The organism is Streptomyces sp. NPDC088747 (genome assembly GCF_044751025.1).
Classification (GTDB): Bacteria; Actinomycetota; Actinomycetes; order Streptomycetales; family Streptomycetaceae; genus Streptomyces.
In genome coordinates this window covers 249,422-307,092 of record NZ_JBIVKZ010000003.1, presented here as the reverse complement: position 1 = coordinate 307,092, position 57,671 = coordinate 249,422, and the positions used below count along the sequence as shown (strand labels likewise).

Sequence of the window (57,671 nt, the reverse complement as noted above, 5' to 3'; positions counted from 1 at the left end):
AGCGGTCGGACAGCGGCTGAAGACTCGGGTTCGGCCCGAGCGGTCGGATACCGGCCGAACACTCAGGGTCCGCCCGAGCGGTCGCCCGCCGCCTGAACCCGCGTACCACCGACTGGTCGGCCCCGCCCGGCGGTTGGACCAGTTGCCCCGCGGAGGGCTCCGTCGCAGGTGATATGAGTCTCACGCGGCCCGAAAACCCACCCACGCGCCGGGCGCTTTCCCGGCTGCTCCCGGTCGTGTGGCTATGCTGCCCAGTTGTTGTGCGGACCGACAAGGATCCCCGAGGGGGGTGGGCCCGGCGGTCCGACGAGAGCTAGGAGGCGTCCGGCAGATGGAGACGACAAGTCGGGTAGGCGCGCAGGCGCCGGCCGCGGAGGGCGGACAACAGGTCCCCTCCGCCCGGCGCACGGTCGACGGCTACCTGCTGGCGCCCTTCCCGTGGTACGGCCTCGACGAGGCCTTCACGGGGCCGCGCTGGCTGATGCAGGTCGGTACCTCGGCGGACGGCGCCGTCGAGCACGGTTCGATCGGCCACGGCGAAGAGCCCACCGTGCGCGCCGAGACGACCGAGGACAAGGAACGCTTCGCGGTCGTGGTGACCGTCGCGGCCAGCCCCTCTCGCCGCAGCGCGGACGGTACGGGTCTGCTGGAGGCCACCTCGGTCTCCTCCGCCGCCTGGCTCGCCGGGGTGGGACTGCTGTCCTTCACCTGGCCCGGCCACATGGACCACACCCTCCGGGACGACTGGCTGGAACAGCAGACGGAGACCGCCTGGGTCCTGGCCGACGACCTGGCGGGCGAGGAGTGGTCCACCCTGTCGCTCCCCGTGGACGGTGTCCCCACGCCCTTCCACTACCGCGAGTCCGAGTTCGGCTGGGTCCTCGCGGGTTCCACCCAGGAGGGCGTCCACGTGGGCGCGTACGGCCGTGGCATGAGCGCGTACGGGCTGGGCTTCTCGATGATCAAGGACATCGGCGCGTACGCCTAGGCGGCGGGCGTACGGGGATGGGGGCGCCGTCACTCAGGACGGCGCCCCCATTCCCGTACACCGGGCGGTGCGGTGCGTTTGAACCCGCGGGTTCGTCGTGGTTGCTCGCGCAGTTCCCCGCGCCCCTGAAGGGGCGCTCCCCTGACGGAGCGCTCCCCCTGACGGGGCGCCCCCCCTGACGTTCGCTAGAACTTGTTTCTCGGGGTGATGCCCAGCGACATGCCAGAGAGGCCGCGGGCCCGGCCGCCGAGCTTGCCCGCGATGGCTCGGAGGGCGGCGCCCGCCGGGGAGTCGGGGTCGGTCAGGACGACCGGCTTGCCCTCGTCGCCGCCCTCGCGGAGGCGGACGTCGATGGGGATGCTGCCGAGGACCGGGACGGTGGCGCCCGTGGTGCGGGTCAGGCCGTCGGCGACGGACTGGCCGCCTCCGGTGCCGAAGACGTCGACCATCTCGCCGCAGTGCGGGCAGGGCAGGCCCGCCATGTTCTCGACGACACCGACGATCTTCTGGTGGGTCTGGACGGCGATGGAGCCCGCGCGCTCGGCGACCTCGGCCGCGGCCTGCTGGGGGGTCGTCACGACGAGGATCTCGGCGTTCGGGACGAGCTGGGCGACCGAGATCGCGATGTCGCCGGTGCCCGGCGGCAGGTCCAGGAGCAGGACGTCCAGGTCGCCCCAGAAGACGTCCGCCAGGAACTGCTGGAGGGCGCGGTGGAGCATCGGGCCGCGCCACACGACGGGCGCGTTGCCCGGCGTGAACATGCCGATCGAGATCACCTTCACGCCGTGCGCGGACGGCGGCATGATCATGTTCTCGACCTGGGTCGGCTTCCCGTCGGCGCCGAGCATGCGGGGCACCGAGTGGCCGTAGATGTCCGCGTCGACGACACCCACCTTGAGGCCGTCGGCCGCCATCGCCGCCGCCAGGTTCACCGTCACCGAGGACTTGCCGACGCCGCCCTTGCCGGACGCGACCGCGTACACGCGGGTGAGCGAGCCGGGCTGCGCGAAGGGGACCTCGCGCTCGGCCGTGCCGCCGCGCAGCGCGGAGGCGAGCTCACGGCGCTGTTCGTCGCTCATCACGTCGAGGGTCACCTCGACCCGCGTGACGCCCTCGACCGCCGAGACGGCCGCGGTCACGCTGTCCGTGATGGTCTGCCGCATCGGGCAGCCGGAGACGGTCAGATACACGGTGACCGCGACCGCACCGTCCGCACCGATCTCCACCGATTTGACCATCCCCAGCTCGGTGATGGGTCGCTGGATCTCGGGGTCGTTCACCGTCGCCAGTGCTTCGCGCACCGCGTCTTCCGTAGCCACCATGAGGTCGATGGTACGGGGCTCACCACGGGCTACGGAAAGCCCCGTCACAGGTCTTCCGCGTCACGTCCCCCGGCGCGCTCCGAGGGGAACACGACGCGACCCTCCGGACGGCGCTCCTCCATTTCCCTGATCAGGTCCTGCAGCTCGGAGCGGATCCAGTCACGGGTGGCGACCTCGCCGAGGCCCATGCGCAGCGCGGCGATCTCCCGGGTGAGGTACTCGGTGTCCGCGATCGACCGCTCGTTCTGCTTGCGGTCCTGTTCGAGGTTGACCTTGTCGCGGTCGTCCTGGCGGTTCTGCGCGAGCAGGATCAGCGGGGCGGCGTAGGAGGCCTGGAGCGAGAGCATCAGGGTCAGGAAGATGAACGGGTAGCTGTCGAAGCGCAGGTCGCCCGGCGCGAAGATGTTCCACAGCACCCACGCGATGATGACGACGGTCATCCAGACGATGAACCGTCCGGTGCCCAGGAACCGCGCGATCCGCTCCGAGAGCCGCCCGAACGCCTCCGGGTCCCACTCCGGCAGCAGTCTGCGGCGCGGCGCCTTCGGCTGGTCGAGCCGGGTGCGCCCCCGGCTGGTCGCCGTCGCGCCCGCGGAAGCGCGCTCGCGTGTCTCGCGCTCACCCGCCATCGGCCACCTCCTCGGAGAGGTGGAACTCCGTCTCGCGCCAGTCCTCCGGCAGCATGTGGTCCAGTACGTCGTCCACGGTGACCGCGCCGAGCAGCGAGCCGCTCTCGTCGACGACGGGCGCCGCGACCATGTCGTACGTCGCGAAGAACCCGGCGACGACGGGCAGCGCCACGTCCGGGGCGAGCGGCGGCAGGTCGTCGTCGACGATCGAGCTGACCAGGGTGTAGGGCGGGTCGCGAAGGAGCCGCTGGAAGTGCACGGTGCCCAGGTACTTGCCCGTCGGCGTCTCGTCCGGTGCGCGGCACACGTACACCTGGGCGGCGAGCGAGGGGGAGAGGTCGGGGTTGCGGACCCGGGCGAGCGCGTCGGCGATCGTCGCGTCGGGCCGCAGCACGATGGGCTCGGTCGTCATCAGCCCGCCGGCGGTCCGCTCCTCGTACGCCATCAGCCGCCGTACGTCGGCCGCGTCGCCCGGCCGCATCAGCGTCAGCAGCCGCTCCACGTCGTCCTCGGGCAGCTCGGCGAGCAGGTCGGCCGCGTCGTCCGGGGCCATCGCCTCCAGGACGTCGGCGGCGCGCTCCTCCTTGAGCTTGCTGAGGATCTCGATCTGGTCGTCCTCGGGGAGCTGTTCGAGTACGTCGGCGAGGCGGTCGTCGTCCAGCGCGACGGCCACCTCCCCGCGCCGCTTGGGCGACAGGTGGTGCAGGACGTTGGCGAGGTCGGCCGGGCGCAGCTGCTCGAAGGTGGCGAGGAGGCTCTCGGCGCCCTGTCCCTGCTCGTCCAGCGAGAAACCGGTGACGGCGGACCACTCGACGGTCAGGGTTTCGCCCTTGGTGCGCCTGAACGCCCCGCTGCGGCCCTTGCGGACGAAGACCCGGTCGATCTCCCACTCGCGGCGTGCGGGGAGCCGCTGGACGGAGACGTCGAGCACCGTCACCTCCTCGTCCGTCTCGACGAGGGTCAGCCGGCGGTCGAGGATCTCGCCGAACACGAGCCGCTCGGTGGGCCGTTGTTCGAAGCGGCGCACGTTGAGGACTCCGGTGGTGATGACCTGGCCGCTCTCGATGCCGGTCACCCGGGTCATCGGCAGGAAGATGCGGCGGCGCGTGGACAGTTCGACGACCAGGCCGAGGATCCGGGGCGGCCGCCGTCCGACGCGCAGCATGGCGACCAGGTCCCGCACACGGCCCACCTGGTCGCCGTTCGGATCGAAGACGGCGACGCCGGCGAGGTGCGAGACGAAGATCCGGGGGGCGCCTGCGGCCATGCGCGCGCCTCCTCTTCCTGCCGTTATGTCCGCTCGGGTGGGCTTCAGGCTAGCCCGTCCCGGTCGGATACGCCCTGGTGGGCGGTCCGGACGGACCCCTTCCGCCGGCCGTGGGGAGCACCGGTACGCTGCCGTACGCCGCCGCCCGGACCCGCGCACGAAAGGCGCCCCACCTGTGACTGCATTTCCCCAGGGCCGTACTCGCAGGGCCACGCTGGTGAGCGCGATGTGCGCACTGGTCGTGACGGGGACAGGACTGACGGGGTGCGGCGGCGAGGACCCGGACGCGGGCACCAACGGAGTGGGCAAGCTGACCGCCGCCCAGATCCAGACGAGGACGAAGCAGGCGGCCGGGGCCGCGAAGACGGTGCGGCTCGCGGGCACCGTGGTGACCAACGGGACCACCTACACGCTCGACATGCGCCTCAAGGAGGACGGCGGCACCGGTTCGGTCACCTCGAAGAAGTCGACCTTCCGGCTGCTGCGGGTCGGCGAGCACCTCTACCTGAAGGCCGACGCGGACTTCTGGAGCGACCCGGACGGCTCCGGCGGCACCTCGGCGGACACGGACGTCGCCGACAAGCTCAGCGGCATGTACGTGAAGGTCCCGTCCGACGACCCCGCCTACAAGCGCTTCAGCGGCTTCACCGACAAGGACGTCCTCCTCGACGGGCTGCTGACGCTCCAGGGCGACCTCGCCACCGACGGCTACCACGAGCAGTCCGGCGTCCGCACCTTCCGCATCACCGGCGACGACGGCTCGGGCGGCTCCCTGGACGTCTCCCTCGAGGGAACGGCGTACCCCCTCCTCCTGGTCCGCGCGGGCAACGCCGGCACCCTGCGCCTCACGGACTGGGGCAAGGACTTCGCCCTGAAGGAGCCGGACAAGAAGGAGACGGTCGACTACGGGCAGGAGCTGCCCTCGTCGTAGGGCCGCCGGAGCCCGCCGCGAGTCCCGGGCGACCTGTCGCTAGCGGCGCTTGCGCTTCCTGCGGAGCAGACGGGGGAGTGCCGCGGGAATGGGCTGCCGGGTGGTCGCCGGGGTCGGGAGGGGCGGGGCCGCGAGCGAGCCCGTGGGCTGTTCGCCCGTCATGCCGGTCGGCTCCAGTCTGAGCACCCGGCACTCCTGGGCCCAACGCGCGGTCATGGCCTCGCCGTCGGGGGCGTTCAGGCGCTTGCCCTTGAGCTCGGCGACCGCCGCCTCCCACTCCGGGGACGACGGCGTCAGCTCCACCACCTTCGCGGACCAGGCGACCAGCCGGCCGCCCTTGTCCTTGCTGCGTACGGTGACGACCGCGCCGCCGCCGTCCACCAGGTCCGGCAGCGGCTGCTCGCCCGGTCCGTCGCCCATCAGACAGGCCGCGCCGTCGTGCCACACGTGCCACAGGGCGCGGGAGGAGGCGGCCGGGCTCTGGGCCCCGAGCACCGGCACGCCGTCGCTCCGCACCCAGATCAGCCCGGACTTCTTGGTGGCCTCCTCGACGAGGGCCTTGTCGAGCAGCTCTTCCGTCATGGCGCCAAGACTATCCAGCGCGCGCTCAGAGCCAGCCGTTGCGCTTCAACGTGCGGTGGATGCCCAGACAGATGACGACCGTGACCCCCAGGATCACCGGATAGCCGTACCGCCAGTGCAGCTCCGGCATGTGCTCGAAGTTCATGCCGTACACCCCGCACACCATCGTCGGTACGGCAATGATCGCGGCCCAGGAGGTGATCTTGCGCATGTCCTCGTTCTGCGCGACGGACGCCTGCGCGAGGTTGGCCTGGAGGATGGAGTTGAGGAGCTCGTCGAAGCCGATGACCTGCTCCTGGACCCGGGCGAGGTGGTCGGCGACGTCGCGGAAGTACTTCTGGATGTCGGGGTCCACCAGCCGCATCGGCCGCTCGCTCAGCAGCTGCATGGGACGCAGCAGCGGCGACACCGCCCGCTTGAACTCCAGCACCTCGCGCTTGAGCTGGTAGATCTGCCCGGCGTCCGTGCCGCGCGGGCTGCCCTTGCGGCCGGGCGAGAAGACCTGGGTCTCGACCTCGTCGATGTCGTCCTGCACGGCGTCGGCGACCGCGATGTACCCGTCGACGACATGGTCGGCGATGGCGTGCAGTACGGCCGAGGGCCCCTTGGCGAGCAGCTCGGGGTCGTCCTGGAGCCGGTGCCGCAGCGCCCGCAGCGACCCCTGCCCGCCGTGCCGGACCGTGATGAAGAAGTCCCGCCCGGTGAAGCACATCACCTCGCCGGTCTCCACGATCTCGCTGGTGGCGGTCAGCTGGTCGTGCTCGACGTAGTGGATGGTCTTGAAGACGGTGAAGAGCGAGTCGTCGTACCGCTCCAGCTTGGGCCGCTGGTGGGCCTGCACCGCGTCCTCGACGGCGAGCGGGTGCAGCCCGAACTCCCCGGCGATACCCGAGAATTCGGCCTCGGTCGGCTCATGCAGGCCGATCCACACGAAACCGCCGTCGCGGTGCACCTGGCGCATCGCCTGGTGCGGCGTCAGGGGCTCAGGGGTCTGCACCCGGGCGCCGTCGCGGTAGACGGCGCAGTCGACCACGGCCGAGGGCGTACCGGGGTCGCGGGTGGTGTCGTACGAGCCACTTTCCTTGCGCAGCGAGGGACGGGGGCGGACCGCGGCACGGAGGTCACGAATCATCGACATGGCAGGCTCCTTCGCAACGGAGGCGGCCGGCGACGGTTGGAACTACCCGGAATGGGGACGTCCTGACTGCGGATGTTTGGCACGTCCACAAAGCGGGGAGCACCGCACCGTCGCGGTGGCAGCTTCGCTACTGATTCAGATCAGGCGGATCACGTCTCGACCGGGCGGACCGAGTTCGGATCAACCGGACGGATCGCGTTCGGATCGGACGGATCAGAAGGGAACGAAGCGCTCTTCCGTGGTGCACAGGGCAACGCTGACACGTATGCACACGATCGCGGGAGGCGACAGCCGGCGGGACCGGAGGGCCAGCTAACGAACTCAGCGACGGGAAGAGCGGGTAGTACTGCACGGATGACTTCGGTCCATTGCAGCCCCACCTCCTCCGGTCGGTCCCCCGTGAGGGACGATCCATCCCCCGCGGGGGACCCGGCTCCCTCCAAAGGGGAGTCGGACAGTTCCCCCGTGAGGGGGAGTCAGCCTCAGTGGGCCGGGACTTGAGAGCGACGCTTCTGCGTGCTGCCCCGGCCAGCGGCCAAGACTAGCAGCGCGCCGAAGCGTCAAGGCGCCGCTTTGCCCGCTCCTAACGAGATCTATGCTCGGTTCATGGCTGATGTTCTTCCTCTGGTCGAGGCCCGGTTGCGTTCCGCGCTGGGCGAACCCGACGCCCGCGCCGCGGTCACTTTCGTCGGTACCGACCGCGTCGAAGTGCTGCGCTTCACAGAGGGCGACATCGTCCGCTACGCGACGCTCGGCATGTCCGCCCAGCCGATGGCGGACCCCACGGCGGTGATCGCCGACCCGGTGAAGGGCCCGCGCGCCGAGCTGGTCCTGTCCGTGCGCGCCGGCGCCGCCGACACCGACAAGGTGCTCCGCCCGCTCGCCGTACTGGCCGCGTCTCCGCAGGTCGAGGGCCTGATCGTGGCTCCCGGCGCCTCCCTCGACGTGGGTGAACCCCTCTGGCCCGGCGCGACCTTCACCTCGGTGCTGGTCGCCGAGCCGGGCGGCCTGGTGGAGGACCTGGACCTGGACGAGCCCGCCGACCCCGTACGTTTCCTGCCGCTCCTTCCGATGACGCCGAACGAGGCCGCGTGGAAACGCGTGCACGGCGCGGGCGCCCTCCAGGAACGCTGGCTGAACGGCGGTACGGACCTGCGCGATCCGCTGCGCAGGTCCGTACCACTGGACTGAGGTTTTTCGCCGTTCTGGCTGAGACGGGGTCAGACCCTGGCCGGAATCGGTCAGTTGGCAAAAACTCCGACGCTGTCCTCCGTCGCGTGCCGCGGCTCCAGCTCCTCGGCCTCGTGCGTGAGCGCGTCCCGTCGTACGAAGACCACCACGGCGCCGATCACCGCGGTGGCGGCGGCGACCACGAACGGGATGTGGATGTCGCTCCACTCCTCGATCTTCGGCGCGAAGTACGGCGCGGCGGCGGCCGCGAACCAGCGCACGAAGTTGTACCCGGCGCTCGCCACCGGGCGGGGCGCGTCGGACACGCCGAGGGCCAGTTCCGTGTAGACGGTGTTGTTCACGCCGATGAACGCGCCGGACAGGATCGTGCAGACGACGGCGGTGGTGTGGCTGCCGTACCCGAGCACGAGCACGTCCGCGGCGAGCAGGACCAGTGAGCCGCCGAGCACCTTCAGCGAGCCGAAGCGTGCCTGCATGCGCGGGGCCACGATCACCGAGAAGAGGGCGAGCAGCAGGCCCCAGCAGAAGAAGACGGCGCCCGACTTGTACGGGGTCATGTCCAGCACGAACGGCGTGAAGGCCAGCACGGTGAAGAACGTGTAATTGTAGAAGAACGCCGACGCCGCCGCCGAGGCGAGACCGCCGTGGCCGAGCGCCCGGATCGGGTCGAGCAGTGAGGTCTTCCGGGCGGGCTTCGGCTGCTCCTTGAGGAACACCGTGATGCACAGGAAGCCGATCGCCATCAGGAACGCGGTCCCGAAGAACGGGTAGCGCCAGCTCGCGTTGCCGAGCAGCGCGCCCAGCAGGGGCCCGCACGCCATGCCGAGGCCGAGGGCGGACTCGTACAGCAGGATCGCCGCGGCGCTGCCGCCGGCCGCGGCGCCGACGATGACGGCGAGGGCCGTGGACACGAACAGCGCGTTGCCGAGGCCCCAGCCCGCCCGGAACCCGACGAGCTCGCCGACCGACCCGGACGTGCCGGCGAGGCCCGCGAAGACGACGACGAGCGCGAGGCCCAGCAGCAGGGTCTTCTTGCCGCCGATGCGGCTGGACACGAAGCCGGTCACCAGCATCGCGACCGCGGTGATCAGGAAGTACGAGGTGAAGAGGAGCGAGACCTGGCTGGTGGTGGCGTCCAGGCCCTTGGCGATGGACGGCAGGATCGGGTCGACGAGCCCGATTCCCATGAAGGCGACGACGGACGCCCCGGCCGTCGCCCAGACGGCCTTCGGCTGGCGCAGGATGCCGCCGGCTCCGGTGTCGAAGGGGTCGTCGGCCGGGCCCCGTTCGGCGGGTTCTCCGGTGGGTTCCCCTGTGGCGGTGCGCATACGTGGTCCTCGCAGTCCTCGACGAGATCGTTGACGTATACACATAATAAGTTAGGTCGACTAAATAATGCAAGCTACATCTACTTTCTCGGGATGACCCCGGGTGAGGCGTACGTGCCGGACGGGTGATCGTCCTTGACGCGGCGAAGGACGGGGAGGACCGTTGGGCTCTATGAGGGGCGAACCCAGTTGCCCGAAGTGTGGTGGCCGGGTCAGGGCTCCCGGCCTCTTTGCCGATTCCTGGCAGTGCGATCTGCACGGCACCGTGCATCCGCTTCAGCCCGTGATCCCGCCCAGCGTCGAAGCCCTCGGCGTGGTGGTGCACCGTGCCCGGGTGCCGGTGTGGATGCCCTGGCCGCTGCCCGTCGGCTGGCTGTTCACCGGCGCGGCCTTCGCCGGTGACGACCGCAGCGGCGGGCGCGCGACCGCCGTCGCCTGCTCGGGCCCAGGACCGCTCGGCGGCATAGGGGAACTGATCCTCGTCGCCGAGGAACTCGGCGTCGGCCTCGGCGCGCGGTACGCGGGAGTCGACGGCCCCGACCCCGGCCCGTACATGAGCGTCGAGAAGCCGCCGCAGGCGAAGGTTCTCGCGGCCGGCCGCCCCACCCCTCTCTGGCATGTGGCGGGCGCCCCCGACGACCGCGCCGTCTTCGCCGGCGAGGCGCTCGGACTGTGGCTCTGGGCGGTCGTGTGGCCCGAGCAGTCGGGACTGCTCATGTACGACGAACTCGTCCTGACGGACCTGCGGGACGCGGGCGCCGAGGTGGACCTGCTGCCCTGCGGGGCGCTGTCGCCGCGGATCCTGGAGCCGTAGGGCTCGCAGTCGGTTCGTGGAGGGGGCGCCGCCGAGCCGTAGGGCTCACGGCCGGTTCGTACGGGCGGGCCCTGTGGCTCACAGCCGGTTCGTAGGGGGCGCCGCGTGGGTGCGGGTGTGACAGGGGAGGGTCGGTTTCCCGTTACCCTTGGGTGTCCTGTTCCGTTCTGTCGCTGTCTGGAGTCCGCGTAGTGCGCATCGATCTGCACGCCCACTCCACCGCGTCCGACGGTACGGACACCCCGGCCGAGCTGGTCCGCAACGCGGGCGCAGCCGGACTGGACGTCGTCGCGCTGACCGACCACGACACGACCCGCGGGTACGCGGAGGCGCTCGACGCGCTGCCCGCCGGGCTGACCCTGGTCACCGGCGCCGAGCTCTCCTGCCGCCTGGACGGCATCAGCATGCACATGCTGGCCTACCTCTTCGACCCCGAGGAGCCCGCGCTGCTCGCCGAGCGCGAGCTCGTACGGGACGACCGGGTGCCGCGCGCCCAGAGCATGGTCGCCCGGCTCCGGGAACTCGGCGTGCCGATCACCTGGACGCAGGTGGCGCGCATCGCGGGCGGCGGTTCGGTGGGACGCCCGCACATCGCCTCCGCGCTGGTCGAGATCGGCGTCGTACCGACCGTGAACGACGCCTTCACCGAGCAGTGGCTGTCCGACGGCGGCCGGGCCTTCGTCGAGAAGCACGAGACCGACCCCTTCGAGGCGATCCGGCTGGTCAAGGGCGCGGGCGGCGTCACCGTCTTCGCGCACCCCGCCGCCGCCAAGCGCGGCCGTACCGTGCCGGAGTCCGCCATCGCGGAACTCGCCGCCGCGGGCCTCGACGGCATCGAGGTCGACCACATGGACCACGAGCCGGCCACCCGGGCTCGGTTGCGCGGGCTGGCTGCCGAACTGGGGCTGCTCACCACCGGGTCGAGCGACTACCACGGCAGCCGCAAGACGTGCGTGCTCGGCGAGTTCACCACCGATCCCGAGGTGTACGGGGAGATCGTCCGGCGGGCCACCGGGGCGTTCCCGGTGCCGGGCGCCGGCGGAAACCAGGGCGCGTAACCGGCCTGGGTGGTCTCGGGTTTCGGGGAGCACCCTTCCCTGCCCGGTCCCGCGTCTCGGGGGGCGCGCCTTTCCTTGGCTGGTCCTGCCTCTCGGGGGGCACGCCTTTCCCTGGCTGGTCCTGCCTCTCGGGGAGCGCGCCTTTCCCTGGCCGGTCCTGCCCCCGGCCGGTCCCTCGTCTTGGGGCGCGGGCCTTCCTCTGTCCGGTGCCTCTCGGGTGTTCGGTGCCTCTCGGGGCGCGTGATCTCCGCCGCTAGGCCTGCTCCTCGGGCCTATGGCCTCCGTTGCGAGATTTCGCGCTTGGGGCGCATGGCCTCCGCTGCCTGATTCCGCTCCTCGGGGCGCCTGACGCCGCCGCTGTATCCCGTTCCTCCAGCCCCCTGATTCTCCGTTGCCGTGCCCCGTACCTCGGGGCACGCGCCTCACCCCGCACGATTCCGCTCCTCGACACCCGCAAGGCCTCACACATGTTCGACGTTGCCGTCTTCGGCTCCCTGTTCCTCACCCTCTTCGTGATCATGGATCCCCCAGGGATCACCCCGATCTTCCTCGCGCTGACCGCGGGGCGCCCCGCCAAGGTGCAGAAAAGGATGGCCTTCCAGGCCGTCTGCGTGGCCGGCGGAGTGATCACCGTGTTCGGGCTGCTCGGGCACCAGATCCTCGACTACCTGCACGTGTCGGTGCCCGCGCTGATGATCGCGGGCGGCCTGCTGCTCCTGCTGATCGCCCTCGACCTGCTGACCGGCAAGACCGACGAGCCCAAGCAGACCAAGGACGTCAACGTCGCCCTCGTACCACTGGGCATGCCGCTGCTCGCGGGTCCCGGCGCGATCGTGTCGGTGATCCTCGCCGTGCAGAAGGCCGACAGCGTCACCACGCAGGTGTCCGCGTGGGTCGCGATCCTCGCCATCCACGTCGTGCTGTGGATCGTGATGCGGTACTCGCTGGTGATCATCCGTGTCATCAAGGACGGCGGCGTGGTGCTGGTGACACGGCTCGCGGGCATGATGCTGTCGGCGATCGCGGTGCAGCAGATCATCAACGGGGTCACTCAGGTGATCCAGGGGAGCTGACGGGTCCCGGGAGCCGCCGTCGTATACACAGAGCCCCGTACGGCATCGCGCCGTACGGGGCTCTGAAGTGTGAGTTGGTGTCCGCGCGTTATGAAGCGGACGGGTCGGCCGGGCGGATCCAGAGGCGCTGTCCTATGGCGGCGGCCTGCTGAACGATCCGATTGACGGAGGCGGCGTCTACAACGGTGCTGTCCACGGCTGTTCCGTCGACATCGTCGAGTCGCATGATTTCGAAGCGCATGGGCTTCTCCCTTCGTCTGGTCATCCTCCTGAGGAGAACTACTTGGGTGTGGTGCGTGAGGCGTCTGCGCCCCTCGCTCCATACGGATTCAACGGGATGCGTGTTACAAACATTCCCTACGCTAAGGAAATTCTTCGAGACGCTAACTACTTGTCGGTAGTGGACTGATCGGGACCGGTTGTGTTCGAAGCGTGACCGCCGGGACAATGGTGGCGATGAACGAAGACCTCGAGGCGCTCGGCGCCCGCATCGACCGCACGAACGAGCTGCTCCAGCGCATGCTCGCCGAGGTGGCGAAGACGCCCTCGACCCATGCGATCTTCGTCGACGCCGGGTATCTCTACGCGGCCGCCGGACGGCTGGTCGCAGGGACCGAGGACCGCCGCTCCTTCGATCTCGACACCGAAGGGCTCATCGAGGCGCTCATCGACCGGGCCCGCACGATCTTCGCCGACAGCAGGCTGCTGCGCGTGTACTGGTACGACGGCGCGAGACGCCGTATCCACACCGCGGAACAGCAGTCGATCGCCGAACTCCCGGACGTCAAGGTCCGGTTGGGCAACCTCAACGCCAACAACCAGCAGAAGGGCGTCGACTCGCTCATCAGGTCCGACCTGGAGTCCCTCGCCCGGCACCGCGCCATCAGCGACGCCGCGCTGCTCGGCGGCGACGAGGACCTGGTCTCCGCGGTCGAGGCGGCGCAGGGTTACGGCGCGCGGGTCCACCTGTGGGGCATCGAGGCGCCCGAGGGCCGCAACCAGGCCGAGCCGCTGCTCTGGGAGGTCGACAGCCAGCGCACCTTCGACCTCGACTTCTTCAAGCCGTACGTGGCACGGCGGACCGCCGCCACGTACGACGCGACGGCGGCGGCCCGGCCCACACGCGACGACGTACGGTTCGTGGGCGCGCAGGTCGCCGCGAAGTGGCTGGCGGCGCGGGGGCGGGAGGCGCTGGTCGAGCTGTTGCCCGGTCATCCGTACCTGCCCGGCTCGGTCGACCAGGATCTGCTGGTCGAGGCCGAGGGGCTGTTGCAGTACTCCCTGCGGGGGCAGGCGGATCTGCGGCGGGCGTTGCGGGACGGATTCTGGGAGCACCTGCGGGCGCAGTACTAGCGGGCGCGGTACCTACCGGGTTACGGGGTTGGTGGCGGCCCAAGTGCCGAGCCTGGCTGGGCTGGTGGGGTCCCTAGAGGTGGAGGGTGTTCCAGAAGTCCGACAGGGCGAGGGCCGTTTCACGGGGCTGGTCCGTGTTGGGGGAGTGCTCCGATCCGCGTACGACCGTGCGGCGCGCGTCGAGACGTACGGCCATGTCGTCGAGGAGCGGGAGCGGCCAGGTGTTGTCCTCGTCGCCGGACAGGACATGCTTGGGCAGGGGGAGCGCCGCGAGTTCCGCGACCCGGTCGGGTTCCGTGCACAGCTGACGGCCGGTCGCGATGAGCTGGGCCGGGCTGTTGCCGAGCCAGCGGCGGCGCAGGTCGGCGCGGTCGTCTAGTCCCGTGTCGAGGTCGCCGGTGTCGGTGTCCTCGGGGGGTTCCATCGCCTGGATGGCTTCCCAGACCTGGGCCATGTCCATGACCGCGAGTGCGTCGCGGAGCAGTTTGACGCGCTGCTGCTGGGAGGGGGAGATCTCGGCCGGGCCGGACGCGATGAGCGTGAGGGAGACGAAGGGCGACGGGTCCATGAGGACGGCGGCGCGGGCGATCTGGCCGCCGAGGGAGTGGCCGACGAGGTGTACGGGGGTGCCGACGGCGTCCGCCTGTGCGAGTACGTCCCTCGCCAACTCGTCCTGGGCGTAGGCCGATTCGTCGTCCCGTGAGCCGGGGGACTCGTGCTGGCCCCGGCCGTCCACAGCCACCGTGCGGTAGCCGTCCGCGGCGAGGGGCTCGTGCAGGGAGATGAAGTCCTCCTTGCTGCCGGTGAATCCCGGAAGCAGGAGGACGGTTCCTTTGCTCGGGCGTCGGGGGGTGGCTTCGAGCGCGGCGAAACGGCCGCGGGGGGTGTGGAGGCTGTGGGCCTTTACGCCGGGGGGTGGGGTGAAGGTGGCGGGCCTGCTCATGGGGTGAGGTTATCCGGCGTTCTGGTGCCGGCGGCGGGTGGGGCTGCGCCGGGTGGGTGGGTGGGTGGGTCGGGGCCGGGGGCCGGTACATCCGCCCGTCGCTTGATGGGCACTCTGGTTTGTTGTGGGGTGGGGCGGCGGTGTGACCACGTATGCGACGGGCATTTGATGTACCGGCCCCCGGCCCCTTCCGTGGTCTCGCGGGTGCGGCACGGGGCTGCGGCGGTTCCGGCATGGGGGCTGCCGGTGTGCCGATGGCCCGGCTCCCCTGGGTGGGGGGCCGGGCCATCGGGTGGGACGGGGTCAGCCTTCGCTGGGCTCCGTGGTGGCCGTGGCCTTGCGGGTGCGGCGGCGGGGCTTCGGGTCGGTCGACTCGGCGGGCTGGGCCGGGATGTCGGCCTCGGCCGTCGCCGTGACGGCCTTGCGGGTGCGGCGCTGCTTGGGGGCCGTCGCCTCGGGGGCGGCTTCCTCCGTCGCGGACGCCACTGCCTTGCGGGTGCGGCGAGGCTTGGTCGGTGCCTCGGTGGCGGCCTCCGCCGGGATGTCGGCCTCGACGCTCGCCGCGGTGGCCTTGCGGGTGCGGCGGCGCGGGGCCGCGGGCTCCTCCGCCGTCTGAGCCGGGATGTCGGCCTCGACGGGGGCGGTGGCCGCTGCCTTGCGGGTGCGGCGGCGCGGCTTGGCCTCCGCGGCTTCGGCGGTGTCCAGCGCGGCCTCGGCGGTCGCGTCGGGGGTCGCCTCGGCCTTGGGGGTGGCGGCCTTGCGGGTACGGCGGGGCTTGGTCGGTGCCTCGGTGGCGGCCTCCGCCGGGATGTCGGCCTCGACGGTCGCCGCGGTGGCCTTGCGGGTGCGGCGGCGCGGGGCCGGGGTCTCGACGGCGCTCTCCGTGATGGCGACCGCCTCGGCGACCACGGATTCGGCCGTGGCCTCCACCGTGTCCGCGGGCTTGCGGGTGCGGCGGCGGCGCGGCTTGGCCGGCTCCTCCGTGACGCTCTCGGTCGGGACGCCCTCGGCTGTGGCGACCGCGGCAGTGGTGACCGTGGTCTCCGCGGGCGCGGGCGACGGCTCCGTGACGGTCTGGGGCACCGCTGCCTGGTCCGACGCGCCGGTGCGCGTGCGGCGACGGCGGCGCGGCGTGCGGGGCTCGCCCGTCGCGGGTGCCTCGGCTGACTCGGTCGTCACCTCGGGAGAGGTGGATCCCTCGTCCATCGGGGCGCCGTTGCGCGTACGACGGCGGCGGCGCGGCGTACGGGCCGGACGCTCCCTCTCCCGCTCGCGCTCGACGGCCGGGGCCGGAGCGGCGGCACGGCCACCTCGGCCGCGCGGACCACCACGTCCGCCGGTCTCGCCGAGGTCCTCGACCTGCTCGGCCGCGAGACCGGCGCGGGTGCGCTCGGAGCGCGGCAGGACACCCTTGGTGCCGGCCGGGATCTTCAGTTCCTCGAAGAGGTGCGGGGAGGTGGAGTACGTCTCCGGCGGGGCCGGGAAGCCTAGGTCCAGCGCCTTGTTGATGAGCTGCCAGCGCGGGATGTCGTCCCAGTCGACGAGGGTGACGGCGATGCCCTTGGCACCCGCGCGGCCGGTGCGGCCGATGCGGTGCAGGTACGTCTTCTCGTCCTCGGGGGACTGGTAGTTGATGACGTGCGTGACACCCTCGACGTCGATGCCGCGCGCGGCGACGTCGGTGCAGACGAGGACGTCCACCTTGCCGTTGCGGAACGCGCGCAGCGCCTGCTCGCGGGCGCCCTGGCCGAGGTCGCCGTGGACCGCGCCGGAGGCGAAACCGCGCTGCTGGAGCTGGTCGGCGAGGTCCGCCGCCGTTCGCTTGGTGCGGCAGAAGACCATCGCGAGGCCGCGGCCGTCGGCCTGCAGTATCCGCGCGACGAGCTCCGGCTTGTCCATGTTGTGCGCGCGGTAGATGAACTGCGCGGTGTTCGCGACCGTCGCGCCCTCACCGTCCGGCGAGGTGGCGCGGATGTGCGTGGGCTGCGACATGTAGCGGCGCGCGAGGCCGATGACCGCGCCCGGCATGGTCGCCGAGAACAGCATCGTCTGACGGCGGGCCGGCAGCATGTTCATGATCTTCTCGACGTCGGGCAGGAAGCCCAGGTCGAGCATCTCGTCGGCCTCGTCCAGGACGAGCGCCCGGATGTGCTTGAGATTGAGCTTCTTCTGGCCCGCGAGGTCCAGGAGGCGTCCCGGGGTGCCGACGATCACGTCGACGCCCTTCTTGAGCGCCTCGACCTGCGGCTCGTACGCCCGGCCGCCGTAGATGGCGAGCACGCGCACGTTGCGGACCTTGCCCGCGGTCAGCAGGTCGTTCGTGACCTGCTGGCACAGCTCGCGCGTCGGAACGACGACGAGGGCCTGCGGGGCGTCGGTGAGCTGCTCGGGCTGCGCCCGGCCCGCCTCGACGTCGGCGGGGACGGTGACGCGCTCGAGGAGCGGGAGACCGAAGCCCAGCGTCTTGCCGGTGCCGGTCTTGGCCTGGCCGATGACGTCGCTGCCGGAAAGGGCGACGGGGAGCGTCATCTCCTGGATGGGGAAGGGATTGATGATGCCGACGGCCTCAAGGGCCTCAGCTGTCTCGGCAAGGATTCCGAGCTCTCGAAAAGTGGTAGTCAGGGTGCTGCCTGTTCTGTGTACGCAGTGCGAGGCGAGCGCGGGGGGTCGTGTCGGGACCGTGCCGGGGACGTCGGCCGCTCTTTACGGGCGGGCCGAGTGGCATGGGACCACTGCCGACGCTCGAGCTCTCGTACCACTGAGGGTTCCCTCCGGGTGTCGTACGCAATGTGCCGTACCGACGTGGAGGGCTGTCGGGTCGGAGCCGATCGGGCCACCGACCGGGCATCCTCATTCATGCGGCCCGTCGAATAGTCGCCGGGCGCATTACCACCATACCCCGGAATCGCGCATACGCGATGGCCGATTTGGTCACGTAGTGGTCGTCACACTGATTGACCAGGGACTTCCGTGTTGCGTTGAGCGGGCTATTGTGCGCTTCATGACGACGCCCGACAACGCCGCTGACACCCCCGCCGAGGCCGCGGACGACACCGCTTCCACGGCCACGGAAGCCCCTTCTCCCGCGGCCACGGACGACACCTCACGGGTGGCCACCTCGGTCGCCGCCCAGACCTGGGAGACGGCCGCCGTCGACCCGCAGTACCGTGCCGCGGTCGTGGACCTGCTCGGAGCTCTCGCCTACGGCGAGCTGGCGGCGTTCGAGCGGCTCGCGGAGGACGCCAAGCTGGCGCCGACGCTGAGCGACAAGGCCGAGCTGGCGAAGATGGCGTCGGCGGAGTTCCACCACTTCGAGCAGTTGCGCGCCCGGCTCACGGCGGTCGGCGTGGACGCGACGCAGGCGATGGAGCCGTTCGTCGCCGCGCTCGACGGCTTCCACCGGCAGACCGCGCCCTCGGACTGGCTGGAGGGGCTCGTCAAGGCGTACGTCGGCGACTCGATCGCCAGTGACTTCTACCGTGAGGTCGCGGCCCGTCTCGACTCCGACACCCGCAGCCTGGTGCTCGGCGTCCTCGACGACACCGGGCACGCGAGCTTCGCCATCGAGAAGGTGCGCGCCGCGATCGACGCGGAACCGCGGCTCGGCGGTCGGCTCGCGCTGTGGGCGCGACGGCTGATGGGCGAGGCCCTGTCGCAGTCGCAGCGGGTGGTCGCCGAGCGTGACGCCCTGTCGACCATGCTGGTGGGCGGCGTCGCGGACGGGTTCGACCTCGCGGAGGTCGGCCGGATGTTCTCCCGGATCACCGAGGCGCACACGAAGCGGATGGCGGCGCTGGGGCTGGCGGCCTAGCACGCGGGTTCACCCACGGCGGGGGTTCACCCACGGCGCGGGAACGGGCCTCGGGTCCTCAACGCCGCTTCCCGCGGCGGTGGGTATGGCTCTCGCGGCTGCGGCGGTGCGTGGGGCGATGCGTACGGCGGCTCGGCGTACGCGGCGGGTCGCGTGGCTGGCTACGCCGTCGCCGAGCGGCGGCGAAATCCCTCCGCCGGGCGCAGCAGCAGGGACAGCGAGGCGGTGGAGACCGCGACGGCGCCGACGAGGATCACCAGCAGGTTGGCGGCGCCCAGCGCGGTGTGCGTCAGGAAGGCGCCGAACAGGGCTCCGGCGACGCCTGTCGGCAGGACCATCCGGCGGCTCGGGAGGCGGTGCGGCAGGCGGTACGCGGCCGCCCACGCCAGTGCCAGACCGAGCATCGCGGAGCCGAGCGTTTCCAAGAGCATGGTGGGGTCCCTCCCGCACGGTCGGAGCAATTCGGTCGTAGCCCGTCCTACCCCTGACGTGCGGAATGCAATCCTCCCCTGTGGTGGAACTGTGCTCCATCTGTGCTGAACGGCAGTCTGGAACAACCGCCCTGAGCAGGCCTGAACAGCCGCCCTGAGCAGAGGTGTTCGGCCGGGTCCGGGAAGCGGGTTCGGGCGCGTACGGGAAGTGTCCGCGCGTACGGGAAGGGGCCCGGTGGCAGTGCCACCGGGCCCCTTCCGTCTGCTCGCCCGAACTACAGCGCGCTGAATCCCACCTTGCGCTGGGTGGGCTCGCCGAGCTCCACGTACGCGAGGCGGTCGGCCGGAACCAGGACCTTGCGGCCGTGGTCGTCCACGAGGCTCAGCAGCTGCGACTTGCCCGCAAGCGCCTCGGACACCGCGCGCTCGACCTCTTCCGGGGTCTGACCGCTCTCCAGAACGATCTCGCGGGGCGCGTGCTGCACGCCGATCTTGACCTCCACGGCTTTGTCCCTCCGACGGTCAGTGATGTGCGCGTGTGTCCGCGCTGTACGCAGGACACATTAGCCCGGTGAGGGGACGCGCACGCTCCGCCCGAGAACGCCAGGAGCGAACAGCGGACGGGAACAAAGAAGCGGCCGGGGGGTTCACCCCCCTCGGCCGCTTCCTCAGTTCCTGTGTCGGTGGTGGAGTTCCGGTGTCAGTGGTGGTCCATGCCGTGCAGCGGGAAGCCCGCGATGCCCCGCCAGGCCAGCGAGGTCAGCAACTGGACCGCCTGGTCGCGCGGGACGCTGCGGTCGCTGTGCAGCCAGGACCTGGCCACCACCTGGGCCAGACCGCCCAGCCCGGAGGCGAGGAGCATCGACTCCGCGCGGGACAGGCCGGTGTCCTCCGCGATGACGTCGCAGATCGCCTCGGCGCACTCGTGCGTCACCTTGTCGACGCGCTCGCGGACCGCGGGCTCGTTCGTCAGGTCGGACTCGAAGACCAGCCGGAAGGCGCCGCCGTCGTCCTCTACGTACGCGAAGTAGGCGTCCATCGTCGCCCGGACGCGCAGCTTGTTGTCCGTGGTGGACGCGAGTGCCGTCCGTACGGACTGGAGCAGCGACTCGCAGTGCTGGTCGAGCAGCGCGAGGTACAGGTCGAGCTTGCCCGGGAAGTGCTGGTAGAGAACCGGCTTGCTGACGCCCGCGCGCTCGGCGATGTCGTCCATGGCGGCCGAGTGGTACCCCTGCGCAACGAATACTTCCTGGGCGGCGCCGAGGAGCTGGTTGCGTCGGGCACGGCGCGGCAGGCGAGTGCCCCGCGGGCGTGCCGCCTCTGTCTGCTCGATGGCTGTCACGCCGCCTCCCAAAATTGTCCACATGCGGTGAGCGCCGCGCCGCCATCGTACTTTTCGGTAACCGCCGTGTGCGCGGTGCGAGCGCACAATTTCACGTACCGGACGCGGAGCGATAACGGCACAGACAGTGCCGTACGCGGGCGAGGTGGGCGCGTCACCCGTAGGCCGTCACCGGTAGTCGTCCTCGTCGAGTTCCACGACTCGGGCCTGCTCGGCGAGGTCTCCCTCGTCCGCGCCGGCGGGGTCGCCGACCGGGGCGGCCTCGGCCTCGCCCGGTTCCAGGCCCGTGCGCTGTTCCGCCGCGTCGGCTTCGGGGGCTTCCGGTGCGAGCTCCTCGGGCTCGTCCTCGTTCGCGAAGGTCTCGGGGTCCGTGGGGTCGACTGTCATGATTCCTCTTCCCGAGTGGTGCGCGTGCGTTCCTGCTACGAGGTGCACTTCTGTACGGGATACGAGTGCCCCTGTCTGAGCCTAGGAGACACCCGATCGGGGCGCGATGCGATCCGTTCGCCGTTCGCGAGCGATCTGTGCCGCATATCGCTCGCGATCCGGCACGCCCATTGCTCGCAATCCGTGACATCGAACGGATCTGTGACGGCGAACACACGAACCACTGCGTGATCGTCTCGTAACATTGCCGCATGTCTTCGACCGAGCTGCCCTCCGTGCTGGCCTCCACCGTCACACCGAAGGTCGGCGCTGTCAGGATCGCGGCGGGCGAGCAGCTGAGATCCGTCGGTCTGCCCGGGATCACGCTGACGGTGCGGTCGAGGCCGCCCGCGCGTGACGGACTGCCGCCCGCGTTGTACGTGCATGGCCTGGGCGGTTCCTCGCAGAACTGGTCGGCGCTGATGCCGCTGCTCGAAGGGTTCGTGGACAGTGAGGCCATCGATCTGCCGGGCTTCGGGGACTCGCCTCCACCGGACGACGGGGACTACTCGGTCACCGGGCACGCGCGCGCGGTCATCCGCTACCTGGACGCGTCGGGGCGCGGCCCCGTTCACCTCTTCGGCAACTCGCTCGGCGGCGCCGTCACCACGCGTGTCGCGGCCGTACGGCCCGATCTCGTCCGCACGCTCACCCTGGTCGCGCCCGCGCTGCCGGAGCTCCGCCCGCAGCGCACCGCGTGGCCGACGGTGATGATCGCGCTGCCCGGGGTGGCGGCGCTGTTCACGAAGCTCACCAAGGACTGGAGCGCCGAGCAGCGCGTACGCGGAGTCCTCACGCTCTGTTACGGGGATCCCGGCATGGTGACTCCCGAGGGTTTCAACGAGGCGGTCGAGGAGATGGAGCGGCGGCTCGCCCTCCCGTACTTCTGGGACGCCATGGCCCGGTCGGCGCGCGGCATCGTGAACGCGTACACGCTGGGCGGCCAGCACGGGCTCTGGCGCCAGGCCGAGCGGGTTCTCGCCCCGACACTCCTCATCTACGGCGGCCGTGACCAGCTCGTCGGGTTCCGTATGGCCCAGCGCGCGGCCCGCGCCTTCCGGGACGCGCGGCTGCTGACATTGCCGGACGCGGGCCATGTCGCGATGATGGAGTACCCGGAGACCGTAGCCACGGCCTTCCGTGAACTCCTCGTGGACTCTGGTGAGTTGGCGCCTTCGTCGGCGACCACCGGCAGTGCGGGAAGCTGAGGCGCGGCGTGGGACGTCATAGCCGTCGGGGGCGCGCCGACGACAGGATCGACAAGGGCGACGGGGCGGGGGAGATCGGGAAGGCCGACGGGACTCCGGTTCACGGTGTGCCTCGACTCTCCGACGGGACTCCGGCCCGTGGTGTGCCTCGGCTGCCCGACGGGACTCCGGCTCACGGGCTGCCCCGTTTCCCCGACGGGACGCCCGCGCGCGGTGTGCCCCAGGTGCGGGGCGGTCATCCGGAGACGCGTGAACCGGGCGGTGCCTGGGGGGAGTTGTTGTCGGGCGCGCACGCGGGTGCGGCGGCGGACGGTCAGTCCGGGTATCACGGGCCGCGGACGCCGCCACAGCGGTACCTGGCCGCGCCGGGAGCCCGGCAGGCCTACATCGACGCCTTCGGGGCCGAACCCGACGAGGAGGACGACCTCTTCGCGCCCCGCGCCGGTGCCCCGCGCGGTGACGACCCCTACGCCTCCGTGACCGACTGGGACACGGAGACCGGCGAGAAGCCGCCGGCCGAGGTCGAGGAGCCGGACAGGGGCAGGGGCGGCAAGGGGCGGACGTTCACGGGGATCGCGGCGGCCGCCGTCACCACCGTGCTCGCCGTCGTGGTGGCCGGACAGGTGGCGAGCGGCCGGGAGGACAACGGGCGCGAGGACACCGGCGTACGGGCGCAGTCCAACGGCGGTGAAGGACGCGCCGCCCTGAGCGCCCCGGACGCCCCCGCCCCGTCGGTGACACCGAGCCCGGTGGCGCTGACGTACGGCGAGAAGATGGGCGCGAAGTACGCGCTCGGTGCGAAGCTCAGCGGATCGGGAAAGTTCGACGCGGTCCGCGGGCTCGCCAAGGCGCCCGGCAAGGGGCAGAAGTACACCTACCGCGTCGACGTGGAAAAGGGGCTCGGCCTCGACGCCACGCTCTTCGCGCAGGCCGTGCAGAAAACCCTGAACGACGACCGGAGTTGGGCCCACGACGGCGGCCGTACCTTTGAGCGGATTTCCTCCGGGAAGCCCGATTTCGTGATTACGCTGGCGAGCCCGGGAACCACCGCGGAATGGTGTGCGAGGTCCGGACTCGACACCACCGAGGACAATGTGTCGTGCGACTCGGCGTCGACGGAACGCGTCATGATCAACGCGTACCGCTGGGCGCAGGGATCCGAGACCTACGGTGACAAAATGCTGGCATACCGGCAGATGCTGATCAATCACGAGGTCGGTCACCGGCTCGGCTACGGCCACGTCACCTGCGACAAGGACGGCGAACTCGCCCCCGTGATGCAGCAGCAGACCAAATTCCTCGACCACGACGGGATCCACTGCAAGGCCAACCCCTGGCCCTATCCCGGCAGTTGATCGAGGTATCAGGGGTCACATTGACATGCGGCGGGAGTTGGTTCATATTTTTCCGCATGTCGCCTCGTCACGTCTCCGCTCGCGCCGCCATTGAGCTGGCGCTGATCGGCGTGACCGCGCTCTGCGTGGCCGACATTCTCTGTCGCTGACGCCCGCCTCTGTCGCGCGCGTCGGTGTTCTTTCCTCCTTCCGGATTCCCGGAGGCCCTGTCCGGGTTGCCGGACACTGGCCGGTAAATCATCGATGAAACACCGGGAAACAGCTCATTCCGGAATTCGGCGTGCCGCAGGGGCGATTTCCGCGGCTCTCCTGCCCGCCGCGACGTCGTCGCGCGGCATTCTCCGAATTACCTGAGGGGTCTGTTCCCATGCGTCAACCGTCCGTCATAGCGCGCCGAGTGGCCGCAGTGTCCGTCAGCCTCGCCGTGGCAGCGGGTGCCGTGGCCTGCGGGCCCGAGGACAACGATGCCGACGCGGGCGGCGGCGACGCCAAGCCGCAGAAGGGCGGCACGCTCACCGTCCTGAACTCGAACCCGCAGAGCGACTTCGACCCCGCGCGGCTCTACACCTCAGGCGGCGGCAACGTCCCCTCCCTCGTCTTCCGTACGCTCACCACGCGCAACCGCGAGGACGGGGCCGCCGGCGCCCAGGTCGTCCCCGACCTCGCCACGGACACGGGCCGCCCGAGCGAGAACGCGACCGTGTGGACGTACACCCTGAAGAAGGGCCTCAAGTACGAGGACGGGACCCCGATCACGTCCGCCGACGTCAAGTACGGCATCGAGCGCTCCTTCGCCGCCGAACTGTCCGGCGGCGCGCCCTACTTGAGGGACTGGCTGATCGGCGGCGCCGACTACGAGGGGCCGTACAAGGACAAGAAGGGCCTCGACTCGATCGAGACGCCGGACGACCTGACCATCGTCTTCCGCCTCAACAAGCCGGAGGGGGAGTTCCCCTACCTCGCCACGCAGACGCAGTTCTCGCCCGTCCCGGAGGCCAAGGACAAGGGCACGAAGTACGAGGAGCACCCGGTCTCCTCGGGCCCGTACAAGGTCGTCTCGAACGAGAACGACGGTGAGCGGCTGATCCTGGAACGGAACACGTACTGGTCCGCCTCGACCGACGCCGAGCGCAAGGCCTACCCGGACAAGATCGACGTACGGTCGGGGATCGACTCCTCCGTCATCAACCAGCGGCTCTCCTCGTCCCAGGGCGCGGACGCCGCCGCCGTCACCACGGACACCAACCTCGGCCCGGCCGAACTCGCCAAGGTCACCGGCGACAAGGAACTCGCCGCACGGGTCGGCACCGGGCACTTCGGCTACACCAACTACATCGCCTTCAACCCGAAGGTGAAGCCGTTCGACGACCCGAAGGTGCGGGAGGCCATCTCGTACGCCGTCGACCGGACGTCGGTGATCAACGCGGCCGGCGGGTCGTCGCTGGCGGAGGCCGCGACCACGTACCTGCCGGACCAGAAGTCCTTCGGCTACACGGCGTACGACCACTTCCCGGCCGGCGCCTCGGGCAACCCGGAGAAGGCCAGGGAGTTGCTGAAGGAGGCCGGTTACGCGAACGGGCTCACGGTCACGCTCACCCACTCCAACGCCCAGGACTTCGAGACCAGCCCGGAGATCGCGACCGCCGTCCAGGACGCCCTCAAGAAGGCCGGGATCACCGTCAAGCTCGACGGACTCGAGGACAACGACTACAGCGACAAGATCCACAGCGTCAAGACCGAGCCCGGCTTCTTCCTCGCCCACTGGGGTGCCGACTGGCCCTCCGGCGGTCCCTTCCTCGCCCCGATCTTCGACGGACGGCAGATCGTCGAGGACGGCGCCAACTTCAACACGGGCTTCCTCAACGACAAGTCGGTCAATGACGAGATTGACGCGATCAACAAGTTGACCGACCTTGACGAGGCCGCCAAGCGCTGGGGCGCCCTGGACAAGAAGATCGGTGAGCAGGCACTCACCGTGCCGCTGTTCCACCCCGTCTACAAGCGGCTGTACGGCAAGGACATCAAGAACGTCGTGATCAGCGACTGGACCGGCGTGCTGGACATCTCCCAGGTCGCGGTGAAGTAGCGCCGTGAGCGAGGCACTTGTCGCCTCCGAGGCCCCCGGGACGGACACGTCCGTCCCGGGGGCTTCCGGGGCCCGTCAGTTCTGGCGGCGACTGCGCGCACAACGCGCCGCCCTCGTCGCGGCGGCCGTCGTCGCGCTCCTCGTCCTGGTCGCGCTCGCCGCACCGCTGCTCACCGCGATCGAGGGCCAGGACCCGACCAGCTACCACCCCGGCCTGGTGGACTCCGCCCGCGGCGGCGTGCCCGTCGGTCCGTTCGGCGGCATCAGCGGCGACCACTGGCTCGGCGTCGAACCGCAGACCGGCCGCGACCTGTTCGCACGGCTCGTGTACGGCGCCCGGGTCTCCCTCGGTGTCGCGTTCGCGGCGACCGTGGTGCAGGTGTTCATCGGTGTCGTCCTCGGTGTCGCCGCCGCCCTCGGCAATCAATGGGTTGATCAACTGTTGAGCCGCGTCACGGACATCATCCTCGCGATGCCGCTGATGATCGTGTCCCTCGCGCTGCTCGCGATCGTGCCCAGCAGCTTCCCCCGGCCCCTGCTGGTGGCGCTCGTCATCGGTCTGGTCGCCTGGGGCTCCACCGCGAAGATCGTGCGCGCGCACACGTTGACGCTCAAGCAACTCGACTACGTGGCAGCGGCCCGGCTCAGCGGCTGGGGCTCCTGGCACGTCGCCCGCCGCGAACTGCTGCCCGCCCTGGCCGCTCCCGTCATCACGTACGCGGCCCTGCTCGTCCCGATCAACATCACCGTCGAGGCGGCCCTCAGTTTCCTCGGCGTCGGCGTGAAGCCGCCGACCCCGTCCTGGGGACAGATGCTGACCGCGGCCGACATCTGGTACCAGGCGGCGCCGCAGTACCTGCTGCTGCCCGCCGGCTCCCTGTTCGTCACCGTGCTCGCGCTGACCGTCCTCGGCGACGGGGTGCGCACCGCCCTCGACCCGCGCGCGGCCTCACGGCTGCGGGTGGGCACCGGCCGCAGGCGGGAGGCCAGGGCATGAGCGGCCTGGTGGGGCCGAGTGGCTTCGCCGGCTTCGTGCTACGGCGGCTGGTCGGCGCCGTCGTCACCCTGCTCGCGATCTCCGTGATCATCTACCTCGTCTTCTACGTCGCCCCGGGCAACGTCGCGCAGATCACCTGCGGTCCGCGCTGTTCGCCCGCCCAAGTGCACCAGGTGGCCGAGCAGTTGAACCTCGACGACCCGCTCTACCTGCGCTACTGGCACTTCCTCCAGGGCATCGTCGTCGGCCACGACTACTCGACGGGCACGTCGGTGGAACACTGCGACGCGCCCTGCCTCGGGCTCTCGTACCAGAGCGACGAGCAGGTCACCCGGCTGATCTGGGCGAAACTGCCCGCCACCTTCTCGCTGGTGATCGGCGCGGCCGTGCTGTGGCTGGTCCTGGGCGTCGGCACGGGCGTGCTGTCGGCCTGGCGGCGCGGCCGGATCACCGAGCGCGTGCTGACCGGCGTCACGCTCGCCGGCACCGCCACGCCGGTCTTCGTCATCGGACTCGTGCTGATGATCGTGGTCTGCGGGCAGTTGCAGTGGCTGCCCTTCCCGCAGTACGTGCCGTTCACCGAGGATCCCGAGCAGTGGGCGTGGAACCTGCTGCTGCCCTGGCTGGCCCTCGCGCTGATCGAGGCCGCCAAGTACGCCCGCCTGACCCGGGCGTCGATGCTGGAGACGCTCGCCGAGGACCATGTGCGCACCTTTCGCGCGTACGGCGTACGGGAGCGCTCGATCATCGGGCGGCACGCCCTGAGGGGCGCCGTCGCGCCGGTCATCGCGCTGACCGCCAACGACTTCGGGTCGGCGATCGGCGGTGCCGTGCTCACCGAGACGATGTTCGGGCTGCCCGGTCTCGGGCGCGAACTCGTCCACGCGGTCAATGTCGTCGACCTGCCGGTGGTCGTCGGCATGGTCCTGGTCACCGGCTTCTTCGTGGTCCTGGCCAACGCCGTCGCGGACGTGCTGTTCGCGGTGGCCGACCGACGGGTGGTGCTGTCGTGAGCTCCGACAGCCGTTCCGGCAGTGGTTCCGAGATCGACTTCGCCGTCGGTCCTGGCGCCGGGCCCCATGGTGACCCTGGCGCCGGTCTGGTGGAAGTCAGCGGTCTCACGGTCGAGTTCGGGGATCTGCGTGCCGTCGACGGGCTCTCCTTCCGGCTGGAGAAGGGGGCCGCGCTCGGTCTCGTGGGTGAGTCCGGCTCCGGCAAGTCGACGGTGGCGTCGGCCCTGCTGGCGCTGCACCGGGGCACCGGGGCGCGCGTCGGGGGAGCGGTGCGGGTGGCGGGCCTGGACGTCCAGGCCGCCTCCGACGACGAACTGCGGCGGCTGCGCGGCGCCAAGGCCGCCATGGTCTTCCAGGATCCGCTGTCGTCCCTGGACCCGTACTACGCGATCGGCGCCCAGATCGCCGAGGTGTACCGGGTGCACACGAGGGCCTCCCGGCGTGCGGCACGCGCGCGTGCCGTCGAGGTGCTCGACCGGGTGGGCATCCCGGACGCCGCGCGCAGGGCCCGTTCGCGGCCGCACGAGTTCAGCGGAGGGATGCGCCAACGCGCGCTCATCGCCATGGCGTTGGCCTGCGAGCCCGAGCTGCTGATCGCGGACGAGCCGACGACCGCCCTGGACGTGACCGTGCAGGCCCAGATCCTCGACCTCCTGCACACCCTGCGCGAGGAGACGGGCATGGGGTTGCTGCTGGTCACCCATGACGTGGGCGTCGCCGCCGAGAGCGTCGACGAGGTGCTGGTGATGCGGCACGGGCGCGCCGTCGAGCACGGGGCGGTCGGCGCGGTGCTCGGCGCTCCGGGGGAGGCGTACACGCGTGAGTTGCTGGCGGCGGTGCCGCGCGTGGATGGGGGGCGAGCCGATCCGGGGGGTCGGAGGGGCGGCCCGGGGCGGGTGCCGCCGCAGGTGGCGGGTTCGGGCTCTCGCGCGGGATCGGGCTCTCGGGTGGATTCGCAGGCGGGCTCGGGCTCGGGTTCGCGCTCGGGTGCCGGCTCTGCCTCCGACCGGCGCTCCGGCTCGGACGGTGCCGTGCTCGAAGCCGTCGGGCTGCGGCGCGAATTCGGCCGCGGGAAGCGGCGGTTCACGGCCGTGGACGACGTGTCGCTCACCGTCCGGCGCGGGGAGACTCTCGGCGTCGTGGGGGAGAGCGGCAGCGGCAAGACCACGCTGGGACGGATGCTGGTGGGGCTCCTGGAGCCGACGGCGGGCACGGTCCGCTACGCGGGCCGGGAACAGGCCGGGGTGAACCCCGCCGTCCAGATGGTCTTCCAGGACCCGGTCTCCTCGCTCAACCCCCGGCGCAGCGTGGGGGAGTCCATCGCCGACCCGCTGCGCGCGGGTGGAGAACGCGACGAGGGGCGCGTCCGGGGGCGCGTACGGGAGTTGCTGGAGCGCGTGGGGCTCGAAGGGGCGCATTACGACCGCTACCCGCACGAGTTCAGCGGCGGACAGCGCCAGCGCGTCGGCATCGCGAGGGCGCTCGCCGCCGAGCCGCACGCCATCGTGTGCGACGAGCCGGTCTCCGCGCTCGACGTCACCACCCAGGCCCAGGTGGTCGCGCTGCTCGCCGAACTGCAACGCGAACTCGGTCTCGCCCTGGTCTTCGTGGCCCACGACCTCGCCGTGGTACGGCAGGTCAGCGACCGGGTGGCCGTGATGCGGCACGGGCGGATCGTCGAACACGGGCCTGCCGACGAGGTGTACGGGTCCCCGCGCGACCCGTACACGAAGCAGCTGCTGGCCGCCGTACCGGCGCTCGATCCGGAGGTCGCGGCCCAACGCCGCGCCGCACGCAGGGCACTGGCCGTAGCCCAGCGAAACGTGACTGCTTGATCCCTTAGCGCGAGCGAACGCGGCCTGCGCGGGAAAGTTACGACCGTTCACCCCTTCTGGTGGCGCGATGGACAACCGTCCGTCGCGCCACCGTCATGTCCGCATACGTTCGTCCCGCTGCGAGCCGCCGGGTCAACGGCGGCTCCCCACAAGGGAGATCGGGGGTGCACTCGTGCGCATCGGACTGCTTACGGAGGGTGGCTATCCGTATGTGAGCGGTGACGCCAGGCTCTGGTGCGACCGGCTCGTACGCGGGCTCGGGCAGCACGAGTTCGACATCTACGCGCTCAGCCGCAGCGAGCGCCAGGAGGACGAGGGCTGGATCCAACTGCCGCCGCAGGTCAGCCGGGTACGGACGGCGCCGCTGTGGATGGCCGAGGACGACGGTGTGGTGTACGGGCGCCGGGCGCGGCGACGGTTCGCCGAGGCGTACGGGGAGTTGGCCGCGGCGATGTGCGAGGGGGCCGAGGCGGCGACCGCCGGCGCGGGGGTTTCCGGTCCCGCCGGGGGTGCCGACGGCTCTCCCGCCGGGGGTGCCGACGGCTCGGGGGGCGGCGCCGACGCCGAGGCGGACCGTTTCGGCAGCGCGCTCTACGAACTCGCCGAACTCGCCCGCGACGAGGGCGGTCTGATCGGAGCACTCCGCTCCGAGGGCGCCGTACGTGCGCTGGAGCGCGCCTGTCGTGCGCCCGGCGCACTACGTGCGGCACGCGCCGCCCGCGTGCCCGACCTGCTCACGGTCGCCGCCCATGTCGAACGAGCGCTGCGGCCCCTGTCCCTCGACTGGTACGAGGGCGACGGGCTCGACTCGGTCGACCTGTGCCACGCGACGGCCGGCGGCACGGCGGCACTCCCCGGCCTCCTCGCGCGGCACTTCTCCGGGGTGCCCCTGCTCGTCACGGAGTACGGCGTGCAGTTGCGGGCGCACTACCTCGCGTCCGCCGCCGTCGGCGACGTCCCCGCCGTACGGGCCCTGCTCGCCGCGTTCCACGGCAGGCTCACCAGCGAGGTGTACCGCGCGGCGGCGGTCATCACGCCAGGCAACACACACGCCCGCCGCTGGCAGGAGCGGTGCGGCGCCGACCGCGCCAAGCTGCGCACCGTCTACCCGGGCATGGAGGCCTCCCGCTTCGCGGAGGTCGGGGAGGGCCAGGAGACGGCCGGATACGCGGACCCGGAAACACTCGTGTGGGTCGGCCGTATCGAACCCGCCAAGGACCTGATCTCGCTGCTGCACTCCTTCGCCGAGATCCGCAAGGAGGAGCCGAAGACCCGGCTGCGGATCGTGGGGGCGCCCGCCGACGGACCGGAGGGCGCGACCTACCTCGCCCACTGCAAGGCACTGGCCGCGCAGCTCTTCCCCGACGAGGCGACTGGCGTGCACGCGGTCGGCGACAACCCGGTCTCCTTCGAGGAGATCGGCGGCCCGGAGGTCCCCAGCCTCCCGGAGGCATACGCCTCCGGGGCCCTGATCGTCCTGTCCAGCGTCGTGGAAGGCTTCCCGATCAGTCTCGTGGAAGCCATGTTCTGCGGTCGCGCCACCGTCTCCACGGACGTGGGCGCGGTCGTCGAGGTCATCGGCGGTACGGGCCTCGTGGTGCCGCCACGCAATCCACGGGCGCTCGCCGAGGCGTGCGTGGCCCTGCTGCGCGACCCCGAGCGCCGTGAGCGCCTCGGCGCCGCCGCCCGCGCACGTGCCCTCGAACTGTTCACCGTCGAGCAGAACATCACGGCATTTCACGGCATTTACCTGGATATTGTTTCGCACTCCCCGCTACGGCGCGTGGTCGTCGACGAGACGGGGGAACCGCTCCCCTTCGGAGTCCCCGCCGAGGCCCACGTGCCCGGCCGCTGGACCGAGGCCCGCCTGATGCCCACGGGCCGCCCGCGCTGGGCCGCCGACGCCCCGGTACGCGCGACGGTTCCCGTCCCCGCCGGGGAGAGCGCCTCATGAACGAACTCGGAGAACTGGACCGGCCGGGACGCCCCAACAGCCCCGGCGCCTGGGACGCGCGGTCGGAGGAGTGGCTTGTGACGGGGGTCGGCGAGATGGACGTACGGCTTGAGAGGGATGAGGGGGAGCCGGTATCGGCTCCGGTAGCGGTTCGTGAAGTCGCGGGCGCGGAGCTGGTTGAAGGATTCGGGTCCGGGTCCGGGTCCGGGTCGGGGTCGGGGTCGGGGGTCGGTGAGGTGGCCGGGGGGCGCGGGGTGGGTCGGGCGCACGATGTCGACGGGTTCGGTGCGGGCCGTGTCGGCGATGCGGGCAGTGCCGACGGTGGGGGAGCGCTGGGCGCACCCGGCGTGCTCGGCGTGCGCGAGGGGGCGGGGTCGGCGGGTGAGCCCGTCGACGGGGTTCCGGAGGTGCTCGGCGGGGCGCGGGACAGTGCGGGTGGTGCCGCGCGTCGGTCCAGCGGCCGCCGCGCCGGCGTGGACCCGGTGAAAGCCCTGATGCACCGGCACCGGGAGCTCTGCGAGCGGGCCGTGGACCCGCTGGAGATCGCTGCGGGCCTTGAGGCGCACGGGGTGACCGACCGGACCGCCGCGCGGTTCCGGCACCGGGACGTGTTCTCGCTCGCCGAGGAGCTGTACGCCCGCGTGCCCCGTGACGGGGAGCCCGCACGGCGCCCGGCATCCCCCGCACGTCCCGGAGGGCGCGCCGACTGGGCCGTGCTCGCGCTGCTGCCGGGTGCCCTGTGCGCTGCCGCCGTGACGGGACTGCGGCTCACCGAAGGGCGACCGCGCCTGGCGATCGCCGTGATCGGCGCCCTCGCCGTCGCCTTCGGTCTGCGTGTCGCCCTCAGCCGTGGCCCCCTGAGCGTTCATCACCACACGACGAACTCCACGCGCGCGTGGACATGCTGGCTGATCGCGTACGCCCTCCTCGGCGACGGGCTCCTGCGTGCCGGCGTCGAAGGCGGCCCCGACGGCCCCTGGCCCCTGGCCACCGCCCCGGTCCTCGCGCTCGCCCTGGGCTGCGCCCCGGCGGCCTGGTGCGCCCACCTCTTCGCCGTACGAGCCCGCCGCAAACTGGCCGCCAGCCGCGGTCTGGAGGAGTTCGCCTCCTCCGTGAAACCCCTGCTCCTCGGGGTGTTCGGGCTCTTCCTGTGCACCTTCATCGGACTGCTCGCACTGTGCGGGGCGGCGCTCGGCGAACCCGTCCCCTACGCCGGTGCCGGGGCCCTCGGCACGCTGCTCCTGCTCGCCCGGCTGCTCGCCGCTCGCGGTTTCACCCACGCCCCGGCCGTCGTCCTGGCCACGGCCGGCGTGGCCGAGGCCCTCTCCCTGGCAGCGGTCTTCGCCGGCCGCCTCCCCGGCTGCGCGTTCCTGTCCGTCCCCGTCGACACCCTCGTGGGGGCCTGGGGACTTGGCGCCGTCCCGGCCCTGGCGTGCGCCACCGCCACCCTCGTCCTCCTGCTCCACTCCACCCGCACCCTGACCCGCGCCTCGGCCCACGCCCAGACCGGCGAGGCGGCATGAACCGACGAGCGGACGTCCAGTACCACCGGCGGAGCTGCGACCGTCCCGCGTCGCGGACCGGCGCCGACACGGGAACCGGGACCGCCACCCGTATCGCCACGGGACCCGCGACCGCTACCCGTGTCGATACGGAAACCGGGCCCGCTGCCCGTGCCTGGGCAGGCGCGCACGTCGTGAACGGCACCGCGCCGGCGCTGGGACTCCGCACACCTGGGCGGCACCGGGCCGCACTGGCGCCCACACCGGGACCGATGCCAGGACCGGCCCGTTCGCAGGCCCACGAACCGACCCGAGGCGTCGTCCGCGTCCACCGAGATCGGTGCGTTGCGCCACGACCCGAAACCTGGCTCACGGTGTCCCCCACCGCTGTGAGCCACGCCCGGCGGCCGGGGTTCACCCCCCGTCCCCGGCACATCGCTCCCGCGGGGCCGACACCGCGGGCCCTCCCCTTGACCCACGGCATCACCCGAAGGAGAACGCCAGATGATCACCTCCCGAACCGGAGAATCCGCCCCGGGAGCCGCCCGATGAGGGTCCTGCTGATCGGAGCCAACGGCTACCTCGGCCGCTTCGTCGCCGACAGGCTGCTCGCCGACCCGGCCGTGCAGCTCACCGCGCTCGGCCGGGGCGACGACGCCGACGTACGGTTCGACCTCGCGTCCGGCAGCCCCGGCGCGCTCACCCGCTTCCTGGACGCGGTGCACCCGGGAGTCGTCGTCAACTGCGCCGGCGCCACCCGGGGCGGCGCCCGCGAACTGACCCGGCACAACACCGTCGCCGTCGCCACCGTCTGCGAGGCCCTGCGCCGCAGCGGCTGCGGAGCACGCCTCGTGCAGATCGGCTGCGGCGCGGAGTACGGACCCAGTCAGCCCGGCTCCTCCACCGCCGAGGACGCCGTGCCACGCCCGGGTGGCCCGTACGGCGTGAGCAAACTCGCCGCCACGGAACTCGTCCTCGGGTCCGGCCTCGACGCCGTCGTCCTACGGGTGTTCTCACCCGCGGGGCCCAGCACCCCGGCGGGCTCCCCGCTCGGCCGCCTCGCCGAGGCCCTGCGCCGCGCGATGCAGTCCGGCGACGGCGAACTCAAACTCGGCGGACTCGGCGTCCAGCGCGACTTCATCGACGTACGCGACGTCGCACGCGCCGTCCACGCCGCCTCGCTCTCCGCCGCACAGGGCGTCATCAACATCGGCTCCGGCCGTGCCGTACGCCTCCGTGACGCCGCCGCCGTACTCGCCCGTGTGGCCGGCTACGGCGGTGCGCTGCACGAACTCGACGGACCTCCCAGCCCCGTCAGGCCGACCATCGGCCACCCCCGCGGCGAACCGGACCACGCGGCCCCGGTCGCGTACCCCTACCCGGACGGCTGCGGCAGCTGGCAGCAGGCCGATGTGCGCACCGCACGCGACCGGCTCGGCTGGCGGCCCCGGATCAACCTCGAAGAATCCCTCGCCGACATCTGGATGGAGGCGGCATGCCGTATCTGACCAGCACCACAACGAGCACCACGAGCACCGACCTGGGCCTCCGCTTCGGCATCCCCGGCTATGCGCACCCCCTCGTCGCTCCCGTCGAATGGGCCCAACTCACCCGCCCCGGCACCCCCTTGCACTGGGTCGTCCTCAACGTGGGCAACGGTCCCGGCATCCGCCCCGACCCGCACTGCCTCGAAGCCGCCGGACGGCTGCGCAACGCGGGAATCCGGGTGCTCGGGAACCTGGACACCGCGCACGGCGCGCGCCCCTTCGGCGAACTGGCCTCCGACGCCCACCGGTATCTCGACTGGTACCAGGTCGACGGGTTCCTGCTGGACCGCTGCCCCACCGAGCGCGCCATGCTCCCCGAGGTCCGCCGCACGGTCACCACACTCCGCGCGCTCCGCGACGACACACACATCGTGCTGGGCCACGGCAGTCATCCGTATCCCGGATACGCGGAGAACGCCGACCAGTTGGTCACCTTCTCCGGCTCCTGGAGCGACTACCGCTGGTCGCAGGTCGCCGAGTGGACCGCCGACTACCCGCCCGAGCGCTTCTGCCACTTCGTGCACGGCGTACCGCGCGGCCATCTCGACGAAGCACTGCGCATCGCCCGCTGGCAGGGCGCCTCGACGATCTACTTCACCGATCGCACGGACCGCGGCGGCCGCGCCGATCCCTGGGAGACCATGCCCGGCTACTGGGACGAGATCGTCTCGCGGATCGGAACGGGTGTCTCGGAATGAAGAAGGGCGTGGCAGTGTTACGGGGAGAACAACTGTAGTGATTGACCGACCAACGGAGTCCCCGTGTCGCTGCCACCCCTGGTCGAGCCCGCCGGCGAGCTCACCGTAGACGAGGTCCGCAGGTACTCCCGCCACCTGATCATCCCCGACGTGGGCATGGACGGGCAGAAGCGGCTGAAGAACGCCAAGGTGCTCTGTGTGGGCGCCGGCGGCCTCGGATCGCCGGCGCTCATGTACCTGGCCGCGGCGGGCGTGGGCACGCTCGGCATCGTGGAGTTCGACGAGGTCGACGAGTCGAACCTGCAGCGCCAGATCATCCACAGCCAGGCGGACATCGGCCGCTCCAAGGCCGCCTCCGCGCGCGACTCCGTCCTCGGCATCAACCCGTACGTGAACGTCGTCCTGCACGAAGAGCGGCTCGAAGCCGAGAACGTGATGGACATCTTCAGCCAGTACGACCTGATCGTCGACGGCACGGACAACTTCGCGACCCGCTACCTGGTCAACGACGCGGCCGTGCTCCTCAACAAGCCGTACGTGTGGGGCTCGATCTACCGCTTCGACGGCCAGGCGTCCGTCTTCTGGTCGGAGCACGGCCCCTGCTACCGCTGCCTCTACCCGGAGCCCCCGCCCCCCGGCATGGTCCCCTCCTGCGCCGAGGGCGGTGTCCTGGGTGTGCTGTGCGCGTCCATCGGCTCCATCCAGGTCAACGAGGCGATCAAGCTCCTCGCGGGCATCGGTGAGCCGCTGGTCGGCCGTCTGATGATCTACGACGCCCTGGAGATGCAGTACCGCCAGGTCAAGGTCCGCAAGGACCCCGACTGCGCGGTCTGCGGTGAGAACCCGACCGTCACCGAGCTCATCGACTACGAGGCCTTCTGCGGCGTCGTGTCCGAGGAGGCCCAGGAGGCGGCCGCCGGCTCGACGATCACTCCCAAGCAGCTCAAGGAGTGGATCGACGACGGCGAGAACATCGAGATCATCGACGTCCGCGAGATCAACGAGTACGAGATCGTCTCGATCCCCGGCGCCAAGCTGATCCCGAAGAACGAGTTCCTCATGGGCACCGCCCTGGAGACCCTTCCGCAGGACAAGAAGATCGTCCTGCACTGCAAGACGGGTGTCCGCAGTGCGGAAGTCCTCGCTGTCCTGAAGTCCGCGGGCTTCGCGGACGCGGTGCACGTCGGCGGCGGTGTGATCGGCTGGGTCAACCAGATCGAGCCGGACAAGCCGATCTACTGAGCAGACGCTCCGCCGGTGGCGGGGGTTCCGGACACCGAGGGTGTCCGGAACCCCCGCCACCGTCATGAACAGACCTTGCCGTCCTTCGGCACCGTGCCGTTCAGCAGATAGCCGTCCACCGTGGAGTCGACACAGTCGCTCCCGCTTCCGTAGGCCCCGTGTCCCTCGCCCTTCCAGGTGAGCTCCACACCGACGTCCTTGCCCAGTTCGTCGGCCATCTTGCGGGCGCCCTCGTACGGCGTCGCCGGGTCGCCCGTGTTGCCGACGACCAGGACGGGCTCGGCCCCCGGTGCGCTGACCTCCGGGTTGTCGTACTGCCCGGCCACCGGCCAGTCGTGGCACCAGCCCGCGGTGTCCCAGCCCAGGAAGGCGCCGAAGACGGGCGAGATCTTCTCGAACTCCGTCAGCAGCTTCTTCGTCTCCTCGGGAGTCGGCCGCTGCTTGTCGTCCAAGCACGATATGACCCGTTGGGAATGCGTCGTCGTGCCGTAGTTCCCCGAGGAATCGCGGTCGTTGTATCCGTCTGCCAGCGACAGCAGCTCCGAACCGTCCCCGTCCTCGGCCGCGCTCAGCGCGCTGGTCAGCGTCGGCCAGCCCTGCTCGCTGTAGAGCGGCAGGACGATGCCGGTCAGGGCGAGCGTCTGGGTGAGGTCGCGTCCGGAGGAGGTCGGCAGCGGCTTCGAGTCGATCCGCTTCAACAGGTCCGCGATCTTCTGGGAGCCCTGCTTGGGGTTCTGGCCTGTGGACTTGAGGTAGTTGTCCAGGGCGCGCTGGAAGCCCAGGGTCTGGTTCTTGGCATGGCCCACGGTGTCGGCGCTGGGGTCGACGACGGCGTCCAGCACCAGGCGTCCCACGTTCTTCGGGAACAAGTGGGCGTACACACCGCCGAGTTCGGTGCCGTACGAAATGCCGAAGTAGTGCATCTTCTGGTCGCCGAGGACCTGACGCATCAGGTCCATGTCGCGGGCCGTGTCGGTCGTCGAGACGTGTGACAGCAGCTTGCCCGCGGCCTTCTCGCAGCCCTTGCCGAAGTCCGTGGCGTCCTTGAGGAAAGCCGTCTCCTCGGCAGCGTCGTCCGGTGTGGCGTCCACCGACTCGGCGGCCTGGATGTCCTTGTCGCTGCGGCAGCGCACGCCCTCACTGGCGGCGACCCCGCGCGGGTCCCAGCTCACCAGGTCGTACCGCGCGTGGAGCCGGCCGACGGCACTCTCGTACGAAGGCATCGAGGAGACGCCCGAGCCGCCGGGGCCGCCGAAGTTGAAGAGGAGTGAGCCGATGCGGTCGCTCTGGTCACCGCTCGCCTTCGAGCGGATCAGCGCGAGGCCGATGGTCTCGCCCGTCGGCTTCGCGTAGTCCAGGGGGACTTTGAGCGTGGCGCACTGCCAGTCGCCGCCCGGTGCGGGGGAGTCCGAAGTGCCCTTGCAACTTCCCCAGTCGAGCTTCTGCGAGGTGAGGGAGGCGGGCAGGCCGGAAGGGGTGGCGGAAGAGGGCGCGGCGGCCGACGGGCTGTCGCTGTTCTTCCCCTCGTCCTCGCCGTCGTCGGACGAGCCTCCGCCGCAGCCGGCCACCAGCAACGCGGTGGCGGCCGCGGCCGTCCACCGGATGAATCGCGTCATGAACTTCCCCCCTCGCCCGTGGTCCGCCGGATGTCGCGGATCACATGCAGGCCATACTAGGCGCCCGCCGTCCGCACCCCGCACGCCCTGTGGATAACCGTTTGACCTGCGGTTTTCTAGGAGCAAACGGTTCCCGCCGAGGGCACGGTGCCCTCCAGCAGATATCCGTTCACGGCGTTCTGCACGCACTTGTTCCCGCTGTCGTAGGCGCCGTGTCCCTGGCCCTTGTAGGTCAGTTCGACGCCCACTCCCTCGCCCAGCGCGTCCACCATCTTCCTGGCCCCCTCGTACGGCGTCGCCGGGTCGCCGGTGTTTCCCACGACGAGGATCGGCGCCGAACCGGGTGCGCTCACGTCGGGGTGGTCGGCGGCGCCCGCCACCGCCCAGTCGGTGCAGCTGACCATGCCCCAGGCCAGATAGTCGCCGAACAGCGGTGAGGCGGCCCGAAACGCCGGAAGCCTCGATTCCACGAAGTCGGAGGTGTACCGCGGCTTGTCGTCGGCGCAGTTGATGGAGATGTTCGCCGCGGTGATGTTGCTGTACTGCCCGTTCTGGTTGCGCCCGTTCATCGAGTCCGACAACAGCATCAGCACCTTGCCGTCGCCGTCGTACGCCTGCTCCAGCCCTTCCGTCAGGTACTCCCAGAAGTCCTTGGAGTACAGGGCCTGCGCGATGCCGTTGGTCGCGGCGGTCTGGGTGAGCTGCCGTGGGAAGGAGCCGGGGATCGGCTTGCTGTCGAGGTCCGTCAGCAGTTTCGCGATGCGGTCCTTGACGTCCTGGGCGGAGTCGCCGATGGGGCAGTCCTCGGTCTTCGAGGTGCAGTCCTCGGCGAAGTTGTCGAGCGCGAGCTGAAATCCCTCGGCCTGCCCGAGCGACCCCTGCTCCGGCGTCTGTGTCGGATCGACGACTGCGTCGAACACCGCCCGGCCCACGTTCTTGGGGAACAAGTGTGCGTAGACGCCGCCGAGTTCGGTGCCGTAGGAGATGCCGAAGTAGTGCAGCTTGTCGTCGCCGAGGACCTGACGCATCAGGTCCATGTCGCGTGCCGCGTCCGTGGTGCGCAGGTGCGGGAGGGTCCTGCCGGAGTTCTTCTCGCAGGCCGAGTTGAAGCCCTTGGTGTTGGCCAGCAGCTTCTGCCGCTCGGCGGAGTCGTCCGGAGTGGCGTCCTGCTGAAAGTACTCGTCGAGCTGGTCGTCGCTCTCGCATCGCACACCGGCGCTGCGGCCGACCCCGCGCGGGTCGAAGCTCACCAGGTCGTAGCGGGTGCGCAGTTTCGCGTAGTCCTCGCCGAAGGCGGGCAGCGTGGTGATGCCGGAGCCGCCGGGGCCACCGAAGTTGAAGACGAGCGAACCGACGCGCTTGCTCTGGTCCCCGCTCGTCGTCGCCCGGATCAGCGCGAGCCCGATCGTGTCGCCCTTGGGCTCGGCCCAGTCGAGGGGCGTCTTCAGGGTGGCGCACTGCCACTGCGTACCGCCCGGGAGGGGTGAGGGAGCGCTCCCGCCGCCCTCGGACCCGGACGGCGCCGGGCAGTCCTTCCAGCTCAGCTTCTGGGCCGTCAGATCCTCGTCCGTGGAGTCGTCGCCGCAGCCCGTCATCAAGGAGGACAACAGGACGGCGGTGACGGTCAGGGCGGCGGCGCGCAGCTGGGGAGGGTTCGGCATGTTCCCCATCCTGCGGTCGGGCGGGGCACGGCGCTCGGGGCGCGAGCCGTGTGGGTGAGGTCACGCTGCGCCGCGTACGAGAGGCCCCGGGCGGTGCGAGGAGTCGCGTGGTGGACGGCCCTCGCAGGGGCATATGCCGCTACGGGAAGTCCGGCCCGCCCGGGACTAGAGGGCGCCCTTGCGTGTCAGGTGGTTGAAGAAGAGCCATCCCGGCAGGACAGGGATCCACAGGGTCAGCAGCCTGTACAGGAGTACGGCGGGTGCGGCGACCTCCTTGGGGAGGCCGACGGCGATCAGGCCGACCGTGAGGGTCGCCTCGACCGCGCCGACGCCTCCGGGGGTCGGCGCCGCGGAACCCAGCGCGTTGCCGGCGAGGAAGACGACGGCCACGCTGGCGAGGCTGAGGGAGGCGGTCTCCTCGTGGCCGAACGCGCGGATCGACGCGTCCAGGCACATCACGAAGCAGGCGGTGAGCAGCAGCATGCCTCCGATGCCGGTGATCAGCTTCTGCGGCCGCTGGAGCACGTCGAGCATGCGCGGCACGACGCCCGCGAACAGCGACCTCACGCGCGTGGAGACGAACTTGCGCAGGAACGGCACCGACGTCACCACGAGGACCAGCACGGCGACTGTGAGCAGTCCCGCGATGACCGTCCTGGACGGCGACAGGGACGGTGTCTTCTCGGTGCCGGTCAGATAGCCGAAGGAGAGCAGCATAAGGATGTGGCAGCCGAGTCCGAACAGCTGCGAGGCGCCGACGCTCGCCACCGCGAGTCCGGGCCGCACCCCGGCGCGTTGCAGGAAGCGTGTGTTGAGGGCCACACCGCCGACCGCGGCGGGCGCCACGATCTTCACGAACGAGCCCGCCACCTGCGCCGCCACGGTACGCACGAAGGGCACCCGCTCGGGCACGAAGCCGAGCAGGCTCATCGCCGCCGCGAAGTAGCTCAGCGCCGAGAACAGCACCGCAGCGGCGACCCAGCCCCATTCGGCGTCGTCGAAGAGGGTCCCGAACTCGATATGGGTGAGCTGCGTCAGCAGGAAGTACGCGCCGATCGCACCGGCGATGAAACTGATCAGAGTGCGCGGCCGGACCCGCTCCAGGCGGGCCGGTTCGACCGGGGCCTGCGGCCTGATCAGCAGTACCTGGTGGCGGATCTGGGTGAGCAGGTCCTCCTCGCGCGCCTCGTCCAGCGCGTCGTCGATCGCCCGCTTCTCGGCCCGCTGCTCCGCGCGTACGGCCTTCTTGTCCGGCTTTTCCAGTACGGGCGCGGTGTCTTCCCTGGTTTCCTCGGCGCGGGCGAGTCTGTCTTGCCGGGAGGCCTCCAGGACCGCGTCGCGCTCGCGCTGGGCGCGTTCCCGGGCGAGTCGGCGCAACGTCGCGCGCGTGGAGCGCGTCAGCGCGATGGGCTGGAGCATCGGCAGGCAGTCGGCGACCGTGTCCGGGCCCAGTACGCCGACCGCGGAGGCCACCGCCCGCTCGGCGCCCACGCGCAGCCCCAGCGTGGTGACCAGCTGGGCGATGTCCATGCGCAGCAACAGGTCTCCGGCGGCGATCTCGCCGCCGCGCAGATCGGTGAGGATCACCGTGCCGGAACGATCCACCAGGATCGCGTCACCCGCGAGTCTTCGGTGCGCGATGCGCCGGGACTGGAGCGCCTGCACCTGATGCCAGGTGTCGCGCAGGAGATCGTCGGTGATCAGCTCGTCGGGCAGCGAATCGAGGGTGTTGCCGCCGGTGTGCTCGTAGACGAGCATCACGGCGTCCGGGCCGAGTTCCGAGGTCGCGATCAGCTTGGGCGCGTTGGCCCCGGCGGCGATGGCCGCGTAGGCGAGGAGCGCCTCCTGTTCGAGGGCCTGGCGCAGGGACTGGAGGCTGCGCCGGGTGGTGATGCCGCGCAGGGTGAGCCGTCGCCACACGCGGTAGAAGAACCCCTGCGCCTGTTGCTCGCGGTCGACCACCGTGACGTCCAGAGGTGGGCCGTCCTCCAGGGTGACGAAATAACGCCGGCCGCGGTCGCCGTTCTCCGTGGCGGACTCGTGGACCTCCTCACGGGCCGCCGTCACCGGGTGGAAGCCGACGTGCCGCAGGCCCGCCATCAGCGTCCGCCCGGTGGGCCGCACGTTCGGCGAGCCGACCGCGTACAGCGTCCCGTAGGCGACGGTCCAGCCGAGCAGCACCGTCAGGATGATCGAGAACGGTGTCGTGTAGCCGGTGACCAGCATCGAGAAGGCGTCGAGGAGCAGCACCACCCACAGGACCGCGCGCCAGCGGGGTCTGCGGGACATGCCGACGGCCGTCATATACGCGATGACCGGCGCGAGATAGCCGTGCACCGGGTCGGTGAGAGCGTGGATGTCGCCCGGTGAGGGCTGGGTCAGGGCTTCCTGGATGGAGTCGGGGGCCGCCTTCGCGACCCACAGATCGGTGGCGAGTGTCACTCCGTGCGCGAGGACCGCGGCGAGGACGCCGTCGGCGATGCGCAGCCCGTCCCGCTTGATCAGCCGCTCGATCGCGAACGCGACCGGCACCAGAAGGATCGCGATGCTCGACGCCAGACCGGCGATCTTGATCAGCAGATCGGGTGCCTGGCCCGTGCCCTTGTTGATGTCCTGTTCGAGCCCCGAGGTGGTGCCGTGCGCGAACGCGGCGATGGCCAGCAGCAGCACGATCGCGAGGATCCCGACCAGCAGGCGCATCAGATCCGACGGACGGTGCACGCGCGCGGGGAGCAGCGGTTCGTCGCCCTCGACCTCGTCGCTGTGGACCTCGTCCACGCAGTCGACGGTCGGGTCGTCCCGCTTCTTCTCGGCGGCTTCGGAGGCGTCAGGGCGCGACGGAGCCTCGGAGGTGCCCTCCGTGCCTTCGGGGTGCACGTCCTGCTGACTCATCGACTCTTCTTGATCTCGTATCACCGGTCACCGCCCGCACGATGGTGGCATGCTCCACCGACACACGGGGGCATCAGGGTGCAAATGCGGGGGCGCACAGTCTGCCCGAAGCGCCGCGTCGGGGCGAGGAATACGCACAGTCGTCACCGCGTCGCGTTGTCGGTGGGGTGGTGCAGGATGGGTCGGATGAGCGAGGAGAGCCTTCCGGCGGACGACCTGCCGGAGTACGCCGAGCGGGTCCTTGAGGTCACCGAACTGATCCCCTCCGGGCGTGTGATGACGTACGGGGACGTCGCCGAGTGGCTGGAGGAGGGCGGCCCGCGCCAGGTGGGCCGGGTGATGGCCCTCTACGGAGGAGCGGTCCCGTGGTGGCGCGTCACCCGCGCGGACGGCGTGCTGCTCCCCGGCCACGAACTCGAGGCGCTGGCCCGCTACCGCGCGGAGGGCACGCCCCTGAAGGAGTCGAGCAGAGCCGCCACCGGACATCTGCCGCGCCTCGACATGAGACGGGCGCGATGGGACGGCGGCGAACGCGCGGAGAGTCACACCTGACAGCTTCCGGTATTCGACGGGCGCAGGGAGAACCTGTGGCCCGTACGGGGGAAGCGCGGCACGTCCCCGACATGCCGTACGTTCGAGGAACGGGGGACGCACGGGGCCCTTGGGAAGAAGGGGAAGTCCTCCTTCCTCGGTGCTCACCGGCGTAGCGTCGACGACGCCCATCCCTCTCGCCCCACGGCCACCGCACCGACCGCGCGGCACGCCAGGGACGTGCCGCTCGACCACCACTCCCGCGAAAACGGTGCTCAGCGCCGACAGTGACGATCCCCAGCACAACCACCAGGACCGGCGAACCACGTGAGCTCCTCTTCATCCACCAGGCGCCTGTCGCACCCCCATGTGCGACAGGGGACCCGTGGCGCGTACCGACTGGTTCGTACCCCGCCGGTCCGGGTGGATCCCCCTCGTCTTGACGCGGGACAGCGCTCGGTGGTTGACCACAAGGGTGGCCCACTGCTCGTTCTCGCGGGCCCTGGCACCGGAAAGACGACCACGCTGGTCGAGTCCGTGGCGGGCCGGATCGCACGGGGCGGCGACCCGGAGCGGATCCTGGTGCTCACCTTCAGCAGGAAGGCCGCCGTCGAGCTGCGCGACCGCATGGCGCTGCGCATAGGCGCAGCACGCGCCCCTCAGGCGACCACTTTCCACTCCTTCTGCTACGCCCTGGTCCGCGCCCACCAGGACAGCGAACTGTTCGCGGAACCTCTCAGGCTGCTGTCGGGTCCCGAACAGGACGTCGCCGTGCGTGAGCTGCTCGCGGGTCAGCCCTACCTGGAGCGCCTGGGTCTCGCGCATGTGCGCTGGCCGGACGACCTGCGGGCCTGTCTGACCACACGCGGCTTCGCGGACGAGGTCCGCGCGGTCCTCGCCCGTAGCCGTGAGCTGGGCCTGAGCCCCGACGCCCTGGACGCCTTCGCCGCGCGCATCGGCCGCCCCGACTGGGGTGCGGCGGCGGCCTTCCTCGCCGAGTACCTCGACGTTCTCGACATGCAGGGAGTCCTCGACTACGCGGAACTCGTCCACCGCGCGGTGCTGCTCGCCGGCCGCCCCGGCGTCGCCGAACGGCTGGCCGCGCAGTACGACGCGGTCTACGTCGACGAGTACCAGGACACCGACCCGGCGCAGGTACGACTGCTGCGGGCCTTGGCGGGCGGTGGCCGCACGCTGGTCGCGTTCGGCGACCCGGACCAGTCGATCTACGCCTTCCGGGGTGCCGACGTGAACGGCATCCTGGACTTCCCCGACGCCTTCCCGCGCGTGGACGGCCGCCCCGCGCCGGTCGAGGTCCTCAGGACGTCGCGCCGCTCGGGCGCCGCGCTGCTGGGCGCCACCCGTCTGCTCACCCAGCGCATGCCGCTGACCCGGCTTCCGGCGGAGAAGGTCCGGGCCCACCGCGAGCTGTCCCCGGTGCGGGACGGGGGCCGGATCGAGGTCATCACCTACCCGACGTCCGGCACTGAGCTCGACAACATCGCCGACATCCTGCGCCGTGCCCACCTGGAGGACGGCGTCCCCTGGGGCGAGATGGCCGTCCTGGTGCGCGCCGGTTCCCGCACGATCCCGACGATCCGACGGACGCTCACCGCGGCCGGCGTGCCGCTCGACATCGACGGCGACGACCTCCCGCTCCGGCACGAACCGGCGGTCGCGCCACTGCTCACGGCGTTGCGGGCGGTGGCGCGGGCGGAGGGGGGCGCGGAGGGCGACACCGGTGCGGGTGTGGACGTATCCGCGGGGGATGTGGCGGGGGAGGTGCCGCCTGCCGAGGACTCGGCCGGGGAGGTGCCGGCCGAGGACGCTGTGGGAGGCGTGAACGCCGGAGAAGACGCGTCCCTGGGAGACGCGTCCCGCGACGATGCGTCCCCCGATGATGCGGCCCGAGACGATGCGGCCCGGGACGACGCATCCGCGGCGGCCGCCGATAACGCCGACTCACACGAGCCCCAGGGGTCCCAGGAACCTCGTGATTCCCAGGAGTCCCAGGAGTCCCAGGAGTTTGCTGAATCGGCTGTATCGGACGAACCGACCGAGTCCGTCCCGTCGGACCCGGACACCCCCTGGCTCGACACCGAAACCGCCCTCACCCTGCTCGCCTCGCCGCTCGCGAGCATGGACGCCGCCGACCTGCGGCGCCTGGGCCGCGCACTGCGCGAGGAGGAGCGGGCCGCCGGAAACCACGTCCCGGCGCCCTCCGACGAACTCCTCGCCCGCGCGCTGGCCGAGCCGGAGCGGCTCGTCGCGCACGACCCGGCGTACGCCCGCGGCGCCCAGCGCCTCGGTGCGCTGCTGCGGAAGGCGCGGGAGCGCCTCGCGGGCGGCGGGACGGCCGAGGAGGCGCTCTGGGACCTGTGGGAGGGCACCCCGTGGCCCCAGCGCCTGGAGCGGGCCGCCCGGCGCGGTGGCGCGGCCGGACGCAACGCCGACCGTGATCTCGACGCCGTGTGCGCTCTCTTCGCGACCGCGAGCCGCGCGGAGGAACGCATCGGCGGCCGCGGCGCCCTCAACTTCCTGGAGGAGATCGAGGCCCAGGACATCGCCGCCGACACGCTCACCCGCAGGGCCGTACGCCCCGACGCCGTACGTCTGATGACCGCACACCGTTCCAAGGGCCTCGAGTGGCGTCTCGTCGTCGTGGCGGGCGTCCAGGAGGGTCTGTGGCCGGACCTGCGCCGCCGCGGCTCCCTGCTGGAGGCCGACCGCATCGGACGCGACGGCCTCGCCGAACCCCTCACACCCGGAGCGCTCCTCGCCGAGGAGCGCCGTCTGTTCTACGTGGCCGCCACGCGCGCGCGTGAACGCCTCGTCGTCACCGCCGTGAAGGCCCCGGCCGACGACGGCGACCAGCCGTCCCGCTTCCTCACCGAACTCGGCGTCGAGCCCAAGGACGTCACCGGCCGCTCGCGCCGCCCGCTGTCCGTCGCCGCGCTGGTCGCCGAGCTGCGCGCCACGACCGTCGATCCGCGTGTCTCCGAACCCCTCAGGCAGGCCGCGGCCCACCGTCTGGCCAGACTCGCCGCGCTCGGCGACGAGGACGGCCGCCCCCTGGTCCCCTCCGCGCACCCCTACCGCTGGTGGGGCCTGTACGAGCCGACCGAGAGCAAGATCCCGCTGCGCGACCGCGACCAGCCCGTCGTGCTCTCCGGAAGCGCTCTCGACCAGCTCGCCAACACCTGCGCCCTCCAGTGGTTCCTCGGGCGCGAGGTGAAGGCCGACGCGCCCGCGACCGCCGCCCAGGGCTTCGGCAACGTGGTGCACGTCCTGGCCGACGAGGTCGCCTCCGGGCGTACCCCGGCCGACCTCGCCGTCCTGATGGAGCGCCTCGACTCCGTGTGGAACGCGCTCGCCTTCGACGCACCCTGGAAGTCCGCGCAGGAGAAGGAGCACGCGCGCGTGGCGCTCGAACGCTTCCTGAAGTGGCATGTGATGGACCGCACCGGGCGTACGCCGGTGGCCAGCGAGCACGACTTCGACGTGACCCTCGAAGCGGGCGAGTACGAGGTGCGCATCCGCGGCTCCATGGACCGCGTCGAGACGGACACCGAGGGCCGCGCCTACGTGGTCGACTTCAAGACCGGCAAACAGGCGCCGAGCGCCGCCGAGGTGGCGCACCACCCGCAACTCGCTGTCTACCAGCTCGCCATCGGGGAGGGCGCCGCCGACGACGCCTTCGACGGCGTACGGCCCGAACCGGGCGGCGCCGAACTCGTCCAGCTGCGCCAGGGCGCCCCCAAGAAGAACGGCGGCGAGACCCTTCCCAAGGTGCAGGCGCAGGAGCCTCTGGAGGGCGAGTGGGTCGGTGACCTGCTCGCCACCGCGGCGGGCAAGGTCCTCGACGAGCGGTTCTCACCCAAGACGGGCCAGCACTGCACGCACTGCGCGTTCCGGGCGTCGTGCAGCGCGCGGCCCGAGGGGCGGCAGGTGGTCGAGTGACGAGCGGGCGGGTGCCTGAGGCGAGTGGCGCCGGGGGCGCGTGACCGGCCGAGCCGCGGGGCCCGTGCGCGGAAACCGCCGCGACGTGCGTGACGTATCGCACCACCCCTGTTGACCAGCGCATCTCTCGGCTCCACGGCCGATGTGGCCCCCGCTGTCAGTGCGCGCCGCTAGCCTCTCTGACGTGCCAGCCCGTATCACCGACCCCGAGCAGCTCAAAGAGCTCCTGGGCATCCCTTTCACCCCGGAGCAGACGGCCTGCATCACCGCACCGCCCGCCCCGCAGGTGATCGTGGCCGGAGCCGGTTCGGGCAAGACCACGGTGATGGCGGCGCGCGTCGTGTGGCTGGTCGGCACCGGACAGGTCGCCCCCGAGCAGGTCCTCGGCCTGACGTTCACCAACAAGGCGGCCGGTGAACTCGCCGAGCGCGTCCGTAAGGCACTGATCAGGGCCGGCGTCACCGACCCCGACGTGATCGACCCGGACAACCCGCCCGGAGAGCCGGTCATCTCCACGTACCACGCCTTCGCGGGCCGTCTGCTGACCGACCACGGCCTGCGCATCGGCCTCGAACCGACGTCCCGCCTGCTGGCCGACGCCACCCGCTACCAGCTCGCCGCGCGCGTGCTGCGCGAGGCGCCGGGCCCCTACCCGGCGCTCACCCGCTCCTTCCCCGACCTGGTCGGTGACCTCCTCACGCTCGACTCGGAGCTGTCCGAACACCTCGTACGCCCCGAGGACCTACGCACGTACGACGCCGAACTGCTGCGGTCCCTGGAGAGCGCCAAACTCTCCAACGCCGAGCTCCGCAAGGTTCCCGAGGCGGCGGCGGCCCGGCGCGAACTCGCCGAGCTGGTGGTCCGCTACCGGGCGGCCAAGCGCGAACGCGACCTCCTCGACTTCGGCGACCAGATCGCCCTGTCCGCCACGCTGGCCCGCACCCGCCCCGAGGTCGGAACCATCCTGCGCGACGAGTTCCGCGTGGTCCTGCTGGACGAGTACCAGGACACGTCCGTGGCCCAGCGCGTCCTGCTCGCCGGTCTCTTCGGCGGCGGCACCGGCCACCCGGTGACCGCGGTCGGCGACCCCTGCCAGGCGATCTACGGCTGGCGGGGAGCCTCCGTCGCCAACCTCGACGACTTCCCCGAGCACTTCGCGCACCCCGACGGCCGCCCCGCGAACCGCCAGGCACTCAGCGAGAACCGGCGCAGTGGCGGACGTCTCCTGGAACTCGCCAACGGCCTCGCCGAGCCCCTTCGCGCCATGCACGCGGGCGTGGAGGCACTCCGCCCCGCCCCCGGAGCCGAGCGCAACGGCCTGGTCCGCTGCGCGCTGCTGAGCACCCACGCCGAGGAGATCGGCTGGCTCGCCGACTCGATCGCCCATCTCGTCCGCACCGGGAAGGCGCCCGGCGAGATCGCGGTCCTGTGCCGTACGGCGACGGACTTCGCCGAGATCCAGGGCGCGCTCGTCGCCCGTGACATTCCGGTGGAGGTGGTGGGCCTCTCCGGGCTGCTGCACCTTCCCGAGGTCGCCGACCTCGTCGCCGTCTGCGAGGTCCTCCAGGACCCCGGTGCCAACGCCTCCCTCGTACGCCTGCTCACCGGCCCCCGCTGGCGCATCGGCCCGCGCGACCTGGCCCTCCTGGGCAGGCGCGCCCGACTTCTCGTGACCCACGCGCGCGTGGGCGCCGACGACGATCCGGACCGCCGGCTCGCCGCGGCCGTGGAGGGGGTCGATCCGGCCGAGGTGATATCGCTCGCGGACGCGCTCGACACCTTCCTGGAGACGCCCATCGAGGCGGGAGGTGACGACGACGGACTGCCCTTCTCGCCCGACGCACGGGTGCGTTTCGCCCGGCTCGCCGCCGAGCTGCGCGACCTGCGCCGTTCGCTGGCCGACCCGCTGATGGACGTCCTGCATCGGGTGCTCGCCGTCACCGGCCTGGAGGTCGAACTCTCCGCGTCGCCGCACGCGCTGGCCGCCAGGCGCCGCGAGACACTGTCGAACTTCCTGGACGTCGCCGCGTCCTTCGCCGCCGGTGACGGAGAGGCCACCCTGCTGGCCTTCCTCGGCTTCCTGCGGACCGCCGCGCAGTACGAGAAGGGCCTCGACAACGCCCTCCCAGGTGGCGAGAACACCGTCAAGGTGCTCACCGCGCACAGGTCCAAGGGCCTCGAATGGGATGTCGTCGTGGTCCCCGGCCTCGTCACCGGTACCTTCCCCAGCACCCAGGGCCGCGAGAAGTGGACCGCCCAGGGCAAGGTCCTGCCGCACGAGCTGCGCGGAGACGCCGACACCCTGCCCGACATCGACACCTGGGACGCCAGGGGCATCAAGGCCTTCCACGAGGCCATGAAGGACCACCAGCACACCGAGGAACTCCGTCTCGGCTACGTCACCTTCACCCGCCCCCGTTCACTCCTGATCGGCTCCGGCCACTGGTGGGGGCCCTCCCAGAAGAAGCCACGCGGCCCCTCGGACTTCCTGCACGCCCTGTACGAGCACTGCGCGACCGGACACGGGGAGATCGAGGCCTGGGCCGACGAACCCGCCGAGGACGACGAGAACCCCGCCCTCCTCGACGCGTCCGCCGACCACGCCTGGCCGCTTCCGCTCGACGACGCGGCACTCCTGCGCCGCCGGGCGGCCGCGGAGACCGTACTCGCCCACCTGGAGCGGGTCGCCTCCCACCAGGAGGCCCACCCAGGGGCCGCCCACGGCCCGGCCACGGCTCCGACCTCGTCCGCGCTCCCGCCCCGGTCCTCGCACTCTCTCTCGTCCTCGCACGAAGACCCTGAGTGGCCGCCTCCGCCCGAGGACGACGACCCCCCGGACCCCGCAGAGGAAGACGGCTCCGACTGGGACTCCTGGACGGAGGACCGCCCGACGGTTCCGCACCAGGCATCCGCCCCCGAGGCCCGCCCTCACCCCGAGGACCCGGAGCGCCTCACTCCCGAGGAAGCCCGCACGCTCGCCTCCTGGGACCGCGACCTGGACGCGCTCACCGGCGAGCTTTTGCGGGCTCGCGCGGGCGTCACCGACGTACCCCTGCCGTCGTCGCTCACCGCGTCGCAGGTGCTGCGCCTGGCCGCCGACCCGGACGGCCTGGCACAGGAGCTGGCCCGCCCCATGCCGCGCCCCCCGCAACCCGCCGCGCGCCGGGGCACCCGATTCCACGCATGGGTGGAATCCCGCTTCGAAGAGCTGCGGCTTCCCATGCTGGAGCCGGAGGAGCTCCCCGGCAGTGAGGCCGAGATCGCCGACGAACGCGACCTGGAGGGCCTGAAGGACGCCTTCGAACGCAGCCCGTACGCACACCGCACGCCCTACCGCGTGGAGGTCCCCTTCCAGCTCGCCATCGCCGGACGCGTCGTACGGGGCCGTATCGACGCCGTCTACCGGGAGACCGGCGACAACGACGCCGCCCGGGGGCAGGGCGGTGACGGCACGACGTACGAGATCGTGGACTGGAAGACCAGCCGCGGTCGCACCGCGGACCCCCTCCAGCTCGCCGTGTACCGCCTCGCCTGGGCGGAGCAGCGGGGAGTGCCCCTGGAGTCGGTCCGAGCGACGTTCCTGTACGTCCGCAGCGGAGAGGTCGTCAGGCCGGACGACCTCCCCGACCGTGCCGCGCTGGAGCGCCTGCTCATGGAGGGTCCACAGGAAGAGGCGGCCGGGGAACCGCCGGACGAACACGCCTCCGTGGGCGGTTAGGCTCGTGGGCATGAGCAAGCCCGTTGACAACGCCGTCAGCACCGTCCGCGTCCGCACGTACATCCAGAACCACCGCGCCGCCTTCCTCGACGACCTCGCGGAGTGGCTGCGCATCCCCTCGGTGTCGGCTCAGCCCGACCACGCGGCGGACGTACGGCGCAGCGCCGACTGGCTTGCCGCCAAGCTCAGGGAGACCGGCTTCCCCGCCGTCGAGGTCTGGGCCACCGACGGCGCCCCGGCCGTCTTCGCGCACTGGCCCTCCGAGGACCCCGACGCCCCCACGGTTCTCGTCTACGGCCACCACGACGTGCAGCCGGCCGGCCGCGAGGACGGCTGGGACACCGAGCCCTTCGAGCCGGTGATCCGCGGAAACCGCCTCCACGCGCGCGGGGCGGCCGACGACAAGGGCCAGGTGTTCTTCCACACACTCGGAGTCCGCGCCCACCTCGCCGCGACCGGCCGCACCGCCCCCGCCGTCCACCTGAAGCTCCTCGTCGAGGGCGAGGAGGAATCGGGCTCCCCGCACTTCCGCGACCTCGTCGAGGCGCGCGCGGAGCGGCTCGCGGCCGACGCCGTGATCGTCTCCGACACCGGCATGTGGTCCGAGGACACCCCCACGGTGTGCACCGGCATGCGCGGCCTCGCCGAGTGCGAGATCGAGCTGTACGGACCCGACCAGGACATCCACTCCGGATCCTTCGGCGGCGCCGTGCCCAACCCGGCGACCGCCGTCGCCCGCCTCGTCGCCGCACTGCACGACGAGCACGCGCGCGTGGCCGTCCCCGGCTTCTACGAGGGCATCACCGAACTCACCGACAGGGAGCGCGAACTCTTCGCCGAGCTGCCCTTCGACGAGTCCCAGTGGCTGCGCACCGCCAGGTCGACAGCCCTCCACGGGGAGGCCGGACACACCACCCTGGAGCGTGTCTGGGCCCGTCCGACCGCCGAGGTCAACGGCATCGGCGGCGGATACCAGGGCCCCGGAAGCAAGACGATCATCCCGTCCTCGGCGATGGTGAAGCTCTCCTTCCGGCTGGTCGCGGGACAGGAACCCGACCTCGTCGAGAAGGCCGTACGGGCGTGGGTCGCCGAGCAGGTGCCCGCGGGCATCCGGCACGAGATCACGTTCGGAGCGGCCACCCGCCCCTGCCTGACGCCCCTGGAACACCCCGCCCTGCAGTCCGTCGTACGGGCCATGAGCCGCGCCTTCGAACAGCCTGTCCACTTCCCCCGTGAGGGCGGCTCGGGGCCCGCGGCCGACCTTCAGGAAGTCCTCGGAGCCCCCGTGCTCTTCCTGGGTATCTCCGTGCCCTCCGACGGCTGGCACGCGCCCAACGAGAAAGTCGAGATCGATCTCCTTCTGAAGGGCGTCGAGACCGCCGCCCACCTGTGGGGCGATCTGGCCGAGAGCTGGCGCGAGGCACACTGAAGAAGGCATCCCCGAAGAAGGCGATCAACGCCCTGAGCAGCCCCCTCCGCACCCGCCCTGCCGAACCGCCCACCGAAACAACCGTTACACCGGGGGAGTTGGAAGCACCCGTGACCACCTGGACCGACCACACCGCCGACCGTCCCATCTCGCTCACCGCGCCGAGCGGCATCGACCGGGCCGCCCACCACCGGCTCGACGAGGCCTGGCTCGCCGCTGCGTGGAGCCACCCCACCACCCGCGCCTTCGTGGTCTCCGGCGGCCAGGTCCTGATAGACGAGACGGCGGAGGGCACCACCGAACTGGTGATGACCCCCTCCTTCGAGGCACCGCTCACCGAGGCCCACCGTTACTTCCTGGGCACGGACGACGACGGGGTGAGCTACTTCGCACTCCAGAAGGACACGCTTCCCGGCCGCATCGACCAGTCCGCCCGCGCGGCGGGCCTGCGCGAAGCGGGACTCCTGCTCTCCCCCCGCGACGCGGGCCTCATGGTGCACGCGGTCGCCCTGGAGAACTGGCAGCGGCTCCACCGCTTCTGCTCGCGCTGCGGCGAGCGCACCGTCATCGCGGCGGCCGGCCACATCCGCCGCTGCCAGGCCTGCGGTGCCGAGCACTACCCGCGCACCGACCCGGCCGTGATCATGGCGGTCACCGACGACGAGGACCGCATCCTGCTCGGCCGCCAGGTGCACTGGCCGGAGGGGCGCTTCTCCACCCTCGCCGGCTTCGTCGAGCCCGGTGAGTCCATCGAGCAGTCGGTGCGCCGCGAGGTCTTCGAGGAGGCGGGCATCACGGTCGGCGAGGTCGAGTACGTCGCCAGCCAGCCCTGGCCCTTCCCCTCCAGCCTCATGCTGGGCTTCATGGCGCGAGCCGTCTCGTCCGAGATCAACGTCGACGGCGAGGAGATCGAAGAGGCCCGCTGGTTCTCCCGCGAAGACCTGCGGGCCGCCTTCGAGTCCGGGGAGGTGCTGCCCCCCTACGGGATCTCGATCGCGGCCCGCCTCATCGAGCTCTGGTACGGCAAGCCGCTGCCCACCCGGGGGGCCACCGCCTGACCCGGGCTACGCGCCGATCTTCTGCTTGACCTGCGCGAGGGACGGGTTGGTCAGCGTCGAACCGTCCGGGAAGAGAACGGTGGGAACCGTCTGGTTCCCGCCGTTCGCCTTCTCCACGAACGCCGCGGACTGCGGGTCCTGCTCGATGTTGATCTCGTCGTACGTGATGCCCTCACGGTCCATCTGGCTCTTCAGCCGGCGGCAGTAGCCGCACCACGTGGTGCTGTACATCGTCACAGTGCCCGGCATGTCGATTGCGCTCCTTCACGGCGTCGGGGGGTGCGTTGTCGCTTCTGGGAACGTAACTGGCCTGGCAGCCATTCCCGTACGGGGTATGCCCGCGGGGGCGGCGCCTGCCGCATTAGTACGACTGCGAGTGCCCCCCTGTGGACAACCGACTCACCTGTCCCCGGCGACCTGGCAGCATGGCGGGGTGACAGCAGCAACGCACTCCACCCTTTTCCCACAGGTCCCGGACACGGCCGACGCGGTGCTCGACGGGCTCGACCCCGAGCAGCGCGAGGTCGCCACCGCCCTGCACGGACCGGTGTGCGTGCTGGCGGGCGCCGGTACGGGCAAGACCCGGGCCATCACCCACCGCATCGCCTACGGGGTGCGCGCGGGGATCCTCCAGCCCTCCAGCGTGCTCGCCGTCACGTTCACCAACCGCGCCGCCGGCGAGATGCGCGGCCGGCTCCGCCAGCTCGGCGCCGGCGGCGTCCAGGCCCGCACCTTCCACTCGGCCGCGCTGCGCCAGCTCCAGTACTTCTGGCCGAAAGCGGTCGGCGGCAGCCTGCCCCGGCTCGTCGACCGCAAGATCCAGCTGGTCGCCGACGCGGCCGCCGCCTGCCGCATCCGCCTGGACCGGGGCGAACTGCGGGACGTCACCGCCGAGATCGAGTGGTCCAAGGTGACCCAGACGATCCCCGCCGACTACGCGGCCGTCGCCGCCAAGGTCGGCCGGGAGGCCCCCAGGAACCCGGCCGAGATCGCCCAGCTCTACGGGACCTACGAAGATCTCAAGCGCGACCGCGGGGTCATCGACTTCGAGGACGTCCTGCTGCTGACGGTCGCCGTCCTCCAGGACCGCCACGACATCGCGGAGCAGGTCCGCGCCCAGTACCAGCACTTCGTGGTCGACGAGTACCAGGACGTCAGCCCCCTCCAGCAGCGACTGCTCGACCTGTGGCTCGGCGAACGCGACAGCCTCTGCGTCGTCGGGGACGCCAGCCAGACGATCTACTCGTTCACCGGTGCAACTCCCGACCACCTCCTCGACTTCCGTAACCGCCACCCCGGAGCCACCGTCGTCAAGCTCGTCCGCGACTACCGCTCCTCGCCCCAGGTGGTCCACCTCGCCAACGGCCTGCTCGCCCAGGCCAGTGGCCGGGCCGCGGAACACCGCCTGGAGCTGATCTCCCAGCGGGCCCCCGGCCCCGAACCCGTCTACGCCGAGTACACCGACGAGCCCGCCGAGGCCGAGGGCGCCGCCCGCCGCATCCGCGACCTCATCGCCTCCGGTGTCCCCGCGGGCGAGATCGCGATCCTGTTCCGCACGAACTCCCAGTCCGAACTCCACGAACAGGCGCTCGCGGACGCCGGGGTGCCCTACCAGCTGCGCGGCGCAGAGCGGTTCTTCGACCGCCCCGAGGTACGCAAGGCGGGCTCCGCCCTGCGCGCCGCGGCCCGGTTCGGCGGCAACGACTCCCTCCTCGACGACGTCGTCGACCTGCCCTCGCAGGTCCGCGCCGTGCTGTCGGGCGAAGGATGGACCAACCAGCCCCCCGCCGGCTCCGGCGCGGTCAGGGAGCGCTGGGAATCGCTGGCGGCCCTCGTCCACCTCGCCCACGACTTCGCCGCGGCGAAGGAAGGCGCCACCCTCGGCGATCTCGTCGCGGAGCTCGACGAGCGCGCGAGCGCCCAGCACGCGCCGACCGTCCAGGGCGTCACTCTCGCCTCCCTGCACTCCGCCAAGGGACTGGAGTGGGACGTCGTCTTCCTGACCGGCGTCGCCGAGGGAATGATGCCGATCACCTACGCAAAGACCGACGAGCAGATCGAGGAGGAGCGCCGCCTCCTCTACGTCGGTGTCACCCGCGCCAGAGAACACCTGTCCGTCTCCTGGGCCCTGTCCCGCTCACCCGGCGGCAGGGCCAACCGTCGGCCCAGCCGCTTCCTCGACGGGCTGCGCCCGGGCTCGGTCGCCACGGCGGGCCGGGGCGGCGGCGGACCGGGCGGCATCGAGCGCGGTGTCGCGAGCAGCGCAGGCACGGTCGTGCGGCGATCGGTGCGGACGCCCGCCCGCTGCCGGGTCTGCGGCCGCACGCTGACCGACGCCGGTGAGATGAAGCTGATGCGCTGCGAGGACTGCCCGTCCGACATGGACGAGGGACTCTACGAGCGGCTGCGGGAGTGGCGCGAGGTGCAGGCGCGGCGCAGCGGGCAGCCCGCCTTCTGCGTCTTCACCGACAAGACGCTGATGGCGATCGCCGAGACCGTCCCCGACGACGCGAGTGAGCTGGCAAGGATCCCCGGCGTCGGAGTCCGCAAGCTGAACCGCTTCGGTACCGATGTTCTGGCCATCTGCGCAGGTCAAGATGTTGAAGGGGGCGAAGAAGGTGACTGACACGAACTCGTCGAAAAAATAGTTTGCGCATGCCCCGGCAATCCCCATAGGTTCTTAACACGGAACGGCGGCCTTCTCCGAGGCCCGGTTTCCGTGCTGTACTTAACAACCGTTGACCGGCTCACCCCCGGTCCCATAGACGCCGAGAGGAGGCGATTCCAGTGATCAGCATCAACGCCAGCTTCATCAACACCGCGAAAGTGACCGATCCCTCGGTCGTCTCCACGTGCCTGCTCGGCGTCTCGAACCTGGGCACCGGTCTGTCCGGCGTTCCCGCCGTCCGGCCGGCGTCCTCCGTGTCTCTCTCGGGTCTTCCCATCCGTGAGCGCAATGAGCGACCGACCCAGGCACTGGAAACCGCGGTAATGGCAGAGGCGCGCGCCTATGCCTTTACGGCAGCCAGTGCCGGATCCCTGAAGCAGACCGAGCAGCACCACACGATGTGGGCCTTCCGTGGGCCTGAACCCTGGAGTGATCCAGCCTGATCCTCGATCAGGCCGGCGCCTTCAGGGCCGCGGAACCCCACCCGGGATCCGCGGCCCTTCTGTTTGTCCCCGACCAGGGACAGCGGAGCGAAGGGGCCTCGGGACAGGTAATGAACCCGGTACCAGCCGCCAACCGGCCGACCCGGCCGGCACGACCAGACGAGGAAGACCAGCCGTGCAACTCGAAGCGCACGCCCCGTCAGTACCGCCTTCCGAAACGATCTCCCCGCCCGGCCTCACGGAGGACTCCACCTTGATCCCGCTCACTGCGCTCACCGCGCTCGACGACGCCATCGAGAACCTCGGCGTACCCGTCCCCTGCCGTTCCTACGACCCGGAGGTCTTCTTCGCCGAGTCGCCGGCCGATGTCGAGTACGCCAAGTCGCTCTGCCGTACCTGCCCGCTGGTCGAGGCCTGCCTCGCCGGTGCCAAGGAGAGGCGTGAGCCCTGGGGCGTCTGGGGTGGCGAGCTCTTCGTCCAGGGTGTCGTCGTGGCCCGCAAGCGGCCCCGTGGCCGCCCGCGCAAGAACCCGGTTGCGGCATGAACATCCGAGGAACGATCGACCGCCCCCTGACGAACGACCCCAAGAAACAGGCCCCGATGAAGCCGTCCACCAGCGAGCCCGATGGCTTCGCGATCCCAGACTTCACCATCACCGACGCGAGGGACTCGCGTCAGAACAGGACCCGAGAGATGCAACTCATCCCAGAAGCTCTGGCTCGTGCGCATATGCACGAGCGACTGCACGAGGCGGAGCGGGAACGCCGGGCCATGCGCCTGGCGACCGCCCGCCGGATGCAGCGCCGTGCCGAGCGCGCCTCGATGCGTGCCCGTCGCGCGCTGGCCATGGCCCTCATGCAGTGACCGACGGCAGTCGCCGTCGGTAGAGACAAGCAGTAACTCCTCGCGGGGGCCGGTCCGGACGGACCGGCCCCCGCGCCACGTCACGGTCGGCCCCGTGGTGCGTTGTGTCCGGCGAACCGTCGACCGCGGCGATATCGTCTCCGGGTGACAAGTCTTCCCGGAGACAGTGACAGCACCGGCTCGGGGCAGCGGTCCGAAGCCGCGGGCCGGCGCATCGTGTGCGCCCGCTGCGGCACCCCGGCCGACGGCCCCAGGCCCACCTGGACCTGTTCCGTGGAGAACGGCGCCCGCCACTACTTCTGCGACCGCTGCGCCCGCGTCCATCTGAGGGCCATCGAGGGGCGGCTGGACTCCGCCCGGTGGTGAACGGCCCGCTCGTCAGGCCTCGGCGGCCCGCTCCCCGTCGTCCTCCAGCTCCTCCTCCGGCAGGAAGCCGGGCAGCCATTCCTCCAGCTCATCACGCAGGCGGACCGTCGCACCCAGTTGGCACAGGACACCGATGGTGCTCAGGGTCACGCGGTGTATCAGGAGATAGGCGGGCGGCAGGTTGAGCTGCTTGCCCAACTGGTAGGCGGGGGAGCGGGGGTCGCCCACCCGGGCGGCCTGGCTGCGCATCCAGCCCCTGGAGAAGGTGAACTCGTCGGCCTGGGCCGGTTCGATGATCGGCAGGAGGTAGTCCAGGACCGCGTCGGGTTCGAGCTCGATCGACTCCTTGACGAAGCCCTCCTCGCAGAGCATCGCGTAGACCGCCTCGGCCTCGCCGTCGA

The 57,671-nt window shown here is 71.2% G+C and carries 48 protein-coding genes (1 of these 48 cut by a window edge); 30 read left to right on the top strand and 18 right to left on the bottom strand.

What is annotated here, in order from left to right; all coding sequences use genetic code 11:
- The first annotated feature begins 331 nt into the window (after positions 1 to 331).
- Positions 332 to 988 (top strand): hypothetical protein, encoded by a 657-nt coding sequence (locus ACIP79_RS09750; protein ID WP_383683381.1) that lies wholly within the window; start codon positions 332 to 334, stop codon positions 986 to 988.
- Positions 989 to 1,173: 185 nt separating this feature from the next.
- Here ACIP79_RS09750 and ACIP79_RS09745 read toward each other — a convergent pair whose 3' ends face one another.
- From ACIP79_RS09745 to ACIP79_RS09735, 3 genes are read right to left on the bottom strand one after another with little or no spacing between them, the layout of a single operon-like run.
- Positions 1,174 to 2,307 carry an Mrp/NBP35 family ATP-binding protein gene (locus ACIP79_RS09745; RefSeq protein ID WP_383683406.1) on the bottom strand — a complete coding sequence of 378 codons (1,134 nt, stop codon included), beginning with the start codon at positions 2,305 to 2,307 and terminating at the stop codon, positions 1,174 to 1,176.
- A 47-nt stretch (positions 2,308 to 2,354) separates the two neighbouring features.
- On the bottom strand, positions 2,355 to 2,939 hold the full coding sequence (locus ACIP79_RS09740) for a DUF1003 domain-containing protein (RefSeq protein ID WP_401221557.1): 585 nt from the start codon (positions 2,937 to 2,939) through the stop codon (positions 2,355 to 2,357).
- Positions 2,929 to 4,206 (bottom strand): magnesium transporter MgtE N-terminal domain-containing protein, encoded by a 1,278-nt coding sequence (locus tag ACIP79_RS09735; RefSeq protein ID WP_401221554.1) that lies wholly within the window; start codon positions 4,204 to 4,206, stop codon positions 2,929 to 2,931. Before ACIP79_RS09735 ends, ACIP79_RS09740 begins: the two co-directional genes overlap by 11 nt.
- A gap of 226 nt (positions 4,207 to 4,432) precedes the next feature.
- Between ACIP79_RS09735 and ACIP79_RS09730 the strand changes: the two genes are divergently transcribed.
- Positions 4,433 to 5,137: a hypothetical protein gene (locus ACIP79_RS09730; RefSeq protein ID WP_401222101.1), complete on the top strand. Its 705-nt coding sequence runs from the start codon at positions 4,433 to 4,435 to the stop codon at positions 5,135 to 5,137.
- A 39-nt stretch (positions 5,138 to 5,176) separates the two neighbouring features.
- On the opposite strand, the gene ACIP79_RS09725 is transcribed toward ACIP79_RS09730, so the two are convergent.
- Positions 5,177 to 5,719 (bottom strand): hypothetical protein, encoded by a 543-nt coding sequence (locus ACIP79_RS09725; protein ID WP_401221552.1) that lies wholly within the window; start codon positions 5,717 to 5,719, stop codon positions 5,177 to 5,179.
- Positions 5,720 to 5,744: 25 nt separating this feature from the next.
- Positions 5,745 to 6,857 (bottom strand): magnesium and cobalt transport protein CorA, encoded by a 1,113-nt coding sequence (locus ACIP79_RS09720; RefSeq protein ID WP_383683372.1) that lies wholly within the window; start codon positions 6,855 to 6,857, stop codon positions 5,745 to 5,747.
- Positions 6,858 to 7,463: 606 nt separating this feature from the next.
- On the opposite strand from ACIP79_RS09720, the gene ACIP79_RS09715 reads away from it, so the two are divergent.
- Positions 7,464 to 8,048, top strand: a complete 585-nt coding sequence (locus tag ACIP79_RS09715) for a suppressor of fused domain protein (protein WP_401221548.1) — start codon at positions 7,464 to 7,466, stop codon at positions 8,046 to 8,048.
- A gap of 50 nt (positions 8,049 to 8,098) precedes the next feature.
- Here ACIP79_RS09715 and ACIP79_RS09710 read toward each other — a convergent pair whose 3' ends face one another.
- Complete coding sequence (locus ACIP79_RS09710; RefSeq protein WP_387182195.1) at positions 8,099 to 9,376, bottom strand: MFS transporter; 1,278 nt, start codon at positions 9,374 to 9,376, stop codon at positions 8,099 to 8,101.
- 172 nt (positions 9,377 to 9,548) lie between these two features.
- Between ACIP79_RS09710 and ACIP79_RS09705 the strand changes: the two genes are divergently transcribed.
- From ACIP79_RS09705 to ACIP79_RS09695, 3 genes are all read left to right on the top strand, one after another.
- Positions 9,549 to 10,190, top strand: coding sequence for a DUF6758 family protein (locus tag ACIP79_RS09705; protein ID WP_383683368.1), 642 nt, complete (start codon positions 9,549 to 9,551; stop codon positions 10,188 to 10,190).
- A gap of 191 nt (positions 10,191 to 10,381) precedes the next feature.
- A complete protein-coding gene (locus tag ACIP79_RS09700; protein WP_401221543.1) occupies positions 10,382 to 11,248 on the top strand; it encodes a PHP domain-containing protein in 867 nt (288 codons plus the stop codon).
- A gap of 467 nt (positions 11,249 to 11,715) precedes the next feature.
- Positions 11,716 to 12,321 carry a MarC family protein gene (locus tag ACIP79_RS09695; RefSeq protein ID WP_401221540.1) on the top strand — a complete coding sequence of 202 codons (606 nt, stop codon included), beginning with the start codon at positions 11,716 to 11,718 and terminating at the stop codon, positions 12,319 to 12,321.
- Between the two features lie 88 nt (positions 12,322 to 12,409).
- Here the strand turns inward: ACIP79_RS09695 and ACIP79_RS09690 are convergent, their stop codons facing one another.
- Complete coding sequence (locus ACIP79_RS09690) at positions 12,410 to 12,562, bottom strand: hypothetical protein (protein WP_383683364.1); 153 nt, start codon at positions 12,560 to 12,562, stop codon at positions 12,410 to 12,412.
- Between the two features lie 215 nt (positions 12,563 to 12,777).
- Between ACIP79_RS09690 and ACIP79_RS09685 the strand changes: the two genes are divergently transcribed.
- Positions 12,778 to 13,674: an NYN domain-containing protein gene (locus tag ACIP79_RS09685; protein WP_383683362.1), complete on the top strand. Its 897-nt coding sequence runs from the start codon at positions 12,778 to 12,780 to the stop codon at positions 13,672 to 13,674.
- Positions 13,675 to 13,747: 73 nt separating this feature from the next.
- Here the strand turns inward: ACIP79_RS09685 and ACIP79_RS09680 are convergent, their stop codons facing one another.
- Positions 13,748 to 14,617, bottom strand: a complete 870-nt coding sequence (locus tag ACIP79_RS09680) for an alpha/beta fold hydrolase (protein ID WP_401221535.1) — start codon at positions 14,615 to 14,617, stop codon at positions 13,748 to 13,750.
- 303 nt (positions 14,618 to 14,920) lie between these two features.
- Entirely contained in the window at positions 14,921 to 17,146 is a 2,226-nt protein-coding gene (locus ACIP79_RS09675) for a DEAD/DEAH box helicase (RefSeq protein WP_401221533.1), read from the bottom strand.
- 463 nt (positions 17,147 to 17,609) lie between these two features.
- Here ACIP79_RS09675 and ACIP79_RS09670 point away from each other — a divergent pair, with 463 nt between their 5' ends.
- Complete coding sequence (locus ACIP79_RS09670) at positions 17,610 to 18,428, top strand: ferritin-like fold-containing protein (protein ID WP_401221531.1); 819 nt, start codon at positions 17,610 to 17,612, stop codon at positions 18,426 to 18,428.
- Between the two features lie 161 nt (positions 18,429 to 18,589).
- Here the strand turns inward: ACIP79_RS09670 and ACIP79_RS09665 are convergent, their stop codons facing one another.
- The 4 genes from ACIP79_RS09665 to ACIP79_RS09650 form a co-directional block, all read right to left on the bottom strand.
- Positions 18,590 to 18,859 (bottom strand): hypothetical protein, encoded by a 270-nt coding sequence (locus tag ACIP79_RS09665; protein ID WP_401221529.1) that lies wholly within the window; start codon positions 18,857 to 18,859, stop codon positions 18,590 to 18,592.
- 275 nt (positions 18,860 to 19,134) lie between these two features.
- Entirely contained in the window at positions 19,135 to 19,362 is a 228-nt protein-coding gene (locus tag ACIP79_RS09660) for a DUF3107 domain-containing protein (protein WP_028801993.1), read from the bottom strand.
- A gap of 197 nt (positions 19,363 to 19,559) precedes the next feature.
- Complete coding sequence (locus tag ACIP79_RS09655) at positions 19,560 to 20,201, bottom strand: TetR/AcrR family transcriptional regulator (protein WP_401221524.1); 642 nt, start codon at positions 20,199 to 20,201, stop codon at positions 19,560 to 19,562.
- A 168-nt stretch (positions 20,202 to 20,369) separates the two neighbouring features.
- On the bottom strand, positions 20,370 to 20,588 hold the full coding sequence (locus ACIP79_RS09650; protein WP_383685542.1) for a hypothetical protein: 219 nt from the start codon (positions 20,586 to 20,588) through the stop codon (positions 20,370 to 20,372).
- A 251-nt stretch (positions 20,589 to 20,839) separates the two neighbouring features.
- Here ACIP79_RS09650 and ACIP79_RS09645 point away from each other — a divergent pair, with 251 nt between their 5' ends.
- The 12 genes from ACIP79_RS09645 to moeZ all read left to right on the top strand — a co-directional run bounded on the left by ACIP79_RS09645 (position 20,840) and on the right by moeZ (position 36,064).
- Positions 20,840 to 21,835, top strand: a complete 996-nt coding sequence (locus tag ACIP79_RS09645; RefSeq protein WP_401221520.1) for an alpha/beta fold hydrolase — start codon at positions 20,840 to 20,842, stop codon at positions 21,833 to 21,835.
- An 8-nt stretch (positions 21,836 to 21,843) separates the two neighbouring features.
- Positions 21,844 to 23,190 (top strand): DUF3152 domain-containing protein, encoded by a 1,347-nt coding sequence (locus ACIP79_RS09640; RefSeq protein ID WP_401221517.1) that lies wholly within the window; start codon positions 21,844 to 21,846, stop codon positions 23,188 to 23,190.
- A gap of 56 nt (positions 23,191 to 23,246) precedes the next feature.
- Positions 23,247 to 23,339 (top strand): Ms4533A family Cys-rich leader peptide, encoded by a 93-nt coding sequence (locus ACIP79_RS09635; RefSeq protein WP_365443299.1) that lies wholly within the window; start codon positions 23,247 to 23,249, stop codon positions 23,337 to 23,339.
- Positions 23,340 to 23,557: 218 nt separating this feature from the next.
- Positions 23,558 to 25,276 (top strand): ABC transporter substrate-binding protein, encoded by a 1,719-nt coding sequence (locus ACIP79_RS09630; RefSeq protein WP_401221515.1) that lies wholly within the window; start codon positions 23,558 to 23,560, stop codon positions 25,274 to 25,276.
- Between the two features lie 4 nt (positions 25,277 to 25,280).
- Complete coding sequence (locus ACIP79_RS09625; protein WP_401221513.1) at positions 25,281 to 26,273, top strand: ABC transporter permease; 993 nt, start codon at positions 25,281 to 25,283, stop codon at positions 26,271 to 26,273.
- On the top strand, positions 26,270 to 27,286 hold the full coding sequence (locus ACIP79_RS09620) for an ABC transporter permease (RefSeq protein WP_401221510.1): 1,017 nt from the start codon (positions 26,270 to 26,272) through the stop codon (positions 27,284 to 27,286). Before ACIP79_RS09625 ends, ACIP79_RS09620 begins: the two co-directional genes overlap by 4 nt.
- An 89-nt stretch (positions 27,287 to 27,375) precedes the next feature.
- A complete protein-coding gene (locus tag ACIP79_RS09615; RefSeq protein WP_401222099.1) occupies positions 27,376 to 29,121 on the top strand; it encodes a dipeptide ABC transporter ATP-binding protein in 1,746 nt (581 codons plus the stop codon).
- A 172-nt stretch (positions 29,122 to 29,293) separates the two neighbouring features.
- The gene (locus tag ACIP79_RS09610; protein ID WP_401221507.1) at positions 29,294 to 31,075 is read left to right on the top strand and encodes a DUF3492 domain-containing protein; all 1,782 of its coding nucleotides are present in this window, start codon (positions 29,294 to 29,296) and stop codon (positions 31,073 to 31,075) included.
- A complete protein-coding gene (locus tag ACIP79_RS09605) occupies positions 31,072 to 32,598 on the top strand; it encodes a hypothetical protein (protein ID WP_401221505.1) in 1,527 nt (508 codons plus the stop codon). The genes ACIP79_RS09610 and ACIP79_RS09605 overlap by 4 nt, the downstream gene beginning before the upstream one ends.
- 527 nt (positions 32,599 to 33,125) lie before the next feature.
- Positions 33,126 to 34,085: an NAD-dependent epimerase/dehydratase family protein gene (locus ACIP79_RS09600; RefSeq protein ID WP_383685526.1), complete on the top strand. Its 960-nt coding sequence runs from the start codon at positions 33,126 to 33,128 to the stop codon at positions 34,083 to 34,085.
- A complete protein-coding gene (locus tag ACIP79_RS09595) occupies positions 34,073 to 34,822 on the top strand; it encodes a spherulation-specific family 4 protein (protein WP_401221501.1) in 750 nt (249 codons plus the stop codon). Before ACIP79_RS09600 ends, ACIP79_RS09595 begins: the two co-directional genes overlap by 13 nt.
- Before the next feature lie 63 nt (positions 34,823 to 34,885).
- The gene (gene moeZ / locus ACIP79_RS09590; RefSeq protein ID WP_383685524.1) at positions 34,886 to 36,064 is read left to right on the top strand and encodes an adenylyltransferase/sulfurtransferase MoeZ; all 1,179 of its coding nucleotides are present in this window, start codon (positions 34,886 to 34,888) and stop codon (positions 36,062 to 36,064) included.
- 62 nt (positions 36,065 to 36,126) lie between these two features.
- On the opposite strand, the gene ACIP79_RS09585 is transcribed toward moeZ, so the two are convergent.
- The 3 genes from ACIP79_RS09585 to ACIP79_RS09575 all read right to left on the bottom strand — a co-directional run bounded on the left by ACIP79_RS09585 (position 36,127) and on the right by ACIP79_RS09575 (position 42,233).
- Complete coding sequence (locus ACIP79_RS09585; protein WP_401221499.1) at positions 36,127 to 37,680, bottom strand: alpha/beta hydrolase; 1,554 nt, start codon at positions 37,678 to 37,680, stop codon at positions 36,127 to 36,129.
- 116 nt (positions 37,681 to 37,796) lie between these two features.
- Entirely contained in the window at positions 37,797 to 39,341 is a 1,545-nt protein-coding gene (locus ACIP79_RS09580; protein WP_401221496.1) for an alpha/beta hydrolase, read from the bottom strand.
- Positions 39,342 to 39,506: 165 nt separating this feature from the next.
- Positions 39,507 to 42,233 carry a lysylphosphatidylglycerol synthase domain-containing protein gene (locus ACIP79_RS09575; RefSeq protein ID WP_401221493.1) on the bottom strand — a complete coding sequence of 909 codons (2,727 nt, stop codon included), beginning with the start codon at positions 42,231 to 42,233 and terminating at the stop codon, positions 39,507 to 39,509.
- A 186-nt stretch (positions 42,234 to 42,419) separates the two neighbouring features.
- Between ACIP79_RS09575 and ACIP79_RS09570 the strand changes: the two genes are divergently transcribed.
- The 5 genes from ACIP79_RS09570 to nudC all read left to right on the top strand — a co-directional run bounded on the left by ACIP79_RS09570 (position 42,420) and on the right by nudC (position 52,929).
- On the top strand, positions 42,420 to 42,785 hold the full coding sequence (locus ACIP79_RS09570) for an MGMT family protein (RefSeq protein WP_383683301.1): 366 nt from the start codon (positions 42,420 to 42,422) through the stop codon (positions 42,783 to 42,785).
- Positions 42,786 to 43,091: 306 nt separating this feature from the next.
- Positions 43,092 to 46,724: an ATP-dependent helicase gene (locus ACIP79_RS09565; protein ID WP_401221490.1), complete on the top strand. Its 3,633-nt coding sequence runs from the start codon at positions 43,092 to 43,094 to the stop codon at positions 46,722 to 46,724.
- 142 nt (positions 46,725 to 46,866) lie between these two features.
- Positions 46,867 to 50,442 (top strand): UvrD-helicase domain-containing protein, encoded by a 3,576-nt coding sequence (locus ACIP79_RS09560; protein WP_401221487.1) that lies wholly within the window; start codon positions 46,867 to 46,869, stop codon positions 50,440 to 50,442.
- 10 nt (positions 50,443 to 50,452) lie between these two features.
- Complete coding sequence (locus tag ACIP79_RS09555; protein ID WP_401221485.1) at positions 50,453 to 51,871, top strand: dipeptidase; 1,419 nt, start codon at positions 50,453 to 50,455, stop codon at positions 51,869 to 51,871.
- A gap of 110 nt (positions 51,872 to 51,981) precedes the next feature.
- Positions 51,982 to 52,929: an NAD(+) diphosphatase gene (gene nudC, locus ACIP79_RS09550; protein WP_383683294.1), complete on the top strand. Its 948-nt coding sequence runs from the start codon at positions 51,982 to 51,984 to the stop codon at positions 52,927 to 52,929.
- Positions 52,930 to 52,935: 6 nt separating this feature from the next.
- Here nudC and ACIP79_RS09545 read toward each other — a convergent pair whose 3' ends face one another.
- Positions 52,936 to 53,178, bottom strand: a complete 243-nt coding sequence (locus ACIP79_RS09545) for a mycoredoxin (protein WP_383683293.1) — start codon at positions 53,176 to 53,178, stop codon at positions 52,936 to 52,938.
- A 184-nt stretch (positions 53,179 to 53,362) separates the two neighbouring features.
- Here ACIP79_RS09545 and ACIP79_RS09540 point away from each other — a divergent pair, with 184 nt between their 5' ends.
- The 5 genes from ACIP79_RS09540 to ACIP79_RS09520 all read left to right on the top strand — a co-directional run bounded on the left by ACIP79_RS09540 (position 53,363) and on the right by ACIP79_RS09520 (position 57,270).
- Positions 53,363 to 55,555 (top strand): ATP-dependent DNA helicase UvrD2, encoded by a 2,193-nt coding sequence (locus ACIP79_RS09540; RefSeq protein ID WP_401221482.1) that lies wholly within the window; start codon positions 53,363 to 53,365, stop codon positions 55,553 to 55,555.
- A 161-nt stretch (positions 55,556 to 55,716) separates the two neighbouring features.
- Entirely contained in the window at positions 55,717 to 56,040 is a 324-nt protein-coding gene (locus ACIP79_RS09535) for a hypothetical protein (RefSeq protein WP_401221480.1), read from the top strand.
- Between the two features lie 175 nt (positions 56,041 to 56,215).
- Complete coding sequence (locus ACIP79_RS09530) at positions 56,216 to 56,584, top strand: WhiB family transcriptional regulator (protein ID WP_266454605.1); 369 nt, start codon at positions 56,216 to 56,218, stop codon at positions 56,582 to 56,584.
- Positions 56,581 to 56,904: a hypothetical protein gene (locus ACIP79_RS09525; protein WP_401221476.1), complete on the top strand. Its 324-nt coding sequence runs from the start codon at positions 56,581 to 56,583 to the stop codon at positions 56,902 to 56,904. Before ACIP79_RS09530 ends, ACIP79_RS09525 begins: the two co-directional genes overlap by 4 nt.
- A gap of 144 nt (positions 56,905 to 57,048) precedes the next feature.
- A complete protein-coding gene (locus tag ACIP79_RS09520; protein ID WP_401221473.1) occupies positions 57,049 to 57,270 on the top strand; it encodes a hypothetical protein in 222 nt (73 codons plus the stop codon).
- Positions 57,271 to 57,282: 12 nt separating this feature from the next.
- Here the strand turns inward: ACIP79_RS09520 and ACIP79_RS09515 are convergent, their stop codons facing one another.
- Positions 57,283 to 57,671: the 3' end of an ABC1 kinase family protein gene (locus tag ACIP79_RS09515; RefSeq protein WP_401221470.1), read on the bottom strand. The gene runs 976 nt beyond the window's last position; 389 of the gene's 1,365 nt are visible here — the last part of the coding sequence; the start codon falls outside the window, past its right edge — the gene reads right to left on this strand; it ends in the stop codon at positions 57,283 to 57,285.

Coding starts and splice junctions, on each gene's coding strand:
- ACIP79_RS09750 (WP_383683381.1), top strand. CDS start 332: ATGGAGACGACAAGTCGGGTAGGCGCGCAGGCGCCGGCCGCGGAGGGC.
- ACIP79_RS09740 (WP_401221557.1), bottom strand. CDS start 2,939: ATGGCGGGTGAGCGCGAGACACGCGAGCGCGCTTCCGCGGGCGCGACG.
- ACIP79_RS09735 (WP_401221554.1), bottom strand. CDS start 4,206: ATGGCCGCAGGCGCCCCCCGGATCTTCGTCTCGCACCTCGCCGGCGTC.
- ACIP79_RS09730 (WP_401222101.1), top strand. CDS start 4,433: ATGTGCGCACTGGTCGTGACGGGGACAGGACTGACGGGGTGCGGCGGC.
- ACIP79_RS09725 (WP_401221552.1), bottom strand. CDS start 5,719: ATGACGGAAGAGCTGCTCGACAAGGCCCTCGTCGAGGAGGCCACCAAG.
- ACIP79_RS09720 (WP_383683372.1), bottom strand. CDS start 6,857: ATGTCGATGATTCGTGACCTCCGTGCCGCGGTCCGCCCCCGTCCCTCG.
- ACIP79_RS09715 (WP_401221548.1), top strand. CDS start 7,464: ATGGCTGATGTTCTTCCTCTGGTCGAGGCCCGGTTGCGTTCCGCGCTG.
- ACIP79_RS09710 (WP_387182195.1), bottom strand. CDS start 9,376: ATGCGCACCGCCACAGGGGAACCCACCGGAGAACCCGCCGAACGGGGC.
- ACIP79_RS09705 (WP_383683368.1), top strand. CDS start 9,549: ATGAGGGGCGAACCCAGTTGCCCGAAGTGTGGTGGCCGGGTCAGGGCT.
- ACIP79_RS09695 (WP_401221540.1), top strand. CDS start 11,716: ATGTTCGACGTTGCCGTCTTCGGCTCCCTGTTCCTCACCCTCTTCGTG.
- ACIP79_RS09690 (WP_383683364.1), bottom strand. CDS start 12,562: ATGCGCTTCGAAATCATGCGACTCGACGATGTCGACGGAACAGCCGTG.
- ACIP79_RS09685 (WP_383683362.1), top strand. CDS start 12,778: ATGAACGAAGACCTCGAGGCGCTCGGCGCCCGCATCGACCGCACGAAC.
- ACIP79_RS09680 (WP_401221535.1), bottom strand. CDS start 14,617: ATGAGCAGGCCCGCCACCTTCACCCCACCCCCCGGCGTAAAGGCCCAC.
- ACIP79_RS09675 (WP_401221533.1), bottom strand. CDS start 17,146: ATGACGCTCCCCGTCGCCCTTTCCGGCAGCGACGTCATCGGCCAGGCC.
- ACIP79_RS09665 (WP_401221529.1), bottom strand. CDS start 18,859: ATGCTCTTGGAAACGCTCGGCTCCGCGATGCTCGGTCTGGCACTGGCG.
- ACIP79_RS09650 (WP_383685542.1), bottom strand. CDS start 20,588: ATGACAGTCGACCCCACGGACCCCGAGACCTTCGCGAACGAGGACGAG.
- ACIP79_RS09645 (WP_401221520.1), top strand. CDS start 20,840: ATGTCTTCGACCGAGCTGCCCTCCGTGCTGGCCTCCACCGTCACACCG.
- ACIP79_RS09635 (WP_365443299.1), top strand. CDS start 23,247: ATGTCGCCTCGTCACGTCTCCGCTCGCGCCGCCATTGAGCTGGCGCTG.
- ACIP79_RS09630 (WP_401221515.1), top strand. CDS start 23,558: ATGCGTCAACCGTCCGTCATAGCGCGCCGAGTGGCCGCAGTGTCCGTC.
- ACIP79_RS09620 (WP_401221510.1), top strand. CDS start 26,270: ATGAGCGGCCTGGTGGGGCCGAGTGGCTTCGCCGGCTTCGTGCTACGG.
- ACIP79_RS09605 (WP_401221505.1), top strand. CDS start 31,072: ATGAACGAACTCGGAGAACTGGACCGGCCGGGACGCCCCAACAGCCCC.
- ACIP79_RS09600 (WP_383685526.1), top strand. CDS start 33,126: ATGAGGGTCCTGCTGATCGGAGCCAACGGCTACCTCGGCCGCTTCGTC.
- ACIP79_RS09595 (WP_401221501.1), top strand. CDS start 34,073: ATGCCGTATCTGACCAGCACCACAACGAGCACCACGAGCACCGACCTG.
- ACIP79_RS09585 (WP_401221499.1), bottom strand. CDS start 37,680: ATGACGCGATTCATCCGGTGGACGGCCGCGGCCGCCACCGCGTTGCTG.
- ACIP79_RS09580 (WP_401221496.1), bottom strand. CDS start 39,341: ATGCCGAACCCTCCCCAGCTGCGCGCCGCCGCCCTGACCGTCACCGCC.
- ACIP79_RS09575 (WP_401221493.1), bottom strand. CDS start 42,233: ATGAGTCAGCAGGACGTGCACCCCGAAGGCACGGAGGGCACCTCCGAG.
- ACIP79_RS09570 (WP_383683301.1), top strand. CDS start 42,420: ATGAGCGAGGAGAGCCTTCCGGCGGACGACCTGCCGGAGTACGCCGAG.
- ACIP79_RS09560 (WP_401221487.1), top strand. CDS start 46,867: ATGTGGCCCCCGCTGTCAGTGCGCGCCGCTAGCCTCTCTGACGTGCCA.
- ACIP79_RS09555 (WP_401221485.1), top strand. CDS start 50,453: ATGAGCAAGCCCGTTGACAACGCCGTCAGCACCGTCCGCGTCCGCACG.
- ACIP79_RS09545 (WP_383683293.1), bottom strand. CDS start 53,178: ATGCCGGGCACTGTGACGATGTACAGCACCACGTGGTGCGGCTACTGC.
- ACIP79_RS09525 (WP_401221476.1), top strand. CDS start 56,581: ATGAACATCCGAGGAACGATCGACCGCCCCCTGACGAACGACCCCAAG.